The 57,671-nt window shown below is 42.1% G+C and carries 46 protein-coding genes, 4 pseudogenes and 1 riboswitch (1 of these 51 running past the window's edge); of the genes and pseudogenes, 27 read left to right on the forward strand and 23 right to left on the reverse strand.

Annotation, left to right across the window (positions count from 1 at the left end; genetic code table 11):
* Nucleotides 1-126 precede the first annotated feature (126 nt).
* Entirely contained in the window at nucleotides 127-1,773 is a 1,647-nt protein-coding gene (gene crtO, locus EWV60_RS08600) for a beta-carotene ketolase CrtO (protein ID WP_287231874.1), read from the reverse strand.
* A gap of 145 nt (nucleotides 1,774-1,918) precedes the next feature.
* Here crtO and EWV60_RS08605 point away from each other — a divergent pair, with 145 nt between their 5' ends.
* Nucleotides 1,919-2,242 carry an STAS domain-containing protein gene (locus tag EWV60_RS08605; RefSeq protein WP_002751946.1) on the forward strand — a complete coding sequence of 108 codons (324 nt, stop codon included), beginning with the start codon at nucleotides 1,919-1,921 and terminating at the stop codon, nucleotides 2,240-2,242.
* On the opposite strand, the gene EWV60_RS08610 is transcribed toward EWV60_RS08605, so the two are convergent.
* Nucleotides 2,243-3,379: a SpoIIE family protein phosphatase gene (locus EWV60_RS08610; RefSeq protein ID WP_287231876.1), complete on the reverse strand. Its 1,137-nt coding sequence runs from the start codon at nucleotides 3,377-3,379 to the stop codon at nucleotides 2,243-2,245.
* Between the two features lie 172 nt (nucleotides 3,380-3,551).
* Here EWV60_RS08610 and EWV60_RS08615 point away from each other — a divergent pair, with 172 nt between their 5' ends.
* The 4 genes from EWV60_RS08615 to EWV60_RS08630 all read left to right on the forward strand — a co-directional run bounded on the left by EWV60_RS08615 (nucleotide 3,552) and on the right by EWV60_RS08630 (nucleotide 7,162).
* Nucleotides 3,552-3,995: an ATP-binding protein gene (locus tag EWV60_RS08615; protein ID WP_002777751.1), complete on the forward strand. Its 444-nt coding sequence runs from the start codon at nucleotides 3,552-3,554 to the stop codon at nucleotides 3,993-3,995.
* Nucleotides 3,964-4,788: a sulfurtransferase gene (locus EWV60_RS08620; RefSeq protein ID WP_016517085.1), complete on the forward strand. Its 825-nt coding sequence runs from the start codon at nucleotides 3,964-3,966 to the stop codon at nucleotides 4,786-4,788. Before EWV60_RS08615 ends, EWV60_RS08620 begins: the two co-directional genes overlap by 32 nt.
* A gap of 466 nt (nucleotides 4,789-5,254) precedes the next feature.
* Nucleotides 5,255-6,541: an RNA-guided endonuclease InsQ/TnpB family protein gene (locus EWV60_RS08625; protein ID WP_016517084.1), complete on the forward strand. Its 1,287-nt coding sequence runs from the start codon at nucleotides 5,255-5,257 to the stop codon at nucleotides 6,539-6,541.
* A 69-nt stretch (nucleotides 6,542-6,610) separates the two neighbouring features.
* On the forward strand, nucleotides 6,611-7,162 hold the full coding sequence (locus EWV60_RS08630; RefSeq protein WP_002751943.1) for a LabA-like NYN domain-containing protein: 552 nt from the start codon (nucleotides 6,611-6,613) through the stop codon (nucleotides 7,160-7,162).
* 111 nt (nucleotides 7,163-7,273) lie between these two features.
* Here EWV60_RS08630 and EWV60_RS08635 read toward each other — a convergent pair whose 3' ends face one another.
* Nucleotides 7,274-8,449 (reverse strand): esterase-like activity of phytase family protein, encoded by a 1,176-nt coding sequence (locus tag EWV60_RS08635; protein WP_287231880.1) that lies wholly within the window; start codon nucleotides 8,447-8,449, stop codon nucleotides 7,274-7,276.
* A gap of 37 nt (nucleotides 8,450-8,486) precedes the next feature.
* Here EWV60_RS08635 and EWV60_RS08640 point away from each other — a divergent pair, with 37 nt between their 5' ends.
* The 4 genes and pseudogenes from EWV60_RS08640 to EWV60_RS08655 all read left to right on the forward strand — a co-directional run bounded on the left by EWV60_RS08640 (nucleotide 8,487) and on the right by EWV60_RS08655 (nucleotide 12,310).
* A complete protein-coding gene (locus tag EWV60_RS08640) occupies nucleotides 8,487-9,686 on the forward strand; it encodes a tetratricopeptide repeat protein (RefSeq protein ID WP_287231882.1) in 1,200 nt (399 codons plus the stop codon).
* A gap of 243 nt (nucleotides 9,687-9,929) precedes the next feature.
* A pseudogene (locus tag EWV60_RS08645) lies at nucleotides 9,930-10,238 on the forward strand (IS30 family transposase); the annotation flags it as partial.
* Nucleotides 10,239-10,522: 284 nt separating this feature from the next.
* Nucleotides 10,523-10,645, forward strand: a complete 123-nt coding sequence (locus EWV60_RS08650; protein WP_002737208.1) for a DUF8629 family protein — start codon at nucleotides 10,523-10,525, stop codon at nucleotides 10,643-10,645.
* A gap of 24 nt (nucleotides 10,646-10,669) precedes the next feature.
* The gene (locus tag EWV60_RS08655) at nucleotides 10,670-12,310 is read left to right on the forward strand and encodes an MBL fold metallo-hydrolase (RefSeq protein WP_287231883.1); all 1,641 of its coding nucleotides are present in this window, start codon (nucleotides 10,670-10,672) and stop codon (nucleotides 12,308-12,310) included.
* Nucleotides 12,311-13,090: 780 nt separating this feature from the next.
* On the opposite strand, the gene EWV60_RS08660 is transcribed toward EWV60_RS08655, so the two are convergent.
* Nucleotides 13,091-14,992, reverse strand: a complete 1,902-nt coding sequence (locus EWV60_RS08660; protein WP_002751938.1) for a thiamine pyrophosphate-binding protein — start codon at nucleotides 14,990-14,992, stop codon at nucleotides 13,091-13,093.
* 404 nt (nucleotides 14,993-15,396) lie between these two features.
* On the opposite strand from EWV60_RS08660, the gene EWV60_RS08665 reads away from it, so the two are divergent.
* The 3 genes from EWV60_RS08665 to EWV60_RS08675 all read left to right on the forward strand — a co-directional run bounded on the left by EWV60_RS08665 (nucleotide 15,397) and on the right by EWV60_RS08675 (nucleotide 17,330).
* Entirely contained in the window at nucleotides 15,397-15,660 is a 264-nt protein-coding gene (locus tag EWV60_RS08665) for a HypC/HybG/HupF family hydrogenase formation chaperone (RefSeq protein WP_002748045.1), read from the forward strand.
* Between the two features lie 116 nt (nucleotides 15,661-15,776).
* Entirely contained in the window at nucleotides 15,777-16,889 is a 1,113-nt protein-coding gene (gene hypD / locus EWV60_RS08670; protein WP_069475745.1) for a hydrogenase formation protein HypD, read from the forward strand.
* Between the two features lie 87 nt (nucleotides 16,890-16,976).
* Nucleotides 16,977-17,330, forward strand: a complete 354-nt coding sequence (locus tag EWV60_RS08675) for a hypothetical protein (RefSeq protein ID WP_002751924.1) — start codon at nucleotides 16,977-16,979, stop codon at nucleotides 17,328-17,330.
* Here EWV60_RS08675 and EWV60_RS08680 read toward each other — a convergent pair.
* Nucleotides 17,327-17,824 carry an HNH endonuclease gene (locus tag EWV60_RS08680; RefSeq protein WP_002751922.1) on the reverse strand — a complete coding sequence of 166 codons (498 nt, stop codon included), beginning with the start codon at nucleotides 17,822-17,824 and terminating at the stop codon, nucleotides 17,327-17,329. The two genes, EWV60_RS08675 and EWV60_RS08680, sit on opposite strands and share 4 nt — an antisense overlap.
* Before the next feature lie 521 nt (nucleotides 17,825-18,345).
* Here EWV60_RS08680 and EWV60_RS08685 point away from each other — a divergent pair.
* From EWV60_RS08685 to ppsA, 4 genes are all read left to right on the forward strand, one after another.
* The gene (locus EWV60_RS08685; protein WP_002751920.1) at nucleotides 18,346-19,794 is read left to right on the forward strand and encodes a M16 family metallopeptidase; all 1,449 of its coding nucleotides are present in this window, start codon (nucleotides 18,346-18,348) and stop codon (nucleotides 19,792-19,794) included.
* A gap of 136 nt (nucleotides 19,795-19,930) precedes the next feature.
* Nucleotides 19,931-21,187 carry an AAA family ATPase gene (locus tag EWV60_RS08690; protein ID WP_002737351.1) on the forward strand — a complete coding sequence of 419 codons (1,257 nt, stop codon included), beginning with the start codon at nucleotides 19,931-19,933 and terminating at the stop codon, nucleotides 21,185-21,187.
* Nucleotides 21,180-21,830: an RloB family protein gene (locus EWV60_RS08695; protein ID WP_024969619.1), complete on the forward strand. Its 651-nt coding sequence runs from the start codon at nucleotides 21,180-21,182 to the stop codon at nucleotides 21,828-21,830. Before EWV60_RS08690 ends, EWV60_RS08695 begins: the two co-directional genes overlap by 8 nt.
* A gap of 233 nt (nucleotides 21,831-22,063) precedes the next feature.
* Entirely contained in the window at nucleotides 22,064-24,505 is a 2,442-nt protein-coding gene (gene ppsA / locus EWV60_RS08700) for a phosphoenolpyruvate synthase (protein WP_061432620.1), read from the forward strand.
* 216 nt (nucleotides 24,506-24,721) lie between these two features.
* On the opposite strand, the gene EWV60_RS08705 is transcribed toward ppsA, so the two are convergent.
* From EWV60_RS08705 to folD, 3 genes are all read right to left on the reverse strand, one after another.
* On the reverse strand, nucleotides 24,722-25,054 hold the full coding sequence (locus EWV60_RS08705; RefSeq protein ID WP_002738007.1) for a hypothetical protein: 333 nt from the start codon (nucleotides 25,052-25,054) through the stop codon (nucleotides 24,722-24,724).
* Between the two features lie 221 nt (nucleotides 25,055-25,275).
* Nucleotides 25,276-26,286: a PIN domain-containing protein gene (locus EWV60_RS08710; protein WP_287231889.1), complete on the reverse strand. Its 1,011-nt coding sequence runs from the start codon at nucleotides 26,284-26,286 to the stop codon at nucleotides 25,276-25,278.
* A 267-nt stretch (nucleotides 26,287-26,553) separates the two neighbouring features.
* Nucleotides 26,554-27,411, reverse strand: a complete 858-nt coding sequence (gene folD, locus EWV60_RS08715) for a bifunctional methylenetetrahydrofolate dehydrogenase/methenyltetrahydrofolate cyclohydrolase FolD (protein WP_287231891.1) — start codon at nucleotides 27,409-27,411, stop codon at nucleotides 26,554-26,556.
* Nucleotides 27,412-27,500: 89 nt separating this feature from the next.
* On the opposite strand from folD, the gene EWV60_RS08720 reads away from it, so the two are divergent.
* From EWV60_RS08720 to ctpB, 5 genes and pseudogenes are all read left to right on the forward strand, one after another.
* Complete coding sequence (locus tag EWV60_RS08720; RefSeq protein WP_287231893.1) at nucleotides 27,501-28,202, forward strand: single stranded DNA-binding domain-containing protein; 702 nt, start codon at nucleotides 27,501-27,503, stop codon at nucleotides 28,200-28,202.
* 33 nt (nucleotides 28,203-28,235) lie between these two features.
* Nucleotides 28,236-28,553, forward strand: a complete 318-nt coding sequence (locus EWV60_RS08725) for a four helix bundle protein (RefSeq protein WP_287231895.1) — start codon at nucleotides 28,236-28,238, stop codon at nucleotides 28,551-28,553.
* 50 nt (nucleotides 28,554-28,603) lie between these two features.
* Nucleotides 28,604-28,681 (forward strand): annotated as a pseudogene (locus tag EWV60_RS23180) (four helix bundle protein); the annotation flags it as partial.
* A 24-nt stretch (nucleotides 28,682-28,705) separates the two neighbouring features.
* Nucleotides 28,706-29,125: an NUDIX hydrolase gene (locus EWV60_RS08730; RefSeq protein WP_149106712.1), complete on the forward strand. Its 420-nt coding sequence runs from the start codon at nucleotides 28,706-28,708 to the stop codon at nucleotides 29,123-29,125.
* A 142-nt stretch (nucleotides 29,126-29,267) separates the two neighbouring features.
* Nucleotides 29,268-30,593 carry a carboxyl-terminal processing protease CtpB gene (gene ctpB / locus EWV60_RS08735; protein WP_353734386.1) on the forward strand — a complete coding sequence of 442 codons (1,326 nt, stop codon included), beginning with the start codon at nucleotides 29,268-29,270 and terminating at the stop codon, nucleotides 30,591-30,593.
* Nucleotides 30,594-30,837: 244 nt separating this feature from the next.
* On the opposite strand, the gene recR is transcribed toward ctpB, so the two are convergent.
* Both recR and EWV60_RS08745 read right to left on the reverse strand, forming a co-directional pair.
* Nucleotides 30,838-31,428 carry a recombination mediator RecR gene (recR, locus tag EWV60_RS08740; protein ID WP_043999193.1) on the reverse strand — a complete coding sequence of 197 codons (591 nt, stop codon included), beginning with the start codon at nucleotides 31,426-31,428 and terminating at the stop codon, nucleotides 30,838-30,840.
* Nucleotides 31,429-31,570: 142 nt separating this feature from the next.
* On the reverse strand, nucleotides 31,571-32,104 hold the full coding sequence (locus EWV60_RS08745) for a DUF4330 domain-containing protein (RefSeq protein WP_287231899.1): 534 nt from the start codon (nucleotides 32,102-32,104) through the stop codon (nucleotides 31,571-31,573).
* Between the two features lie 140 nt (nucleotides 32,105-32,244).
* On the opposite strand from EWV60_RS08745, the gene speA reads away from it, so the two are divergent.
* The 3 genes from speA to EWV60_RS08760 all read left to right on the forward strand — a co-directional run bounded on the left by speA (nucleotide 32,245) and on the right by EWV60_RS08760 (nucleotide 37,981).
* Nucleotides 32,245-34,284, forward strand: coding sequence for a biosynthetic arginine decarboxylase (speA, locus tag EWV60_RS08750; protein WP_123230232.1), 2,040 nt, complete (start codon nucleotides 32,245-32,247; stop codon nucleotides 34,282-34,284).
* Nucleotides 34,285-34,361: 77 nt separating this feature from the next.
* A complete protein-coding gene (locus EWV60_RS08755) occupies nucleotides 34,362-36,377 on the forward strand; it encodes a ribonuclease catalytic domain-containing protein (protein ID WP_287231902.1) in 2,016 nt (671 codons plus the stop codon).
* Between the two features lie 683 nt (nucleotides 36,378-37,060).
* Nucleotides 37,061-37,981: an NAD(+) kinase gene (locus tag EWV60_RS08760; protein ID WP_002751885.1), complete on the forward strand. Its 921-nt coding sequence runs from the start codon at nucleotides 37,061-37,063 to the stop codon at nucleotides 37,979-37,981.
* A 396-nt stretch (nucleotides 37,982-38,377) separates the two neighbouring features.
* On the opposite strand, the gene EWV60_RS08765 is transcribed toward EWV60_RS08760, so the two are convergent.
* Nucleotides 38,378-39,445 (reverse strand): ribonucleotide-diphosphate reductase subunit beta, encoded by a 1,068-nt coding sequence (locus tag EWV60_RS08765; protein WP_024970214.1) that lies wholly within the window; start codon nucleotides 39,443-39,445, stop codon nucleotides 38,378-38,380.
* Between the two features lie 53 nt (nucleotides 39,446-39,498).
* Entirely contained in the window at nucleotides 39,499-39,945 is a 447-nt protein-coding gene (locus EWV60_RS08770; RefSeq protein WP_287231905.1) for a DUF29 domain-containing protein, read from the reverse strand.
* Nucleotides 39,946-40,675: 730 nt separating this feature from the next.
* On the opposite strand from EWV60_RS08770, the gene EWV60_RS08775 reads away from it, so the two are divergent.
* The gene (locus tag EWV60_RS08775; protein WP_159290762.1) at nucleotides 40,676-41,215 is read left to right on the forward strand and encodes a phycobiliprotein lyase; all 540 of its coding nucleotides are present in this window, start codon (nucleotides 40,676-40,678) and stop codon (nucleotides 41,213-41,215) included.
* Nucleotides 41,216-41,302: 87 nt separating this feature from the next.
* Here EWV60_RS08775 and thiC read toward each other — a convergent pair whose 3' ends face one another.
* The 8 genes and pseudogenes from thiC to EWV60_RS08815 form a co-directional block, all read right to left on the reverse strand.
* Nucleotides 41,303-42,685: a phosphomethylpyrimidine synthase gene (gene thiC, locus EWV60_RS08780; RefSeq protein WP_002751876.1), complete on the reverse strand. Its 1,383-nt coding sequence runs from the start codon at nucleotides 42,683-42,685 to the stop codon at nucleotides 41,303-41,305.
* Nucleotides 42,686-42,693: 8 nt separating this feature from the next.
* Nucleotides 42,694-42,790: riboswitch (TPP riboswitch) on the reverse strand.
* Between the two features lie 376 nt (nucleotides 42,791-43,166).
* Nucleotides 43,167-44,588, reverse strand: a complete 1,422-nt coding sequence (gene glnA / locus EWV60_RS08785; RefSeq protein WP_002751874.1) for a type I glutamate--ammonia ligase — start codon at nucleotides 44,586-44,588, stop codon at nucleotides 43,167-43,169.
* 53 nt (nucleotides 44,589-44,641) lie between these two features.
* Nucleotides 44,642-44,812, reverse strand: a complete 171-nt coding sequence (locus tag EWV60_RS08790; protein WP_016515827.1) for a hypothetical protein — start codon at nucleotides 44,810-44,812, stop codon at nucleotides 44,642-44,644.
* Nucleotides 44,813-44,940: 128 nt separating this feature from the next.
* Nucleotides 44,941-45,042, reverse strand: a pseudogene (locus EWV60_RS08795) (DUF29 family protein); the annotation flags it as partial.
* Between the two features lie 11 nt (nucleotides 45,043-45,053).
* A pseudogene (locus tag EWV60_RS08800) lies at nucleotides 45,054-45,506 on the reverse strand (DUF29 domain-containing protein).
* A gap of 12 nt (nucleotides 45,507-45,518) precedes the next feature.
* On the reverse strand, nucleotides 45,519-45,971 hold the full coding sequence (locus EWV60_RS08805) for a DUF29 domain-containing protein (RefSeq protein ID WP_024968827.1): 453 nt from the start codon (nucleotides 45,969-45,971) through the stop codon (nucleotides 45,519-45,521).
* Between the two features lie 3 nt (nucleotides 45,972-45,974).
* A complete protein-coding gene (locus EWV60_RS08810; protein WP_002777793.1) occupies nucleotides 45,975-46,451 on the reverse strand; it encodes a DUF29 domain-containing protein in 477 nt (158 codons plus the stop codon).
* 80 nt (nucleotides 46,452-46,531) lie between these two features.
* The gene (locus EWV60_RS08815) at nucleotides 46,532-48,844 is read right to left on the reverse strand and encodes a ribonucleoside-diphosphate reductase subunit alpha (RefSeq protein ID WP_287231910.1); all 2,313 of its coding nucleotides are present in this window, start codon (nucleotides 48,842-48,844) and stop codon (nucleotides 46,532-46,534) included.
* Between the two features lie 453 nt (nucleotides 48,845-49,297).
* Between EWV60_RS08815 and EWV60_RS08820 the strand changes: the two genes are divergently transcribed.
* Nucleotides 49,298-52,213, forward strand: a complete 2,916-nt coding sequence (locus EWV60_RS08820) for a plasmid replication protein, CyRepA1 family (RefSeq protein WP_287231912.1) — start codon at nucleotides 49,298-49,300, stop codon at nucleotides 52,211-52,213.
* Between the two features lie 125 nt (nucleotides 52,214-52,338).
* On the opposite strand, the gene EWV60_RS08825 is transcribed toward EWV60_RS08820, so the two are convergent.
* Both EWV60_RS08825 and EWV60_RS08830 read right to left on the reverse strand, forming a co-directional pair.
* Nucleotides 52,339-54,348 carry a primary-amine oxidase gene (locus EWV60_RS08825; protein ID WP_287231913.1) on the reverse strand — a complete coding sequence of 670 codons (2,010 nt, stop codon included), beginning with the start codon at nucleotides 54,346-54,348 and terminating at the stop codon, nucleotides 52,339-52,341.
* Nucleotides 54,349-54,694: 346 nt separating this feature from the next.
* Nucleotides 54,695-55,345 (reverse strand): nitroreductase family protein, encoded by a 651-nt coding sequence (locus EWV60_RS08830; RefSeq protein ID WP_002751866.1) that lies wholly within the window; start codon nucleotides 55,343-55,345, stop codon nucleotides 54,695-54,697.
* Nucleotides 55,346-55,551: 206 nt separating this feature from the next.
* Here EWV60_RS08830 and EWV60_RS08835 point away from each other — a divergent pair, with 206 nt between their 5' ends.
* A complete protein-coding gene (locus EWV60_RS08835) occupies nucleotides 55,552-56,976 on the forward strand; it encodes a PP2C family protein-serine/threonine phosphatase (protein WP_069474895.1) in 1,425 nt (474 codons plus the stop codon).
* Between the two features lie 29 nt (nucleotides 56,977-57,005).
* On the opposite strand, the gene EWV60_RS08840 is transcribed toward EWV60_RS08835, so the two are convergent.
* A protein-coding gene (locus tag EWV60_RS08840; protein ID WP_287231915.1) for an AmpG family muropeptide MFS transporter crosses the window boundary here: on the reverse strand, nucleotides 57,006-57,671 show its 3' portion. The gene runs 576 nt beyond the window's last position; the window shows 666 of its 1,242 coding nt (coding positions 577-1,242); its start codon lies off the right edge, out of view; the stop codon is at nucleotides 57,006-57,008.

Here is a 57,671-nt window from a genome sequence, read left to right on the forward strand (position 1 = left end):
CGTTAGATTTATTGGGAGTTTCCCTGATTTGTACCCAGTAACGGGGCGGCGGAAATTCTCTTAATCCCTTCTACAGCACAGGTTATGGCCTTTTGTCAACGGGGAAGTCCAGTTATTCAGCCAACCCTAGTTAAATAATCTTTGCAGAAAAGTGCTTTGATCCCGCAGAAAAACCTGAGCGCAATTACGCCCCGGCATTCCCGAAATTGAGCCGCCGGGGTGAGTTCCTGCCCCAGTTAAATAAAGGTTTTTAATGGGGGTTTTATAGTTAGCTATTTCCGGTAAAGGACGCAGGAAAATCATCTGATCTAAGGTCATATCAAGATGATAGTAATTACCTTTATAGGAACCCAAACGACTAGCTAATTCGGCCGGACTTTCCACCCGACGGGCAATGATCGAAGATTTGAGATTGGGAGCATAATCGGCCAGTTTATCAAGAACTCGATCGGCCACGCGATTTTTTAATTCTTCTGTCCATCCCGTGCCGTTTAATCCCGTTCCCTCGGCCCCGGCAATCTGATAGGGGGCAAAAAATTCGATCCAGAGGGTATGCTTGCCCTGGGGAGCCATAGACGGATCGAGAATAGTGGGGACATCTAGGTACATCGAGGGATTTTCGTCGGGAATCTGCCCCAAAATCGTTAAAGCGTGGGCTTGTTCAACGTGACGCACGGAATCGGCGATGAGAATCGTTCCCTGTAAATACTCCTCTTTGTGATCGTAAGCCTCGAACCTTGGCGCTTCGGCGAGAGCGCAGTCAATTTTAAGAATTGTTTCATTGTTATTGACAATTCGCCGTTCTACCCTTTCTCGCAATTCCGGATCGGCGGCATCCACATCGGCGGGAGCGACTAACTGTAAAAAAACTCGTCTAGCGTCAATATTAGAGATAACACCCGCTTTTGCCAGATATTCACCTCCAGAGTCCACCCTAACCCCGATCGCTTGTCCTTCCTCGATTAGAATCTGTTTAACTTTCTGCTCGGTTAAAATCACCCCACCGAGACTAATAACGCATTTCACCAGAGCCTCGGTTAGTGCGCCCGTACCACCACGAGGGCGAGCCACCCCGGGGGAGTGACGCATCGCCATCATCATCATCCCGGAGGTAATGCCTTTTTGGGAGGGAGGAGCGCCAATTTCTGCCGCTAGACGAGCCAGGGGTGCTTTGACAAATTCGCTTTCGAACCACTCATTAAGGACATCTTCGGGGGAAGTAATCATCGTGCGGATGAAGTCGAGCAGTTTCTTTTTCGAGCCGATCGCTTTCCAGACACTAGCTAAGGCACTAGAGTTATAATTGCGGGCGATTCTGAGCAAATCTTGAGGTGGAGCGTTAAACCAAGGCCCGATCGCATTCATCAACTGTCCCCAATAGTCGATAAACTGAAGGTAGCGATCGGCGTCTCGCGGACAAAACTGGGCAATTGCGGCGTGAGTTTTTTCCAGAGAGCGATAGGAAAGAAAATATTGGCCAGAAGGATGGGGACAAAAAACGGTAGGATCGAAGAATAAATACTCTAATCCGTGGCGTTTTAGCTCTAATTCCTCAATTACCGGCCCCAAAAAAATAAATTCGTGATCGATCGCACAGAGATTAAACTTAAAATCGGGGGCCAGATCCGGGATAACCGCTTCTGTGGTAGCCGCTCCTCCCGGTACGCTACGCTGTTCGAGAAGGAGGACGCGATAACCGGCTTTGAGGAGATAGGCGGCACAAACTAAACCATTATGCCCCGCACCGATGAGGATGACATCGTAACTTTCCATACAGTTTCAAAAATTCCTATTTTTAATTTTGCGCTTTTCTTGACCCTAATATGTTAAAAATAGTTAAAGATTGGCTGCTATCAGCAGATTTCAGCGAGCAGTTATCAGTGAGCAGGTAGAAAACATTTAATTTTTCCTTTTTTTTATGAGTTCTTCCATCAAAGTTATTCAACCATCCGGTATTTTAGATGGCAACCAAGCCAGCGAATTTCGCCAAGAAATTGCCGAAGCCGTGCAGGGAGGTTCCGAGGTTATTATCGTTGACTTTAAGGATGTCACCTTTATGGATAGTTCTGGTTTAGGGGCGCTAGTTTTATCCTTAAAAACCGTGCGTTCTGCGGGGGGTAAACTATTGATCTGCTCGATTAATGATCAGATCAAAATGTTATTTGAATTGACTGATATGGATCGAGTTTTTGAAATTTTCAATAACCGAGAAGAATTAGAACAAAAAATTTTAGGAAGTTAATCAGCGAAAATCCACCTGCATAATCGAAAGATCATCCTTAAAATTGCCATCAAATTGTAAAGCTTGAATTTCTCCAATAAAATTATCGAGATTTTTGGCGGAATTACAGTGATAATTTCGTAAAGATTGAATAAAGTTTTCTAGTCCCCACATCCTACCATCAGCACAATCGATCTCGTAAATTCCATCGCTAAAAAGATAAAGACTACTGGGTAAATTCAGGGATTGAACCTGATTAATATATTCTGCTTCTAGAAACATCCCGATGGGAAAACCGGGGGCTTTCAGTCTGGTTTCAATCATCTGGCCAAAAGGTTTTTGAGTCAGGAGAACTGCTGGGGGATGACCGGCGCTGGCATAGGTTAACTGTTGTTGTTTCCGATCATAAATTCCGTACCAAATAGTAAAATATTTATCATTCTTAGGACTGATTTGATAAACTTGATTTAACCCTTGTAAAACCTGATTAGGTTCATAGTAATTCACCTGACTTAAACCACGGGAACGGAGTAAATTAATTACGGAAAGGGAAGGTAAAGCCGCTCGTAAACCATGGCCCGCCACATCTAAAAGATATAACACCAAATGGTCATTATCTAACCAATAATAATCAAAGCCATCGCCCCCCAATTGACGAGAAGGAAGGAAGCGAAAATCGATAGCAAGTTTTGGAGAAATAAAAGGTTCTGGCGACAGCGATCGCACATAGTCCGCCGCCTCGGCTAACTCGATTTCTAGTAATTGTTTTTGTGCTTGCAGATCATGACTTAATTGATGCAAACGCATTCCCGCTCGCACACGCGCTTTTAACTCATTAATTTCGATCGGTTTACACAAAAAATCATCGGCCCCCGCATCCAATCCCTTCACCCGATCCTCCACCGATCCCAAAGAAGTTAAGAGGATAAAAAAAGTCGTTGACAGTTGGGGATTAAGCTTAATTTGCCGGCAAACTTCCAACCCATCGATCCCCGGCATCATCCAATCACAAATAATCATCGCCGGTTTTAGTTGCCCCGCTTGCTTTAATCCTTCTTCCCCATCACTGGCAACAAAAACCTCGTATTCCTTCTGCAAAGCTCGTCTCAGGAACGTTTGAATTACTCCATCATCATCAATTACTAGAATTCGTACCATCTTTTTTGTAACTCGACTATCTCAATCTTACTGCTTACCTCGGACTCCCTGACGGATGACTTTGCTTGTCCCTCAAGAGAAGATTAAATCCAGAATCGAGCTAACACATCATTCATAGTTGGGGAAAAATGGTATAACTTCTAGCGTAAGGCATTGCAGAGGTAAGCTGGGGGTGAAGATTTCTTTTCAGGTAGATAGCGATCTCAGGTCCTTAGATACCGTTTTAAAATATTTTCAGCAACTTGAACCGACGGGCATTCCCCAAAAAGACTGGCTCCAGTGTCAGCTTGCTCTTGCCGAAGGTTTTACCAATGCAGTCCGTCACGCTCACCGACACCTCCCCCCCGAAATCCCGATCGAGATCGAGATTGAGATTACCCCTCACCAGATGGAAATTCGCATCTGGGATCGGGGTTCCGTCTTCGATTTAGAGGACTTTATCGAGAAAAACGCCTATCATGACTATAGTTTCTCTGGTCATGGGCAAGGACTGCCGATCCTCCAAAAAATCGCCGATCAACTCAGTTATACTCGCAGCGAAGATCAGCGCAACTGTCTGTTAATTATTAAACAATTTTCCCGCCATGAATCCGATCGCACCCCTCGTTTCTCCTAGTTGGTTACTAACTAATCTCGATCGCCCCGATCTGATGGTTATTGACTGTCGTTTTCAATTAAACGATCCCGAGCTCGGTTATCAAGAGTATTTAGCCAATCATATTGAAAATTCCTTCTATTTACACCTCGATCGCGATTTATCGGCTCCCATTGCCCGTCATGGCGGCCGTCATCCTTTACCGAATCCGCAGACGATAGCCGCTAAATTAAGCTCTTTAGGGGTGATTTCTGGTCAAACCCATGTTATCGCCTACGATTCCTCCCGTTTTGCCTTTGCCAGTCGTCTCTGGTGGTTATTACGTTATCTGGGCCATGAACGAGTCAGCATTCTCGATGGTGGTTGGCAAAATTGGTTAAATGCCGGTTATCCCGTCTCTAATCAGATACCTGTGCCGAAAACCGGCGCTTTTCTCCCCCAAGTTCAACAGGATTGGGTAGTTACGATCGAAGAGGTAAAAAGGCAAAAAGAGCAAGGGGGAGTGGTGTTAATTGATGCCAGGGAAAGCGATCGCTATCGGGGTGAAAGGGAACCGATCGATCCGATCGCGGGCCACATCGAGGGGGCGCTTAATTATCCCTGGTTAGAAGTCACCGATAGTCAGGGTTTTTCCCAACCCCAGGACCTGCAAACACAACGTTGGCAAGAGCGGCAAGGCGATCGAGAAATTATCCTCTACTGTGGTTCAGGAGTGACAGCCTGTGTTAATATCTTTTCCCTGACCCTAGCCGGATACGAGAATGTTAAGCTATATTCTGGAGGTTGGAGTGATTGGTGTTCCTACCTGATCTAACCAGCCTTGTTGATGCTCATCTATCGAGAAAGATTATCAAAATGACCTAATTACTGTACAATCCCCCTATTATCACTTTTAATTATTCCGAAACTATTATCTAATTTGTCTCCTAAGTGGGTGGGTGGAATTAAATATAAGATGAACGTAGGTTGGGTTGAAGCATGAAACCCAACGCCCGATTATGTTACGCTACCGCTAACCCATCCTACAAATAATTGTGCCTCCCTATAGTTGCTATCTTTTTGCTCTCAAATCACCGCTATTCCTCAAAGAATAGTTATTTTCCCCCGTAAAATTACCTAAAATGTCGGATGAATGCCCCCGCTACATTTTTCGACAAGATACTCACCTTTGCGGGGGATGAAATCCGACCAGAATATTAGCAACGGAGCATCGGTTTAATTCTACCATCTGTGGGTAAACTGTGTTATAATTAACTTAGCCAAAGGTCAAGGATTGTTAGATGCTAGTCGTAGAAGCAAAGTTAAAAAACGGAACACCAGAGCAATATCACCAGCTTGATGAAGCGATCAAAACTTCTCAGTTTGTGCGTAACTCTTGTGTTCGTTATTGGAGGTCAAATCAAGGGACAACCCGCAATGATCTCCAAAAACTTTGCGCGGTACTAGCTAACAATAAAGAGACTCTTTGGGTTAATAAATTAAACTCTCAAGCTCGTCAATCGGCTGCTGATAGAGCCTGGCAATCAATTAATCGGTTTTACCAGAATTGTCATGCTAAGATACCGGGAAAAAAGGGGTTTCCTCGGTTTAAAAAGCATAGCCGTTCGGTTGAGTATAAACTAACAGGCTACAAACTATCTGATGATCGACGTAAAATCAGATTTACTGATGGCTTTAAAGCAGGAGAATTTGATTTATGGTGTAGTCAAAAGACATTAGTTTATTATTCAGAACAACAGATTAAACGGGTAAGAGTTGTTAGACGTGCTGACGGTTATTATTGCCAGTTTTTGATTGACGTAGAGCGGCAAGAATCCCATAAACCAACGGGACAAATAACAGGAATTGACTTAGGGTTAAAGGAATTTTATACCGATGCCCAAGGTAATACTGTAGAGAATCCACGTTATTTAAGCAAGTCAGAAAAACGACTTAAAAAAGCACAAAGGAGATTATCAAAACGATTTCGTCAAGGAAAGAAACAGTCTAAAAACTATCACAAGCAACGGATAAAAGTAGCTAGGCTTCACCTGAAAGTATCAAGACAACGTAAAGACAAAGCAATTAAAGACGCTTTGGCGTTAGTCCAGTCTAATGATCTGGTAGTCTATGAGGCTTTAAAGGTAAGAAACTTAGTCAAAAACCGTAAGCTATCTAAGTCGATTTCTGATGCTTCTTGGTATCAATTCACTGAATGGTTGAATTATTTTGCCAAGATTTATCGGATTGTTTGTATTGCTGTTCCTCCCCATTTTACTAGCCAAGATTGTTCAGTTTGTGGGACGAGAGTTCAAAAAACATTAAGCACTAGAACTCATCAATGTCCTAACTGTAAAACAGTCTTAGATAGGGATCATAATGCAGCCATCAACATTCTTAAAAAAGGGTTGCAATATTTGGGAAATCATCTCAACGGTACTGTTGGGCAAACAGAAACCGACCCAAACGCCTTGGGAGAGTCCGGCCTCTGGATTTTCAGTGGAGACATTGAGAATCTAAGTTGTCTCGTCGAGCAAGGAATTTCCGATAGTGATAGGTCAAGAATCCCCCGTCACAGCGTAGCTTGACGGTGGGAGTATGTCAATAAAAGGTAATTTTATAGTTAAACTCTATAAGAAATTAGGTATGTATTTTGTATGACAGAAGCCGGTCTTTGTCATTGTAATGGTGGCACCCGTCCGAAAGATCGCCTTTCGATTTTTGTGGATGGCAATAATATGTTTTATGCTCAACAAAAAAATGGTTGGTTTTTTGACCCGCGCAAGGTGTTAAATTACTTCACCAACGACCCGAATATTATGTTAATTAATGCCTTTTGGTACACGGGTTTAAAAGATTCCCAAGATCAAAGAGGTTTTCGCGATGCTTTAATTAGTTTGGGTTATACGGTGAGAACAAAAATTTTGAAAGAATATTATGATGATAGTTCCGGTCGTTTTTCCCAGAAAGCTAATTTAGACATCGAAATTGTCGTCGATATGTTTAATACCGTCGATCAATACGATCGAGTGATTTTATTTAGCGGTGATGGCGATTTTGAACGAGCGATCGAACTATTGCGCTCTAAAAATACTCATATTACCGTAGTTTCTACGGAAGGGATGATCGCTAGGGAATTACGCAACGCTACCGATCGCTATATTGACCTGAATGATATTCGCAAAGATATCGAAAAAAGTGATTATTAATCGGCCGTTTTGTCTTTAAACCGACTATTTATCCCCTTTTTCTTTATTGGTAGTCCTCACCCCAAACCTTCTCCCAGAAGGAGATAGGTGAGGCAATTAACCATCTCTTGTTTATTTTTCCTTGAGTCGAAAGAGTAAAAACTGATTGACCTGATTCGGATTAAAATTATCATCACTGACTAAAATCAAAGAGCGACTACCATCAGCTAATCTTGGACCGAGGGTCATTGCTTCCAAATTATCTAAATCAATCCCCAAAGTCCCTAAATCTAGTAATAATTTTTTCCGCAAGGGTTGCACCTGTAAAGCTTCTAATTCCCCCGGTATTCTGGCGATTTTCGAGGTATCAGTGGCACTCCCGTTAACTACCTGAAATAGTTTCGCTCCAAAACCTTCTAAACCAAAAGTTCGCTCTAAACTGAGAAAATAACCCTCTTTTTCTAAAGCTAGTAATTCCGTTAAACCGTAGTATCTCGCACTACTGGGAGGCTCATCTAACACATACAACTGTTCCGATACTAACACAGGCGCACCAATCGGATCAATCACATAATGAAGAAGTCGCACTCTGAGATTTTCTGCTCTTTTTCCCGTGGGACTATCTTGAATTAAAGCGCTTTCTGTGGCAGTAAACAAACGAAAAGGATCGTCTTTGAGGGTGCTGGTAATCCCTAAAGTTAAGGATTCAAACCCTAAATTATCCTGTATTCCTTTTTGATTGCTATCATCCGGTAAAAAGCGATTAGGAATTAATAAAGACTCCTTTAATTGTCCCTGTAAATCAAATTCAGCAATAAAAGGAGCAATTCCCTCTTTAACCGCACCTTCACTGGAAATAAACAAAGTTTGTCGGGGCGAAAAAGCGATACCTTCCGGGTCGATCGATCCCTTTTTAAAAGTTTCTCCCTTGCCATCTTTTAGGAACGTGACTGCCTCTAAATTCACTTTTTCGATTTTTTCATCATTTATCTGCAAACTAGCCCGATAAAAGCGGGCCGGAGCTTTCTGAGAACGATCATCACTGAGGAGATAAAAGCGGTTATTGCTGCGATCATAGCTAATTGCCGATAATCCCCCCACCCTTGTCCCCTGATAATCCGCTTGTGGTAATTGATATTCTCCCAAAAACTCGATCGAGAGGGGTAGAAACATTCGTTGTTCTGCCAAAACTTGTGGGGAGACACCACAGGCAGCCAGACTAAAGGTTACAATCAAACTAGCAATTAAACCCAAAATTGGCAAACGGCAATTTTCGGCAGTCAGTCTCTTATAGAATCGATCGATCACAAAATATCATCCTCTACTACGCTCTTATCAATCTATTATGCTACGTTTTTCTCTCAGTTTATGGCTCTGTTTGATCGGTACTTCCCTTCCTCTCCTAGCACAAACAGAAACCCCTGCACCCAATCCCCTCGAAACTCCCCTAAAAAGTCCTTTATTACCCGCAATCGATCGCCCTTTAACTCCCTTGGAGCATCGTCAACTGTTATTATACATCGATCAACGGGATGCTGAAGCTCAAGCTAAATACGATGCGGGATTAAATGAGGAAGCTTTTCCTATCTGGTATGAAGTGATTAAATTAAATCGTTATTTAGGAGCCAAAGAAGAAGTAAAATCTTTGGGAAAAGTGGGGTTAGCAGCTTGGAATCGAGATCGAACCGAGGATGTTAAATTAATTACTGCTCGTTTAAAAACTGTGCAACAAACCGCAGAAATTAACCAGACAATGGACGGGGAATTATTAGCATTACTAGGTACATCCTATCAACAGGTACGAGCTTTTAATGAGGCGATAATTGTCTATGATAAAATCCTAGCTAATGCCAGAAAATCTGGGGATAATCTGGCAGTAGAAGCAACTTTAAATCAACTTGGTCAAATTCATTTATCCCGTTTTGATTATCAAAAAGCCGCCCCAGTTTACGAGGAATTATTAACTCTTTCTAAGGCGCAGAATAATTCTTTAAATCAAGGAATTTATCTGCAAAGACTAGCAGAAATTTATCGAGAATCTCTGCAACCAGCTAACGCAGTAAAAATTAAAGAAGAAATAGCTGAAACCGAGATCAGAAATCAGCAAATACAGTTAATCCCCGATCTAAAAATTCAAATTGGTTTGGATTATCAAGCTTTAAAAGATGCAAATAAAGCCAGCCAAAACTTTCAAGAAGCCTATTCTCTCGCTTTTGCTTTACAACAGTACGGCACCGCAGGAGAAGCTTTAAATAAGTTAGCGGAACTTTATAAAAGTTATCAACAGGTGGATTATGCTTTACAAATCTATCAAGAATTAATTAAAGTCCATGAATTGGGTTACAATTACTACGGTTTAATGAACACCTACGATCAAATCGGTCAAATTTATCTAGAGAGAAAAAATTATCCCCAAGCTTTAATCGCTTTCCAAAAAGGTGCGGAATTAGCCCAAGCTATCCGTTATCGTGAACAATATTTTCAAACCCAAATCACCCAAGTTAATCAAGCAATAAATAATCCTGATACTAAATCCAGTTATTAAAAACTGATTATTTATTCTCCGTTTTGCATGAGTGCATGAGTAGAAAACGGGTTTCTCGGAGAAACCCGTTTTCTGTGCGTTACTCAACGGATTTAGTATGAATAGTTTTGAAACCATGATCGCATCTCACATTTGCAGAAATACCGACAATCAGTCAGCAATTATTAGTGAATCTTAAAACGCCAATTCAAAAATGAAAAGCATCAACCTCAAGATTTGACAAAGAAAGGCTCCTCAGTTACTGAAAGAAAAATCTTTACTTATGACAAGGCCAAAGAATTTTGTGGACATCAAGAGTTGAGTCAGAAACTAGGAGCAGATTTTTATTTTGCTACTCCTTATCATTCTTGGGAGAGGGGATTAAACGAGCCTACTAATGGACTATTGAGATAATTTTTTCCCAAGGGAACGAATTTGAAAATCGTTGAACCAGAGGAGGTAGAAAGAGCCGTAAACTTAATTAACAATCGTCCTCGAAAATGTCTTGACTATCGTACCCCGAATGAGGTATTCTATAAAGGTAGATTAGACAGGGATGCAATTCAGACTTAAATCGATCAATTTTTTGCCAAATATAATCTTTGTCAAGTTAGGAAATTTGAAAAGATTTGATGCCTTTTCACAACTCATTTAGGTTTGCTATATTATGACAAAAGATGCTAGTCTTTCCGACAATTACCAGTAGTTTTTGCTGAAATCATCACAAATTACTGGCAAGTTTAATTATTAAAAGAGGGTGAGCGCCCATGGTCAAATCCGAAACCTAGCTGCTAAGAACCGAAAAAGTTGAGTTAGTATGAGGGGAGATTACCCTCTGAGGAGTTGCACTAAATTATATGGACATCAAATTAATCCTGTTGGCATTAACGGCTGTATTCACCGTCTCCTGTCTCTTTTTCGGCACCCGCAACGGTTTTTATGATAGCGATAACTACGATGGCAACGGTTCGGCTCACTAACCAGTCATCATAATCAGGGTTGCCATGGTTCAACGCTCTACTGCTGTCTGGGGGTCAAAATCCCTTTTATCCTGTTTACCTTTTGGTGTCGGTCACGCATCGGAAGGGGTTTGTCTCCTACTGAAAATCGGTCCCTATCGCATACTTTTAGATTGCGGTTTGGCCGATATGCAACCCCTGACCGAAAACAAAAAACCACCCGTAGATCTGGTGTTCTGTAGTCATGCCCACAGCGATCACATCCGTGGGTTAATGGCTCTCCATCAGACCTATCCCCAATTGCCAGTTTATGCCAGTGAGGTGACAGTACAACTGCTGCCCCTACAATGGCCCGATTCTGCCGAGGAAATCGGCAGTTTCTGTCAGGGTTGGCCATGGCGATCACCGATCACTCTCTTTGATGATCTCACCGTCGAGATTTTTCCGGCCGGCCACCTATCCGGGGCCGCCGTGGTCTTATTCACCTACAAAACCCCCAAACGTACCTATAAAGTCCTCTATACCGGCGATTTTTCCCTATCTAATTTTCAACTGGTGGAAGGATTATCGATCGATCTGCTGCGGGGAATATCCCCCGATGTGCTGATTATTGAAGGCAGTTACGGCACAGAACGCCATCCCCACCGACGACAGCAGGAAAAACAGTTGATGAATCGCATCTATCATGCGATCGCTGAGGGGCAAAATGTCTTACTACCCGTCCCCGCTTTGGGATTGGGTCAAGAAATTTTAAAATTACTGCGATCGCATCATCAATTCACGGGTCGCGATATTGATATCTGGGTTGGGGGCAAGATCGCTAAAGCTTGCGATGCCTACCTAGAAATTCTACCACAATTTCCCGCATCTGTCCAGAATTTTGCCAAACATCAGCCCTTATTTTGGGATGAGCGCATCTGTCCCCGGTTGCGAAGGTTGCCAGAAAAACCGACACCTCTAGGGGGAACCACTCCGATAATTTTACTAATCGATCGCCTAGAGGAGGTGAGTAAATATCTGCAAGGGGATAAACCTTGGTTAATGTTAGTTCCCCAACACCTGCACGATATCAACCCGGAGAATCCCCGATTAAAAGCGGCACAGCGTTCGCGATTAATTAGCCAAGAAACCTATCTACTGGCTGAACATAGCGATAGTCGCAACACCACCCAACTAATCCATAACCTGCGACCGCAGCATATCATGTTCGTCCATGGCTCCCCCCTATATCTAGCGGATTTGACCAGTTTAGAAGAATTACAAAGCCGTTATCAACTCCATTCTCCGGCCGTGGGAACCCTGGTGGAATTGCCTATTGGCGATCGCTTTATGCAACCGACACCCCCGGCCCCCAGTCACTATGAGGGAGAATTAAATGAATCGGATTCGATCGTCACTATCACCTTACCAGAGTCGATCACCCGGGATCCCCGGTGGAGTAATTTCGCCGATACGGGACTGGTAGAAGCACGCTGGCAAGGGGAAGAATTATTATTGCGGGGAGTCTCCCAACGGGAATTATTAAGCGAGAGTCCCAATCGCATCACCAAAGCTTTAGAGGAGATGGATTGCTGTCGTGTCTGTGTCCACTACAAAAGTCAGCGCTGTTGGAATCCCGCTTCTCCCCTCTACGGTTTTAAAGTGGTTGCCGAAGGCTATTGTCCCGTTTTTGAAGCCAATATATAATTAGGGTCTGCTGAAAAAGTTGGTAGCTGGGGTTAGGAGTCGGTTTTTAGGAGTCACTATTCTGGGACTTCCTCCCTACAGAAATACTAAAAAACTAACAAAACCCTTAGATTTTAACTAAGAGGATGTTTGAAAAGGGTCACAGGTAGCCTAGTTGTCTAGGCAAGCCGCCTCAACATGAGTCGAATCATGCCGAGATAAATAAACGCCTCGAACTGTTCAACGTAGCTCAGGGGAAGAGTTTCGGGTCAATCCTCGTAGTCTTTGCTTAATCGTCGCCAATAGACCCCTTGCATAATTTTTTTATGGTAAAACAGACGGTTTGGCTTTTTTATTGATTTTTAGATAGAAGTTAAAAAAAGAATATAGTCATTTCAGATAAGTCTGATACAATCTAGACCAACAAAATCCTTATGAACTCTGGGATTGATATTCTCAATCTTAATTGAAATGACTATAGAACATATCTTCACATTTCTTAAAAGTTGCCAAACATTAATCCAGTGAAGGAGAATTGTAATTAATCAGGAGAATTTATTCTCAATTATAAAAATTAAGATAGTTTGTGCCGCTCAAATAAAGAGGTTTTGATAACCAAATTAAAGCATATCTAAAGAGTTTTGAGTTAAAAGTAAAACTTCAAGTTTTTATTTAAAACAAACTTAATAACTAACTAATTTTTCCAAAAAAATTAGTTAAACCACCACTATAACATATAATTAATTTACAATAATTCTACTGATAACTGATAACTGATTAAAGCCCACCCTAAAATACTATCTAAGCGATTAAAGATTTAACTTTACTAATGATACCAACTGGGTCAATACCTTGGTGGGGGAATTGTTCCCATAAACCGCCACAACCTTCATGGTGAGTACCGATGTAGGCGTATTTAGGAGTTAAACCGCGTTCGAGTAACCAAGAACCATAACGGCTACCTAAACCCGTACGACGGTTAAATGCTTCTACCACTAAAACAAAGGGAGAATTACCAACTTTAGCGATAATTTCTTCATCCACCCCATTGAGAGTCGGTTTATTAATTAAACCCACGTCGATCCCTTCTTGTTTTAGACGTTCCACTGCATCTAAAGCGCGGTATAAACCATCGCCAAAGCTGATGATATAACCGGCAGTGCCTTCCCGAATTACTTCATCTTTTCCGGGAACAAAGGTGTAACCATCGCCAAAGAAATTATGGCCGTTAGTATCAAGAATATTGGGAGTTTTAGAACGAGTCGAGAAGATAAAACGTAAACCGGGTTGATGGAAAGTTGCCTCGACACAAGCGGTCATTTGTGCCGCATCGGCCGGGAAATAAAGACGGGTTTCGTAACCGTCATCGAGTCCATTATCGGCAAAGAAATTATTCAAACCAAAGTGACAGGTATTATCGGCCATGTCATCGATACCAGAATGGGAAAAATGACACAAAAGATTAGAATAATTCAAGCGGGCCATGGTGATTTCAGAAATACACATTTCTAGAAAAGCGGCAAAGGTGGCGAAAATTCCCTGTTTACCTTTTTCCATACCAAAACCAGCGGCTGCCGAAAGATTGCCCCGTTCCATAATACCAGAAGGAATAAACACTTCGGGATGTTTATCGTGGATAATTTTCAAACCACAGGAACCTTCTAAATCGCTATCTACTACTAATACCTTAGCCTTGCGTTCTTCCTCGCTCATTTTGCCTAAAAGACTGACTACTGCTTCGCCGAAAACATTGCGGTTAGAACCCCATTTATCCCCAGAACCGAGGAATTTATAGTCATTAGAAGGCTTCTTAATACTGTTGAGATATTCCACGGCGGCACTGTGTCCTTTTGCCTCTAAATATTTTAAAGCCAAGGGGACAGAAATCACATCATGACCGTGGTTAGAACCTTCTAAACCTTCAATACCGGGACACATGGGACGTTTATTAATAATCGCAATCGGGCCCGGAGTATTAATTGCTTCACAGATATTGCGATACAAACTATCGATATCTTCCCCATCTCCCACTAACACTTTTAGACCATGGCCGGTGAGAGTTTTAGCCACATCATAACCGGGTAAATATTTGGAAGGATTACCGGCAATCGTCACATCATTATCATCAATAATCAGCTTAACATTAATGTGTTGAGCCACGGCTAAACGGGCAGCTTCCGCGTCATTGCCTTCCTGTTGAGAACCATCGGAACCTAAACAAAAAACGGTTTTTCCGGGGTTAGCTAAAGCGACACCGTTAACGTAGGGCCACATATGTCCTAAACGGCCAGAACTAAATTTGACACCGGGGGTTAATCCTAATTCCGGGTGTCCGGGGAGTTTAGAATTGGCCTCGCGGTAGTGCATTAATTGTTCTGCGGGTAAAGAACCTTCTAACGCAGACATGAGATATTGAGTACCGACGCGGTGTCCTGCTTCATCGAAGAAGATTGGTACAAATTGACTAGGTTGACTGCGGAAAAGAGCATCGAGAATCACCACTTCCGGGACGGTATCGTAGGGACCGCCGGTGTGTCCACCCACACCCCGGGCCGCACCCGTGGCAGTAAAAAAGATGATAGCATCGCGACAAAGTTGGATATTGGCTTTTAGGGCGCTTCTTTGGTCGTCGGTGAGGGTGGGGTTACTGGGGTCGAGACTGATGGGTTTATAGGCACTCAAATCGATGGGAAAGGTTGTCATCGTAGATTTTCCTTAATGTAGAGAAATAACTATAGTCAGGGAAATCATAGCCTAGAATGTCACCCGATCGATTGATTGAATAATTTCTTATCATTGGTGTAGTCCCTAATACAAAAGTTTTACCCCTGCTGGGATAGCGTCCACGGTCCGGGACGGGGGAAATCTTAAAAAAGATAGGAGAAAAAAAGCTGTTCTTGAGGGCAATAGTCCAGAATGGCAGCTAGGACCAAGTAAAAAGGATAACCTTTGACTCGGTTTTCCTTTTCGGGAGGCGGTCGTAGGTCGTCAATATCAAATTAGGTTATACTTCATCTTTATGAGAAGGGCTGTCAGTTGATATTAATGCAATCTCTAGCCCAAAAATCGGCGCATAATTAACAAAAACTAGATTTAAGGTAAAAACTATGTGTTTAGGCATACCGGGACAAATTACGGCAATTATTGATGAAAACCGTCATCTCGCTCTCGTCGATGTGGGGGGTGTAAAAAGAGAAGTAAATATCGCTTGTATTGTTGATGAAGACCATCCCGCTAATACTTGTGTAGGGGATTGGGTATTAGTTCATGTGGGTTTTGCCATGAATCGAATCGATGAAGATGAGGCGCAAGAAACCCTAAATTTATTAACACAATTAGCGGAATTAGAGTTAGAATTTAATCATAATTAATGTTCTTAAAGTAGTCACCCATAAATTAATGCTGTTGTCTATCTATAAGAAATGTAAATTACGGCAATTATTACTGACTACCGACAGCTAAAAATTATAATTAAAGGAGATAAACTATGAAATACGTTGATGAATTTCGTGATCCAGTTAAAGCGTCGGGATTAATTCAACAAATAGAACAATTATCGACAAGAATCTCTGAAAAGCGGCAAAAAGTTACTAAAATTATGGAGGTTTGTGGAGGTCATACCCACTCAATTTTTAGATACGGTATCGAGGCAATACTTCCAGAAACTATCGAATTAATTCATGGTCCTGGATGTCCCGTTTGTGTGATGCCGCGAGGTCGTTTAGATGATGCCATTTTTCTCGCACAAAAACCGAACGTAATTCTGACAACTTTTGGCGATACTATGCGTGTTCCCGGTTCCCATTTGAGTCTGCTACAAGCGCGAGCAAAAGGTGATGATATTCGCATGGTTTATTCTCCTCGCGATGCCTTAAAAATTGCTAGAGAAAATCTCGATAAAGAAGTAATATTTTTAGCATTAGGGTTTGAAACAACCGTTCCTAGCACCGCTTTAACTGTTTTAGAAGCACAAAGAGATGGCATCACTAATTTTAGTTTATTTTCTAATCATGTGGTGATTATTCCCGCTCTGAAAGTTTTGTTAGATAACCCAGATTTACAGTTAGACGGTTTTGTTGGTCCTGGTCATGTTAGCATGGTAATTGGCACAGAACCCTATCAAGTTATTGCCCAAGAATATCATAAACCTGTGGTAGTTTCTGGGTTTGAACCCTTGGATATTCTCCAATCAATTTGGATGGTATTAAAACAATTAGATGAGCAGAGATGTGAGATAGAAAATCAGTACGATCGAGTGGTACAAAATCAAGGAAATAGAGTCGCTTTATCGGCAATCAAGCAAGTTTTTGAACTGCGGGATCAGTTTGAATGGCGAGGTTTAGGAGAAATTGCTCAAGGAGGATTAAAACTGCGAGATGAGTACAGTAATTTTGATGCGGAGAAAAAATTTACCCTACCCAATCAGCGTGTTAAAGATCACAAAGCTTGTCAGTGTGGCGAAATTCTTAAAGGTGTTTTAAAACCCTGGGAATGTAAAGTATTTGGTACTGCTTGTACTCCCGAACACCCCATCGGTACTTGTATGGTTTCTAGTGAAGGTGCTTGTGCCGCTTATTATAAGTATGGCAGACATCGGTAAATTTTTTTACTGATTAGTGTCCTTTCCCGCGAGGAAACGCTAGACTTTTCAGAGAAAAAATTAACAATCTCTCGGTAACAAAAAAGGATGAAAATCAAAAATAATCTGGGTTTATTTAGCTTAACTACCTCTCTACTGCTAGTTATCGCCTCAGAAATCGTTCTTGCTTCCCAAGAACAAACCCTAGAACTGCCACCAAGTCAACCCCCCAGCGCCGATTTTTTCAAACCCGTCACCAATCTAATTAAAGATTTAAACCATCAGGGAGTAACCATCACCGATCCTAATGATCCCATGGCGGTGCGCTACCGAGTCAATTCCCCCTGTCGCGGTTGTGCGGTTTATCTAGGCACGGGAGTTGCCAATCCTCGCACCCAGACTAATAATAATGGCATGGGAATCAATTTTGGTCTTGGTTTCACCATGCCTTTTTCACCCTAAATACCGATGACATATTTACGCCATTCGTGATTGTGATTCCCCCTGGTGTGCTTTAATAGCTCAAAGTGGAGACTGCTGTAGGGACGACGTGGCTGGGCGAGTAGGGACATATTGGCCTCTTTTGGTGTACGATTGCCCTTATGCACATTACAACGCACACAAGCCGCCACTAAATTCTCCCAAGTGTCACCCCCTCCGCGAGAACGGGGAATCACATGATCAATGGTTAATTGTTCACCTCGGTAGAGACAGTATTGACAGGTGTGATGATCTCGTTCGAGAATATTACGACGGGTTAAAGGAATTTCCTTGTAGGGAACACGGACGTATTGCCTAAGACGGATAACGGAAGGTAGGGGTAAGTCACGACAAACCACTTTTCCGTTATGTTCTAGGGATTCAGCTTTTCCTTTCAATAATAAAACGATCGCACGCCGCCAACTGGTAATATTTAGCGGTTCGTAGGAGGCATTCAACACGAGAACCTTGCTCATAGGTGTCTGGAGATCGCTTGAATTTACCCCGAATGGTAACACATATCACTGGGATTGGGACCTATTATACTCAATCCGTTGAGCATAGGCTACATATCAGGACAGCCGAACGGCAAGAGGCACTCATGCAAAAGGGTCTTGAGGTTGATGCGTTTCATTTTTGAATTGGCGAAGCTAGTTCGAGAGTTTGAATGCTCAGGACGCTGCCAAAGCAGCAATGCCGACCTCTAGTTTAGAATGGGTTTGTAGGGGGAACGAAAAATACTCAAGAATCTGATTGAAATTGATGGTGCTAAACAAGTAATGATAAATCCAAAGAGGAATTATAGTGATAGATAAAATACTATATCTCCCCGATCCGTAGGCAATTTTGGACAATTAGGCATGGCGGAGAGACACTTGATTTTTAGCGACTATTCTATCATCATTACTTCTTGAGGACTACCGTAAAAAGCAAAAAGCGGCCAGATTTCCCTTTTGTTCCCTCTTATCTATTCCTCTCAATAATTTCGACTCAAATCATGAAAAAACGCTTACAATGGCTAGGTTTAATCCTGATCACCCTGATAGGTGTCCTAGCTTTTCGTTCCCCAGCAATTGCCCAAACCCCGCGACATTTTACCGATTTAACTTTTCCTCCCCTTCCTGAAGTTACAGTTCCCCAATACGAGCGCTATCAACTAGATAATGGGATGGTGGTTTATTTAGTGGAGGATCGCAGCTTACCTTTAGTAAGTGGTACGGCGATGATTCGGACGGGAGGAAGATTAGAATCCGGGGAAAAAGTCGGATTAGCCGATATTACTGGAACCGTGCTGCGTAGTGGTGGCACGGAAAAACATCCTTCTAATGTCTTAAATCAGTTATTAGAACAAAGAGCAGCCCTAGTAGAAACCTCGATCGATCTTAATGCTGGAACTGCTAGTTTTAGCGCTCTTAGTGAAGATTTAGAAACCGTTTTTAATCTCTTTGCTGAGGTTTTGCGTTCCCCAACTTTTGAAAATCAGAGAGTGGAATTAGCCAAAGTTCAGGAAAAAGGAGCAATTGCCCGACGTAATGATGATCCCAGTGATATTGCTAGTCGGGAGTTTAAAAAGCTAGTCTATGGTGATAATAGCCCCTACGCTCGTACTGTAGAATATAGCACTTTAGCTAATATTGATCGTCAGGATTTAATCGATTTTTATCGCACCTATGTCCGTCCCGACCAAATAATTTTAGGAATTGTCGGTGATTTTGATTCTCCCTCGATGAAAGCATTAATCAATAAGACTTTTGGCAATTGGAAAAATCCCGCCACTACCCCTAAAATTGTCACCCCTTCTGCAACCCAAAAAAATCTTCAAGGTGTCTTTGTTGTCAATCAACCCCAATTAACCCAGAGTAGCGTTTTATTAGGTCATCTTGGGGGTCGGTTGGATAGTCCCGACTATCCCGCTTTAACGGTATTAAATGAGATTTTAAGCGGTTTTGGTGGTCGTTTATTTAATGAAGTGCGCTCCCGTCAAGGATTAGCTTATTCTGTCTATGGTGTCTGGAATAGTCGTTATGATTATCCCGGTTTATTTATTGCCGGAGGTCAAACTCGCACCGATGCTACCGTACCTTTTATTAAGGCAATTTTAGGCGAAATCGAGCGCCTTCGCAATCAACCCGTTACTGCCAAAGAATTAGAAGACGCTAAAAATGCTATTCTCAATTCTTTTGTTTTTAAGTTTGAGAAACCTGCTCAAAATTTATCGCGATTGATGACTTATGAATATTATGGTTATCCCCAAGATTTTATCTTCCGTTATCAACAAGCGGTAAAAGGGGTGACAACTGCCGATATTCAACGAGTGGCCCAACAATATCTACAACCGAATCAAATTGTGACTCTAGTAGTGGGTAATGAACAGGAAATTCAACCTCCTCTATCCAGTTTGGGAACTACGGTTAAAACTGTTGATGTCACCATCACACAAATATAAATAACTGTAGAGATGTCGGGTGTGTTACATGACGCTAACACACCTGAGAAAAATTTCCTTTTAAATGTTGACAAATTGCCTATCATAAAAGCATAGTCTTCATCAATTCCCCAGAGACTTTTAGGGTTAGTATGTAATGCTCATCGAATTTAGTGTCGGTAATTATCGGTCTTTTAAGGATGTAGTTACTCTCAGTATGGTGGCTGCAGATGAAGCAGCAGATAATGATGAGCTTGATAAAAATAATGTTTTTAAGGTTAATCAGAATTTTAGTTTACTAAAAAGTGCTGCTATTTATGGAGCAAATGCTAGTGGTAAGAGTAATTTGATTCTGGCCTTATATTTTATGCAAAGTTTTGTCATTAATTCCTCGAAATTACAAATTACAGATAAGATAGATTTAGAAAAATTTCGATTAAGTTCTGAAACCGAAGATAAACCTTCTTTTTTTAAGATAGTTTTTTATCTAGATAATAAGACCTATGAATATAGCTTTGAAGTCACTCAAGAGCGAGTAATTTCTGAGGGGTTATCTTGCACGCCCAAAACTCGTAAAACTAATATATTTAGTCGTGAAAAAGATAAAATTAAATATAGTAAAAGTCTGATGAAGGGCAAAGATGTCAAAGATTTAACTAAAAAAAATACCTTATTTCTATCGATTGCTGCTCAGTTTAATGATCCGTTAGCAGGTAAGATTTTACTCTGGTTTAGTAGGTTAAAGATTATATCGGGTTCGCAACTTGAAAATTTAAGACAGCTATCTATTGACTATCTTTCTAGAGAGCAAAATCTTAAAAATGAAATCGTTTTCTTAATTAAAAAATTAGATTTGAGTATCAAGGATATGAGTATAGAAGTGGGACGGAAACCCCTAGATAATTTTCATAAGGATATTCCAGATACAGTTTACAACTCCATTGAAACCTATCATGAAAAGTATGATTTAGAGGGAAAGGTAATCGGGTTAGAAAGCTTTCAACTGAATAAACATGAGTCGCGTGGCACTCAAAAATTATTTGCTTTATTAGCACCTATTTTATCGGTTTTAAAAGCAAGTGAGGTATTAATAATTGATGAACTGGATTCCCTACTGCATCCCTTAATGGCAATAGCAATTATTGGATTATTTAACTCTCAACAAACAAACCCTAAAAATGCTCAACTTATTTTTGCTACTCATGATGTTAATTTACTTAGTAATCAACTGTTTAGAAGAGATCAAATCTGGTTTACCGAAAAAAATCGCCAAGAAGCAACGGATTTATATTCTCTGGTCGAATTTGATATTGATAATAATGCTTCCTTTGAACAAGATTATATTCAAGGTCGCTATGGTGCCATACCTTTTATTGGTGATTTAAGCAAAGTTATCGGTGATTATTATGGCTAAAAAAGATGGTAATTATAGTTATTTAAAACGTCAAGCTAACAAGAGACAGCCAAGGGAAACATTTTTGATTGTTTGTGAAGGAGAAAAGACTGAATACTATTACTTTACTTGTTTGAGGGAAGATTTAAAATCTAATAACATTAAAATAAAAGTTAAGGGAGAAGGTCAAAATACCTTGAGTTTAGTCAAGAAAGCAATTAATATTAAAAACAATGAAAAATCAGCATCTTACGATCAAGTTTGGTGTGTTTTTGATAAAGATAATTATACCAAAGAGCAATTTAATCAAGCTGAGGGACTTGCCCAAAAAGAAAATATCAAGATTGCCTATTCTAATGAAGCCTTTGAAATTTGGTATATTTTGCACTTTCAATATCTTGATACTGCTACACCTAGAGATAGATACGGGAGTATTTTAACTAATCAAATGAGAAAACTTGGATTAGTTTGCGAGAAAGAAAAATATGAAAAAAACCGAGAGAATATCTATGAAAAATTAAAGCCTTATCAGCCTACAGCGATTATCAACGCCGAAAAACTTATTAAACGGCGAGATGAATTAAAACAACATCCTTTTGATCCCCATCCTTCCACTACCGTACATGAATTAGTGAGGGAACTCAATAAAAATAGTCGATCTTAAACTTAACTATTTTGAGATAACTAAGGCTATCATTCAGGAAAGTTACTGTTGAGACTCCTGATTAGTTTGTTAATTTTTATGTCAAGTACCTAGACAATTAAACCCTTTAGAGATAGGGTGAGCGTGGCTGAGTTGGCTATTGTAGAGTTTTGTAAATAAATATCAAACTCAAGGGTTTTTGAAGATGGTATGTCGCTAAACTGAAAGTATAAAGTACAGAGGTAAAAATACTTATGATGCTACTACAAGATGTTGCGAGAACCTCTAGAGAACAAGCATTAATTCTGTGGTTTGAAGAAGTAGACAGCAAAGATGTGGGATTAGTCGGTGGCAAAAACTCCTCCTTAGGCGAAATGATCCAACAATTAACCCCGAAAGGGATTAATGTCCCCACAGGATTCGCCACCACCGCTTACGCTTACCGTCACTTTGTCGAAAAAGCCGGACTAGACGCACAATTAAGACAAATTTTCCAAGATTTAGACGAAAACGATGTGCAGAACCTGCAAGAAAAAGGTAAACAAGCACGCACATTAATCCTAAATACACCGTTCCCCGATGATTTAAGTCATGCGATCGCTATTGCCTATCGCCGACTCTGTGAACGTTATGGCGATGATCTCTATCATTCCATCGATGTGGCAGTTCGATCGAGCGCCACTGCCGAAGACTTACCAGAAGCGAGTTTTGCCGGACAACAGGAAACCTATCTCAACGTGCAAGGGGTGAGGGGAGTTTTAGAAGCTTGCCATAAATGTTTTGCCTCTTTATTCACCGATCGCGCTATTTCCTACCGTCATCATAACGGTTTCGATCACTTTGCCGTCGCCCTTTCCGTCGGTGTCCAAAAAATGGTGCGTTCAGATCTAGCCACCTCCGGGGTGATGTTTTCCATCGATACGGAAACAGGGTTCAAAAATGCCACTTTAATCACCGCAGCCTACGGTTTAGGGGAAAATGTCGTGCAAGGAGCCGTTAACCCCGACGAATATCTGGTTTTTAAACCCACTCTTAAAAACGGTTACAAACCCATCCTCGACAAACGCCTCGGCAGTAAAGCCATCAAGATGATCTACGATGATGGAGGATCGCGTCTAACCAAGAATATCCGAGTTAACAAGCTAGAACAGGATCAATTCTGCATTAGTGACCAAGAAATCCTCACTTTAGCCCGTTGGACGACCCAAATCGAGGAACATTACTCGCAAGTGCGCGGAACCTACACCCCCATGGACATCGAATGGGCAAAAGATGGGATCACGGGAGAACTCTTTATCGTTCAGGCGCGCCCAGAAACCGTACAATCCCAAAAAGCAGCTAATATCCTTAAATCCTACGAAATTAAGCAAAGAAGTCAAGTTTTAGCGGTGGGACGGAGTGTAGGTGCGGCAATCGGTCAAGGAAAAGCCAGAGTCATCCTCAGTGTAGATAAAATCAACAACTTTAAACCGGGAGAAGTTCTCGTCACCAATCGCACGGATCCCGACTGGGAACCGATTATGAAACAAGCAAGCGCGATCGTGACTAATCAAGGTGGTCGTACTTGCCATGCCGCTATTATCGCACGAGAAATGGGTATTCCGGCGATCGTGGGTTGCAATAATGCCACGGAAACGATTAAAACCGGTCAGGAAGTCACCGTTTGCTGTGCGGAAGGGGATGAAGGGAAAGTTTACCTCGGATTGCTACCCTTTGAAATTCTTGAAACTCCCCTGGACAATTTGCCCCAAACTCGGACAAAAATCCTCATGAATATCGGTAATCCTGAAAAAGCCTTCGCTTTTGCCGATATTCCTGCCCAAGGGGTCGGTTTAGCGCGTCTAGAGTTTATTATCGCTAACCACATTCAGGCCCACCCCAGCGCCTTGCTGAAATTCCACGAATTGGAAGAAGGAGACGTAAAAGACCAAATCGCCGAATTAACCAAACACTACGAGGATAAACCCCAATTTTTCGTCGATAAATTGGCCCGGGGAATTGCCATGATTGCAGCCGCATTCTACCCCAAAGATGTAATTGTGCGGATGTCCGATTTTAAATCCAATGAATACGCTAATTTATTGGGTGGCAAACCCTTTGAACCCAAGGAAGAAAACCCGATGATCGGTTGGCGCGGCGCTTCCCGTTATACTGATCCTAATTATCGCGAGGCTTTCGCTTTGGAATGTCGGGCGCTGAAAATGGTCCGGGAAGAAATGGGATTAACTAATGTGATTCCGATGATTCCTTTCTGTCGTACCCCCGAAGAAGGGATGAGAGTCCTTGAAGAAATGGCGAAAAATGGTCTCGAACGCGGGGTTGATGGTTTGCAAGTTTATGTGATGTGTGAGTTACCAAGTAATGTAATTCTTGCCGACCAATTTGCTCAGGTGTTTGACGGATTTTCGATCGGTTCTAATGATTTGACCCAATTAACCTTAGGATTAGATCGGGATTCTGCCCTAGTTGCCCATCTTTTTGATGAACGGAATGAGGGAGTTAAACGCATGGTGAAAATGGCTATTGAAACCGCTAAAGCCCATAATCGCAAAATCGGTATCTGTGGTCAAGCCCCCAGTGATTATCCCGAATTTGCTCAATTTTTAGTGGAATTAGGCATCGATTCTATCAGTCTTAATCCTGATTCTGTCCTCAAAACTTTATTGATGGTGGCAGCAGTGGAGCAAGGACAATAGTTTAGTGATAAAGGTGGGCAAGTCCCACCTTTTTTTGTCTTGATATAAGTAGGGTTTGCTGAAAAAGTTTGTTGGTGGGGTTAGTAGCCGCCGACAGGTCAAAAGCCTTATTTTAAAAGGGTTTTAGCATTATTCAGCAAGCCCTAAATAATATAAAAATTTAGGGTGTATTACTCTATGCTAACACACCCAAAACTCAAGATTTTCTTGCAGTCTTTAAACCCCCGCTAATTGTTGTAATTGCAAGAGAGGAGCAAAGGTATTGATATTAACATTAGTCATCACTGTTTCTTCTCCTGCGGCACATTCATAAACCACATAAGTCCAGATACCCGGATTATCTTCCTCGGCACTTTCTCCCTCATAAAAAGTGATTGTACCGTCATCTTCGCACTCGTAATAAGCGGAATAAACATCCTCCCATTCGCAATCGGAATCATTCATGGTTTCCTGAATTACCGTTAGTACCCCTGCGATGTGATGGGGTTGGGTTTCCACCTGCACTAAACGTTCTTCTTCCCAGATAAAATTATGCAGTTCTAGAGTCATATTTCTCCTTAGATATTAACAAATAATTAATTAAAATTTCCAACAGTGATTAGCATCCTTTAACGCGGCTTTTACCGTTAATAATTGACTAAAATTATCAAAGAAATAGAGCAAAATAAGATAGTAATTTCTTCTAAAATTAAGGCAGGTTTTTGATTATCACCAGAGGATAAGTATCGATCCACCAGTTGATAACATTCATAGATTTTCAAGAATAATTATTAGTTTTTTAAGAGATGGCGGTACTTTTCTTGGAGATTTTCCGTTGCTTTGGTTAATTTTCCCTTTTCGTCTAGGATGGGTAGTTTCATGATTTCCGATGAAGCTTTAATTAAAAGTAGCAGCTCCCGAAACTTGGTTGCATCTTCCTCTAGATGGAGATTAAAATTAGCTCGTGACTCCAGTTCATTTAAACCCTTAATAGCTCTACTATTCAGACTATTAACGAGGTATTGTAACTCCTTAATTCTGCGCTGAACTTGTCCTAAAAAACCCTTACTTTTATCTAACTGAGCTATTTTATTATCCACTTTCTTGGCGTATTCGATAGCTTTAGTTAGGGCCTTTTTCCCTTCTCCTCCTAAGACAAAACCACCAATCATTAAAGCAGGTCCGACGGTAATACCTCCTAAAACCACTGTTCCCAGGGCCATACCACCACCACCAGCAGCTAAAGAACCACCTCCTAACCATGCTAAGGTAGCATTCCAAGCGGCTACCCCACTAAGTCCACTAATTGCTGTTCCTGTACTAGCAGTACCGAAAAGGCCAATTAATCCTAGGGTTCCCTGACTGGCTGCCGAAGCGACTCCCACTACTTTTAAACCCCCCACAGCCAAACTTTGCGCGTCTAACACTTCTGCTTTATATTCCTTGAATTGTTCGGCAGAAAATCCCTCAAACCCTTCTAAGAAGCGTTGATGGGATGGGGAGTAATTTTGACCAATTCTTTGACTAATTCTTTGATCAATTCGTCGAACAAACTTAATAAATCTGCCGATGGTGTTGATTTTGACATTAATTTGCAGTTGACCGTATTCTTCTGCGAATTTTTGGGTAGCTTGAAACTTTTTTTCTAGGGATTTGTTGGCTTTTTTATATCTTTGTTCGGCACTTTTGCCAATTTTTTTCGCCTTTTGTAGCTTGGAGACACCATCAGCACCAGCACTAACACCTACACCAGCAGTAACTAAGGCAGCCGCACCAAGAATAATCGGGATAATAAAGATCATGACCAAAAATCTCCTAGTCTATCCAGTTTTGCAAAATTCTACCAACATAGTTAAAAAAAAATCAAGGATTGTATCGGTAGAATTACGGCCCTCTTATTCTTTGTGTGATAAGTTTAACTTATATAGAAGTGATCAATCTTTGTGTCCTTTGTGTCTTTGTGGTTCGTTCCATGCACTCACCAGCAGGACTGTATTTTAGAATAGATTTTACCTACCGAATCCAAGAGAGCCGAATCACTGAATAGCTGATAGCTGGTAGCTGAGGATTTATAACTTGCGTTCGTAACTTAACAACGTATTTTTTAATAACATTGCCACTGTCATCGGACCGACACCACCCGGTACAGGAGTAAGATAACTAGCTACTTCTAAAACTCCAGCATAGTCCACATCCCCCACCAAACGGTCAGCGACGCGATTAATACCCACATCCACCACTACCGCACCAGGTTTTACCATATCCGGGGTGATTAAATTCGCTTTACCGACCGCAGGTACTAAAATATCGGCACTTCTGGTTATTTCTGCCAGATTTTCCGTGCGCGAGTGAGCAATAGTTACCGTAGCGTTTTCCTCCAATAACATTAAAGCTAAAGGTTTCCCCACTAGAATACTGCGACCCAGTACCACCGCGTGCTTACCGGCTATGGGAATATTATATTCTTTCAGCAGTGCCATGACCCCCGCAGGAGTACAACTGCGGATACAGTCCTCACCCCGCACTAAACCGCCTAAATTGAGAGGATGTAAACCATCAGCATCTTTTTTCGGGTCAATTTGGTAGAGAAGGGAAACCGCGTCTAAATGCTTAGGTAAAGGTAATTGAATTAAAATCCCGTCCACCCGCTCATCTTGATTGAGACGGACAATTTCCGCTAAAACTTCTAGTTCATTTGTATCGGTTGGAAAATGACGACCAAAAGAGGCCATACCGATTTTAGTACAAGCTTTCTCCTTATTGCGTACATAAACGGCACTAGCAGGATTATCCCCCACCATCAACACCGCTAACCCCGGAGGTCTTCCCATTGGAGATTTTAGCGTCTGGATGCGCTCTCCTAGACCAAGCTGGATTTTTTGAGCTAAGGCTTTCCCGTCGAGAATTTGGCAAGTAGTTACGGACATTCTATGATAATACCGAGAACAAAAATCTTTCGGATCCATTCTATGGTCAAAAAGATTGGCTAATCGCACTCGTTAAGGTTAAAGCAAGAATGTCTATCCAGACTCGTCTAGGGCGCATCGGCAGTTTATTATTATTGCTAGGGTTATTCGGTTGTAGTACCCTTGCTGACCTCGGTATTGCCGTTCCCTACATCGGTGATCCTCCCCTAACAGCGATCGAGCAATTACAGGAAAAACCAAAAGGCGCTTTAGTTTATCTTAGGGGAACTGTCAGCAATTATGCCCCTTTTTTAGCGGGAGGAGCCTATCTTTTGCAGGATGGGTCTGGTAAGATTTGGATTCGCACCAATAGCAATAAATTACCCCGTCAAGGCGAAGAAATCGTCATTAAGGGCAAAATTGACTTTGAGGCTATTCCCCAGGGTTCTCAAACCGTTAACGAAGTGTATGTGGTGGAATTAGAACAGATGGATGCAGTAGCGGTTAATTCTCTTCCTACTCCTTCCCCGTCCCCAGAAATTAAACCTTCCCCCACCTCAGAAGTTAAACCCCCAGAAAACAATTCTCCCCCAGTTTCAACTAAACCCCTGGAAAATCCCCGACAGGTGACAATTCCCAGCGCAGCTGAAACAAAACCCCCAGAAACTCCCGTCGTTACCCCCGTTAAACCCAATCCCCCCGCGCAACCCGTCGCGGAAGCGATTCCCCCCAAACCCCCCGCAGTGCTTAAACCCATCCCAGATCCCCTCGATGCCTTCTTTTTACCCCATAAACAGGGAGAAAAACAGTAATCAGTAATCAGTAATCAGTAGCGGGGCAAACAGATGGAGAGTAAAGTTTATGATAAAGCTTATAAATTTGCCATTAGGATTGTTAAAGGCTATAAATATTTGTGTGAGACTAAACAAGAATATGTTTTGTCAAAACAGCTATTAAGGAGTGGCACTTCAATCGGGGCTAACATTGCCGAGGCTAATGGAGCCATTTATCAAGCTGATTTTCGAGCTAAAATGTCAATAGCTTATAAGGAATGTCTAGAAACAAAGTATTGGCTGTCTCTATTGAAAGACACGAATTATACCATTTCTCTAAATGAAAACTACACATCGAATTTAAATCCCCCTTTAAGTTCCCCTTTTTAAGGGGGATTTAGGGGGATTAAACTTCTGTAGTCAGACTTTGGAGAATTGGTATTGATGACGCAGAGGAAATTGGTAAAATGCTTTGGGCTATTCTAAAAACCTGCCAAGAAAATACCAAAAACCGATAACTGATAACTGATAACTGATAACTGATGATATTTGTTGCTTTGGCGATTTTAGAACAGGACGGTCGCTTTTTAATGCAGTTGCGCGACGACATCCCGACGATTCTCTATCCGGGGATGTGGGGTTTATTTGGTGGTCACTTGGAAGCGGGTGAAAGTCCAGAAATAGGGTTAAAACGAGAGTTACAAGAAGAAATTAACTACGAAGCCCCTAGTTTACGCTATTTTCGCTCTTATAACGATGATAATCTCTCCCGTTATCTTTATCATGTACCCCTGACCCTGGGATTAGAAAAATTAGTGCAAACGGAAGGGCAAGATTTAGCATTATTACCTCCGGCTGCCATCCGTCAAGGGGAATACTATTCCCAGAAGATTAATCAGACTCGTCCTTTAGGAAAAATTCATCGCCAGATATTGCTCGATTTTATAGAACTAGAATTATAGTGGATACTAGAGCCAGACAAGGAACTCCCTTATCTATACGAAAGTCGTAGTTAACACTGCTCCTCACCTCCCTCGAAGGCAAAATGCTCCCGCTTTTTGAATGGCTTTATTGAAACGTCAATCTTATTTTGGCTTTGTCTTTATGAACCAGTCGCGTCCCTCGTTCGTTTCCGTGCAGAAACTCCTATCTGGAGGTGCGATCGCTACCCTAGCAGTTAGTTCCCTGATGGTCTTCACCCCCGCAGCCAAAGGGGAAAAACCCTTAGAAGATAACCCGAAAGCAGTCATCGACCAGGTTTGGCAAATTGTTAATAATGAATTTGTAGATCGTGGTTTTCATCAAATTGACTGGCAAAAAAAACGTCAAGAATTGTTAAGCAGAAATTATACTAATCCCCAACAAGCTTACACAGCAATCCGCGAAGCTTTAAGGGAATTGGATGATACTTATACCCGTTTTTTAACTCCTAGGGAATTTTCTGTCCTCACCAGTCAAACTTCCGGAGAATTATCGGGAATTGGGGTACGTTTAGCTCTCGATAAACGCAGTAACGATCTGGTTGTTGTCGATACGGTGAAAAAATCCCCCGCCAAGGAAGCGGGAGTGAAAAGCGGCGATCGCCTGATCAGAATTAATGGCAAACCCACCGCTTTAATGACCCTAGAACAGGCAATGGAGGCACTACAGGGAGAAGTGGGTACTAGCGTTAGTTTACAGCTTGCCCGTCCCGATAAAGGGGTATTTGAAGTGACTTTGACCCGGGTAGATATCGAAATCCCCTCCGTTAGCTATACCCTGAAACAGGAAGGTGGGGTGAAAGTTGGTTATATTAAACTGGATGAATTTAGTTCCCACGCAGCCGAACAAATGAAAGAGGCGATCGAGGAATTAAGTCAACAACAGGTATCCGGCTATGTTCTCGATCTGCGGGGCAACCCCGGCGGGTTACTATTTGCTAGTGTCGATATCGCTCGTATGTGGATGAAACAGGGCAAAATCGTTAGCACCATCGATCGACGGGGCGGAGATCGCCAATTTATCGCCAATAACACCGCTATTACCGATTTACCCCTAGTAGTCTTGGTTAATAAAGGTTCAGCGAGTGCCAGCGAAATCCTCGCCGGAGCGCTAAAAGAAAATGGCCGGGCGACTTTAGTAGGTACATCGACTTATGGCAAGAGTACCGTCCAATCGGTACACACCCTTTCCGATGGTTCTGGATTAGCGGTGACAATTGCCCGTTATTATCCCCCCAACGGCGAAAATATCTACAAAAAAGGCATTAAACCCGATGTGCAGATCGAGTTAACCCAAGAACAACAGCTGCGCTTCCGGGATGATCCTTCTTTGCTGGGAACGAAGGATGATCCCCAGTATCAACAGGCGATCTCACTCCTACAATCCCATAGTGTTAAACGTCCAGGCACTGGCAATCTCAATAACCCTTTGAGTAGTCGGGCCGAATAATCGTCCTAGAAAATCTGGGGAAACGGCTACTGTTTCGGCGAAATGGCGATTCTAGAACAGCCTTTAAAGTCTTTAACAGCGCTCTCTCTCGCTCCCGTGCAGTTGCTGGTGATTCCCCCCCCAAAGATTTCTGCAGCTACAAATTCTGCAACTAAGCATAATACGCATTATAAAACTGTATCGCTGGCTACAAATGCTCGATTATTCGCCAAAAAGTAACCTGATCAAAACCTCACACCCTGCTCTATAATTCCCGACGACCTTCTAAAGCTCTCGCTAAAGTTACTTCATCAGCGTATTCCAGATCGCCGCCCATGGGCAACCCGAAAGCGATACGGGTAACTTTAGTGAAGGGTTTCAGTAAACCCCCGATATACAAAGTCGTGGTTTCCCCCTCGACACTGGGACTGATAGCTAAGATAACTTCCTGAATTTTTTTCTGGCTGACTCTGGTGACTAAAGACTGTATATTTAATTGATCCGGTCCAATCCCATCCATAGGTGAGATAACACCCCCTAAAACGTGATATTTGCCCGAATATTCCCTAGTTTTCTCCAAAGCAATCACATCTCTGGAGTCAGCTACCACACAGATAGTCCCCGTTTCTCGGTTAGGATTGCGGCAAATTTCACAAATCGGTTCGGCCGAAAGATGAAAACAAACCTGACATAATCCTACTTGTTTTTTAGCCGCCACGATCGCCTGGGCCAATTCGATCGCATCTTGTTCCGGTCGTTTGAGAATATACAAGGCCAAACGTTGGGCGCTTTTGGGTCCGACTCCAGGTAATTTTTGTAACTGCTCGATCAAACGAGCTAAAGGCGGTGTATAAATAGCAGTTAATCCTCTTATCAGTTATCAGTTATCAGTTATCAGTGGGTAAGTTATCAGTTATCAGATTTGAGTTTTCAAGTGAGCAGTGTTACATGGAAGTTTCCTACTGTCTTTTCACTGTTTACTGCTCACTGTTTACTAACTAAGACCTTTTTGGTAAACGGACATCGATAACACTGGTGTTGAAATTATAATTATCTCCTTCCAACTCGATTAAAGTGCCAATTTTCACCTTTTGACCGCCAACAACCGCACCAGTGTCGGTAAATTCCGCTTGACCACTGAGAGTCATAATCATATCTTGAGAATAGTTTTCCGTGCGGGGATCCGGTAGGACTTTCACACTACCATCCGGCTGCGGAACTAAGACATTTCTCGATAAAGGTTTAACATTTTTTATATCCACTTGACCGGCCGGTTGATTACGAATAACAATATTAGTTTTCTTCTCGGTATTGAATTGATTAATCAAAGCATTGGGATTGAGAACACTTAAACCCCGGACAATAACATCCACTTCTATGGGTTCTTTGGTAACTTGAGCGATCGTACTTTTACCACTTGTCCCCGGTACAACAAAAATACCGATAATTGTCAATAAAATTACTAAGGCCGCTCCGATATCAAGCAAGCTAAATTTACCGAATAAACGTCCTTTTGAGTCTAATAACTGCATAGCCTTGAATTTATATAGATGACTATTCCTAGAGATCGAGCCTAGAGAGTAAATTCTATCACGATCGGAATCTTGGTCGCAGACAGGAAGTCTGACTTAAGATAGAAGATCGGAGTCTCACACGGAGCGATCGATAGACAATGGCGGGTAAAACTCAACTTAAGAAACAAGAAAAGCAATTATCTCCACTCGATCTGACCCCTTCTGACGGTAACAACCTCGAAAAAGTTGCCCCCGTTAAACATTGGTCGATCGAAGATAGCGAAAATCTCTATCGCATCCAAGGCTGGGGAGAACCCTATTTCTCGATCAATGCCGCAGGAAATATTACCGTCTCGCCCCAGGGAGAAAGGGGCGGTTCTTTGGACTTATACGAGTTAGTTTCGGCGATTAAGCGGCGTAATATCGGTTTACCCCTGCTAATTCGGTTTAGTGATATTTTGGAAGACCGGATCGAGCGCCTGAACGCCTGTTTTAACCGAGCGATCGCCCGTTATAATTATGCCAACGTCTATCGCGGTGTCTATCCGATCAAGTGCAATCAACACCGTCACATCGTCGAGTCTTTAGTGCGTTTTGGCAAACCCTATCAATTTGGGCTGGAGGCTGGTTCAAAACCTGAGCTAATGATTGCTTTAGCGACCCTAGAACCTGCCTTAAACGGCAAAAATGACAAAACACAACCCTTGCTAATTTGTAACGGCTATAAGGACAAAGAATACCTGGAAACTGCCCTATTGACCACTCGTCTCGGTCATCGGCCTTTGATTGTCATCGAACAATTGGAGGAATTATATTTAACCCTGCGCGTCAGTCGTCAGTTAGGAATTGCCCCTCATTTGGGAGTGCGTGCGAAACTGGGGACAAAAGGGGTGGGCCGTTGGGGATGTTCCACGGGAGACCGGGCCAAATTCGGTTTAACCGTCCCGGAAATCTTAACGGTGGTGACGGAATTAGAACAAGCGGGGATGTTAGATTGTCTGCAACTGCTGCACTATCATATCGGGTCGCAAATCTCCGCTATTAGCGTTATTAAGGATGCCATTCGCGAAGCTAGTCAGATTTATGTGGAATTAGCAAAATTAGGGGCAAATATGACCTATCTCGATGTGGGGGGTGGTTTAGGGGTCGATTACGATGGCTCAAAAACTAACTTCTACGCCTCAAAAAACTACAATATGCAGAATTATGCCAATGATATCGTGGCTGAGGTCAAGGAAGCTTGTGAAGATGCCCAGATTTCACCCCCAATTCTCATCAGTGAAAGTGGCCGGGCGATCGCTTCTCATCAATCGGTGTTAGTCTTTGATATCTTGGGAAGTAGTGAGGTTCCCCAAAATCCCCCCGATCCCTGCAATGGGAAAGAACATCTTATCCTCCGTAATCTCTGGGAAACCTACACGGGTATCGATGAGCGCAATTATCAGGAAGCTTATCACGATGCGGGACAGTTCAAAGAGGAGGCGATTAGTCTGTTTAATTTCGGTTATCTCAGTCTCAAGGAACGAGCTAGAGCCGAACAATTGTACTGGGCTTGTTGTCACAAAATTCTGCAAGTGGCCCGACAAGAGGATTATGTTCCCGATGACTTGGAAGACTTAGAGCAAATTATGGCCTCAATTTATTATGCCAATCTCTCGGTTTTTCAGTCAGTTCCCGATAGTTGGGCGATCGATCAACTATTTCCAATTATGCCGATCCATCGTCTCGATCGAGAACCTACTCAAAGAGGAATTCTCGCCGATTTAACCTGTGATAGTGATGGTAAAATTGCCCAGTTTATCGATTTGCGCGGGGACATAAAATCAGTTTTAGAATTGCATCCGTTGGAGTACAAAAACGGTAAACATTCTCCAGAACCCTATTATCTAGGAATGTTTTTGGTGGGTGCTTATCAAGAGATTATGGGCAATTTACATAATCTTTTTGGCGATACTAACGTGGTACATATTCAGATGAGTCCCAAGGGGTACGATATCGAGTATCTAGTCAAAGGAGATACGATCACGGAAGTATTAAGTTATGTGCAGTATTCTGCGGAAGACTTGTTAGAAAGAATTCGTCTTCGTTGTGAACAAGCTTTGCAGGAAAATCGCATGACTGTGGAAGAATCCCAATTACTCCTACAGGATTATGAACGCAGTTTGCGGCGTTATACCTATCTAGTGGGTGGGGATTGATGATTGCTCTTGCCGATCGAGTAATCGATCGAGGATGATAGAAAATAGACAAAATAGATAGGCAGTAAGGGGAAGCAGTGGAAAAGGGAACGCTGGTAGAATTTCGGGTGCAAGGAGAAAGGCGCTTAGGGGTGATCGATCGCCCAGAAGGTAAAAAAGATTGGATCGTCATCGATCAGGGGGGAAACCCGCATAAACTGCGTCCCCAACGCTTCGATTACATTATCAAAGCAGGTCCATCCAACTATAAAGAGATCGGCAATTTTCTGCGGGAAGTCCAACCCTATCTAGATCCTAGTGGTTTAGAAGTGGCCTGGGAATTATTAGCCGGGGAAAATCAGTTAGTCACTCCCGAAACCATGGCCGAGATCCTCTTTTCCGATCGCAGTCCGCAGTTTTGCTATGCAGCCCATTGTCTCTTGAGTGATGATAAAGTTTATTTTAAAAATAAAGGGGATGGTTACGAGGCCCGCTCGGAAAATCAGGTAGAGGAAATCAAACACCAGCTAGAGGTAGAACAACAGCGTCAACGGGAAAAAGGCCAATTTCTCCAACGTCTCCAACAGACCCTGGCCGGTGAAACGGTAGAATGGTCAGAAAGCGATCGAATTCGTCTGGAATCTCTAGAAAAATTTATCCTCCAACCCGAACAAAAATATCCAGCAGCCATGGAAATACTCTCGCTGCTGGGCCGTTCCCAAACCCCCGAGGCTGCTTTTGAATTGTTAGTCGATTTGAAATGGTGGAGTAGTCACGAAAACCTTTTCCTGCGACGCAGTTCCTACCCTGTTCAATTCTCGAAAAAGGTACTTGATGTGGCGCGTCTTAATTTACTCAATCCCCCTGCGGATGCGGATGTCAACAATCGTCTCGATTTAACCCACCAAAAAATTTATACCATCGACGATGAAAGTACCGAGGAAATCGATGACGGATTATCGGTGGAAATGCTCGCGGATGGTGGTCATCGTCTCTGGATCCATATTGCCGATCCTAGCCGTTTAGTGCTTCCCGATGATGAATTAGACCTAGAAGCGCGTCGTCGCAGTACCAGTCTCTATCTTCCCACGGGAATGGTTCCCATGTTTCCCCTAGAATTGGCCGCAGGTCCAATGAGTTTGGTACAGGGTAAACTTTGTCCTGCCTTGAGTTTTGGGGTAATCCTCGATGAAACGGGAGCGATCGCCGATTATCGGATCCATCCTAGTACAATTAAACCCACCTATCGCCTCACCTACGAAGATGTGGATGAAATGTTACATCTGGATCTGCAGCATGAACCGGAAGTGAAGATTCTCAACCGTTGGGCCAAACAACGCCACGCATGGCGCAAATCTCAGGGATCGATTAACATCCAAATGCCAGAATCATCCATTAAGGTGAAGGCTAACGACGAAATTATCATAGAATTGCAGGAAGTTTCCCCATCTCGGCAATTGGTGGCGGAAATGATGATTCTAGCTGGAGAAATCGCCGGTCGCTACTGTCAGGAACACGAGATCCCCGTGCCTTTCCGGGGACAACCACAACCGGAATTACCCCCCGATGAGGAGTTAATTTTACTACCTGCAGGCCCAGTGCGTTCCTGTGCCTTGCGTCGCTGTATGCCGCGCAGTGAGATGACGACGATTCCTAACCGTCATGCTAGTCTGGGATTGAATACCTATTCCCAAGTAACTTCGCCAATTCGCCGTTATACTGACCTTTTGACCCATTTTCAACTAAAAGCCCATCTCCGGGGCGATCAACTGCCTTTTACCCGGGATAGAATGCAGGAAATTCTCTATAGTGTCGCTAGTTCGGCCCTGGAAGCCACCTCGGTGGAACGGCAAACTAATCGTTATTGGAGTTTGGAATTTTTGCGACGACAGGGAGATCAAGTCTGGCAAGCTTTGGTATTGCGCTGGCTGCGGGAAGAGGAAAATTTAGGCTTGATTTTATTGGAGGAATTGGGGTTAGAATTACCCCATCGTTTTGAGCGATCGGTATCTTTAGGCGATCGCTTTCAAGTACAAGTTAGTCGCTCTGATCCCCACCGCGATGAGATCCGTTTTCGCGAGTTATCGGGTTTTGTCTCCTCCCAAGCAAGTTAATCTCTCGCGGAGACAGAATTCAGGAGTCGGGAGATAGGGGTTTAGGGAAATTTCAGCCAAATGCTCCACTCCCCTCTACCCTCTCCTTGAGTTAGCAGGTTCGTCATCTGATCCGTCTATTTCGGGTGCGGAACCTCTTGGCAGACTTTAAATACCGAACAATTTATTATACTAAATCCGTTGAGTATAGGCCACATATCAGGAGAGGCACTCATGCAAGAGGCAAAAGGGAGAATAATCGCTCTTCTGGAACTTTCGGAAATCCCCGACCGAATCCAGATTCTGAAACCCTTGCTTGACAAGTGATCGCTAACTTTTTTTCTAATAAAAACTCAAATTTGGCTCTCTTGGATTTGGTGGGTAAAATGTATTCTAAGATACATTCCTCCTAGCGAGGGGGTGGAACGAACCACAAAGACACAGAGGACACAAAGATTGACCGATCCTATGTAAGTTAAACTTATCACACAGAACCTAGAAGAGCCGAAGAGCGATAAGCCGTCAGCTTTTTGCTGTGATCAGTAAACAGTAAACTGAAAACTCAAATCCGATCCCTGATAGCTGTCTCCTGACTCCTGACCCTACTAACAAACTTTTTCAGAAAACCCTACTCACTTTTCACCCGATCTGCCCGGTCTTGCTATTGTTAAAAGTATAGAACCTCCGAAAAAGGTCTCAACTCTGTGCAGTTAAAACAAGTCATCATCGCTCATAAGGCCAACCATCCCCAAAGTAAAGCATGGGCGGAAAAATGCGCTAAACAGTTAGAAGCCCGTCAGTGTAAAGTTTTAATGGGACCCAGTGGCTTTAAAGATAATCCCTATCCAGTATTTTTAGCCTCAGCATCGGAAAAAATCGACCTTGCCATCGTTTTGGGGGGAGATGGAACCATTTTAGCTGCCGCTCGCTATTTAGCTCACGAAGACATTCCGATTTTAGCGGTGAATGTCGGCGGCCATCTGGGATTTTTAACGGAACCCTTTGATATTTTCCAGGATACGGAGACGGTCTGGGAGCGTTTACAATCCGATCACTATGCGGTACAACAACGGATGATGTTAACGGCCAGAATCTATGAAGGGGATAAAAGAAATCCGCAGCCAGTGAGCGAGGCATTTTATGCCCTGAATGAGATGTGTGTGAAACCCGCTAGTATCGATAGGATGCCCACCTCAATCCTCGAAATCGAAGTGGACGGGGAAATAGTAGATCAGTACCAAGGCGACGGACTATTAGTGGCTACTCCCACGGGATCCACCTGTTACACCGCTTCCGCTAATGGTCCGATTATACACCCCGGCATGGAAGCGATCGCTGTCACCCCGATTTGTCCCTTGAGTCTCTCCAGTCGGCCGATTGTCATTCCCCCAGCATCTCTGGTCAGTATTTGGCCTCTAGGAGACTACGAGTTAAATACTAAACTCTGGATGGATGGTGCTTTAGCCACTTCCATTTGGCCCGGGCAATGGGTGGGAGTTACTAAAGCCGAAAAATTCGCCCAATTTATTATCCTGCGGGAAAGTTATTCTTTTTATCAGACTCTACAGGAAAAACTGCAATGGGCCGGGGCGAGAATTCATTATGATGGCAATCGTCATAATTAGGGTTTGCGGCAAAAAGTTTTTCGTGGGGACAGGGTGTAGGGTGTAGGGTTTTACCGATTTTGAGGGGGTCAATTACCTAATTTTCAGGGAAAAAGTCCCTGAATTTTCCCCCCAATCACTCCAAAGGTCGACACTTTTTGAGGGAAAAAAAGTCTAAAAACCTTATCCAACAAGGTTTTTAGATTTATTGAGCAAACCCTAAGTATATCTTCTAAAATTGGTCATTACTTCCGATTTTATCAGTAAATCTAGGCTTTTGGGGGTAGAACCCCCCAAACCCAGAAGCGCATTTGCTGATTGTCGGTATTTCTGCAAGAGAGGGTCAAAAGTTGTCAAAATATTTGACAAAGTTGCCACTTTATGGTAAGAAATTGGGTTATTATTATCCCTTAAATTTTAAATTTCATCCCATCCAGTTAAGCCAGAAGACATAACATAACTGGTAACAGTTGCTTCAAAAAAGTTAGCTTTGGTGTGGCCTTCTTTTTTGGTATCGGAAAAGCGTTCCAGATGATTATAGGGACTTTTGTTATACTTTTCTTCCCTGTATAAAGGCTCAAGTCCGATCGCTTTTAGCCGAATATTAGCGAGGTATTTAGTGTACTGTTCGGTACTGTATTCGGTAATACCTAAAATGTCGTTGCCAACGATGTGATTTGTCCAGCGACATTCGTGTTTAACGGCACTATCGAACATCTCATAAATCTGTTCAACGGAATGGGGAAAAATTGCCATGGCTTCGGGAATAAGTTTTTGATACAAACGGACGTGACTTAATTCGTCCCGGTTGATCATTTTGAAAACGTCAGCACTACCGGACATTAGCTGTCGAGAAGCGAGATTATAGAAAAAGATAAAGCCGTTATAAAAATACAAACTCTCCAGTAAATAGTCGGCAAGAAGAGCGATAAAATAGCTTTCAGTAGTTTGTTTATCGATGTATTGCTGGTAGAGACTAGCAATAAATTCACAGCGATCCTTGAGAACTTTATCGGTGCGCCAAAAGTCATAAACTTCGCCTCTGCGATCCGAGGGAATAATCGTTTCAATTAAGTATTGATAACTTTGATTGTGCATGGCCTCTTGAGAAATTTGTTCCGCCATACAAAGACTAATTTCTGGCGCAGTGACGCTACCTTTTAGGTGGGGAATATTACAGGTTTGCACGGAATCAAGAAAAGTTAGATAGGACAAAATACCATCATAAGCATATCTTTCTTCGTCGGTAAGATGCCCGTATTCAGTCACGTCTTGAGTGATATCTAAGCGTTGCGGGATCCAGAAATTTTCCCGCATTTGTTGATATAAACCCACCGACCAGGTGTAGCGGACATCGTTTAACTGCATCAGGTTGGTGGTGTTACCAAACCAGATCGAACGGTTTTCGATCGCATCATCTCCCGCCGGATTGAAGATCGGGGAAATGGGCATCGAATGGCAAGAATTAACTAAATGTAAGGACATGACTACTTGGACATTAAGGCACTTTTAGTTTATAATAGGTTTTCGGTAAAAAGTCAAATGGTTTGATTAGGGATAAATTCAAAATCTAGGGCTTCTGCCAAAGTAAATGGGCAATCGTTCGAGAATTTCTCTAGGTTTATCCCTGTTTCAATAGCGGCTTTTTTTCTGGCCTTGTTATAGCATTTTTTAAAATTTTCTTCTGTTAAAAAACTCTTAAGACTAGGGCTATTTTCTAAATCTTCTTCGATTCTCTCGCGATGCTCAAAAAGGTTTAATGCCCAGCTTCTGGTTTGTTTTTCTGGCTCTTGTAAGTATTTTAGTAAATGCCATAAAATCACGCTCAGATTGCTTTTTAATACTTTTTGTTGACTGATAGATATAGATTTTATTTCTTCAATTAAATTCTCTAAATCTAATTCAGAAAATTGATGATTTTCTAGCAAAAATATGGTTTTATCTATCCAGGGATAGTAGTCTTTTTTGTATAAGTTCTTTTCCATAATTCGCCAATTCAAAAATGAAACGCATCAACCTCAAGAGTTGACAAAGAAATGCTCATCAGGTACTGTCTGATCATTAACAAAAACAAATCAGACCCAAAAACGAAGCCCCCAACATCTTAACATAGAACAAAGAAACTTGCTCTACCAACTTAGTCAAGAGGGAAATTTATCGTATAACTGCTAAAATAGCAATGACTAAAATATCGGTTAATAAATGTTTTTGGGTTGGGGACACTCTCGGTTCAGGAATATCGGCTCTCCCAGGTTTGGTGGGTAAAATGTATTCTAAGATACATTCCTCCTAGCGAGGGGGTGGAACGAACCACTCCAGACACAAAGGACACAAAGATCGATCAATCCTATGTAAGTTAAACTTATCACACAGAACCTAGAAGAGCCATTAATTTTGCTGAGATACTTAAAAAGTAAAAAAGGGGTTGGGGGAAGAACCTCGGCCTGACTGTAGCCAATTTGACAGAATTAATCGATAGATAAGAGTAGATGGAAGTAACTAGGATAAGTTCGCAGTTTTTAGCAATCTTATCCCGTTTTTTCCCTGTAAATGCTGTATCTGTGCGGCTTTTCCCAATTATCTCCCTCAACACTCCTACCACTTAATTTCCATGCAGGGTTATAATTGTATTAAGATGTGTAACAATTCTCTGGCAAACCCTTGACAAAGGATAACAAATCTGCTCTACCAAAAAACAGGAAAGGTTTTATTTCTATGACATTAATTCAAACCGCCCAATTATCGCTAGAAACTTTGGCTTTAGCCTTTTTTAAGCAGACAGAAGGACGCTGGCAATCCCAGAGACGTTATTACACCCTCACCCAAGAAACGGAACCCCAAGAAGTTATCAGCGCCATCGAGATTAAATATTTACCCCAAGGCAGCGAACCATTAATTCAACTGGCCCGTTTACATAATCTGGAAGATACAGTTCTATTAGGTGGTACGGAAGTGACTTGGCAAAGTAATTATCTCCGTCCCCAGAGTAAAAAACCCTCCAACGGTTCCACTATATTCGGTATTTTAGATAATATTCTCTATCGCGATCGGGGATTTGCGACGGATAAACCCGTTAGTGCCATTTATACCTTTCCTAACCCCTCTACTCTCTGTCTGAGAACAGAATACGCCGGTTCTGTCTTTGAAGAAGAAATTAAACTCATCGGTCAACAATATCGCACCCGACAAACTATTATCTCTCGCGCCGGTCAAGAATTGATGATCGGTCAATATCTAGAAAAACGGGTCAATTAGTCAAAAAAATGGCGGCTATTCCCATAATTTTGACTTCTATCCTAGGAATAGGGCTGAAATCAAATCAGCCCTTCCCATAACTCCCCTTTAAACCGGGGTTAAATTGTCTTGATTCTGACTAGCGAGAAACTTCTCTAATTCCGTAATTGCATCGGCATCGACTTTAGTTTGCATCGGACAGAATTTCGGTCCACACATCGAACAAAACTCCGCAGTCTTATAGATATCTGCGGGTAAAGTCTCATCGTGGTATTCCTTAGCGCGATCGGGATCCAAGGATAACTGAAATTGACGATTCCAATCGAAATTATAACGAGCGATGGAGAGTTCGTCGTCACGATCCCGCGCCCCGGGACGATGACGGGCGATATCTGCCGCATGAGCCGCTATTTTGTAGGCAATTAAGCCATTTCGCACATCTTCAGCGTTGGGTAAACCGAGATGTTCTTTCGGGGTGACATAACATAACATCGCCGTCCCGTACCAACCCGCCAGAGCCGCCCCGATCGCCGAAGTGATATGATCGTATCCGGGGGCAATATCGGTGACAAGGGGACCGAGAACATAGAAAGGTGCTTCGCTACACTCCTCCATTTGTTTTTTCACATTAAATTCAATTTGGTCCATGGGAACATGGCCCGGTCCTTCCACCATCACCTGTACATCGTGTTCCCAAGCGCGACGCGTTAGTTGGCCGAGGGTTTTCAATTCCGCTAATTGGGCTGCATCGGAAGCATCGTGGGTACAACCGGGACGTAGGGAGTCACCGAGACTAAAAGAAACGTCATAACGCTTGAAAATCTCGATAATTTCGTCGAAATGGGTATAGAGAGGATTTTGCTTGTGGTGGTGTAACATCCACTTAGCAATAATACCACCCCCCCGGGAGACAATCCCGGTCAGACGGGTTTTGACTAAGGGCAGGTGTTCGATGAGGATTCCCGCGTGAATCGTCATGTAATCCACCCCTTGCCCGGCGTGTTTTTCGATAATATGGAGGAAATCTTCGGGGGTGAGTTTTTCAATATTGCCGTGAACACTTTCCACCGCTTGATAGATGGGTACAGTACCGATGGGGACAGGAGAAGCATTGATAATCGCGGTGCGAATTTCGTCCAAATTACCGCCACCGGTGGAAAGATCCATCACCGTATCCGCGCCGTATTTGACCGCTAGGTGTAATTTTTCCAGTTCTTCGTTAATATTCGAGGAGTTAGGGGAAGCCCCGATATTAGCATTAACTTTACACTTAGAAGCAATACCGATCGCCATGGGTTCGAGGTTGAGGTGATTGATATTAGCGGGAATAATCAGTCTTCCTCGGGCGATTTCGCTGCGAATCAATTCGGGAGAGAGATTTTCCCGTTTTGCCACATACGTCATCTCTTCGGTAATTATCCCCTGACGGGCGTAGTGCATTTGCGATACATTTGCTTGTCCGCGCCGGGGGGCAACCCATTCTTGTCTCATAATTTTATTTCCTCTGTAAACAGCTTCCCTACGCTGGAATTACCCAGTCTCAGGTTCTAAGGGTCTTTCTCAGCCTGATTGCCTCAGACACCCCTAGCTATGACGGCAATTGTATCACTGTTGACCACTGAGGAGATCAAGCTTAAGATTGTTGTTTGATTAGGCGGTTATCAGTTATCAGTTATCAGTTATCAGTTATCAGATGTGAGTTTTGGCTCTTCTGGTTTCTGTGTGGAAACGAGGTCTATACTGATAGTTTATTTAACAAAATAGTCCTAAAAGTCTTTCCCAGTAAACATTTCACGATTTCATAAGCAAAAATTATCACACAAAGTCGAGAAGATCCGAGTTTTCAGTTCACTGATTACTGTTTACTGTTTACTGTTCACGGCAAAAAACTTCCCACTTCCCCACTCCCTTGCTGATTCCGAAAAAAAGGGGCAGGCAAAAGCCTACCCTAGGATTAATTATCAATCAAACCTTAGACATCGTAGTAGAGAGAGAACTCGTAGGGGTGGGGACGTAAGCGCATCGGGTTAACTTCGTTATCGAGTTTGTAGGTGATCCAGTTTTTGATAAAGTCTTCGGTAAAAACACCAGAATCGGTCAAAAAAGCGTGATCTTTTTCGAGACTTTCTAGTGCTGCTTCTAGAGAACCGGGGGTAGAGGGTATTTTTGACAATTCTTCGGGACTGAGTTCATAGATATCCACATCGAGAGGTTCTCCCGGTTCAATTTGATTTTTAATCCCATCGATACCAGCACAGAGCATAGCTGCAAAAGCGAGGTAGGGATTAGAAGTCGCATCAGGACAACGGAATTCTAAACGTTTAGCTTTCGGGTTGCTTCCCGATAAAGGAATCCGAATCGAAGCGGAGCGATTACCTTGGGAGTAGGCCAGGTTTACCGGGGCCTCAAAACCGGGGACGAGACGCTTGTAGGAGTTGGTGGTGGGGTTAGTTAAAGCTAAGAGTGCGGGAGCGTGTCTAAGCAAACCACCGATATAGTACAGTGCCATTTGGCTGAGTCCGGCGTATTTATCCCCAGCGAACAGGGGTTGACCATCTTTCCAGATAGACTGGTGAACGTGCATCCCGGAACCATTATCGCCAAAGATGGGTTTAGGCATAAAGGTGACGGTTTTACCGTATTTCTTAGCCACGTTCTTAATGCAGTATTTGTAGGTCATCAAGTAGTCGGCGGCCCGTACTAGGGTAGAGAATTTAATCCCTAACTCGTTTTGACCACCAGTAGCGACTTCATGGTGATGTTTTTCGATGGGAACTCCGCAGTCGGCCATGGTTAAGAGCATTTCCGTGCGGATATCTTGAGAGGTATCGGTGGGACTAACGGGGAAATAACCCTGTTTGTAGGCGGGTTTATAGGCAAGATTTCCGTCTTTTTCGTCTTTACCGCTATTCCAACGACCTTCGACACTATCCATGTAGTAATAGCCGGAGTTGGCGGTTTGGTCGAAACGAGCGCTATCAAAGAGGAAAAATTCTGCTTCTGGTCCAAAAAATACAGTATCACCTAAACCGGTACTGCTCAGATAATCGATCGCTTTCTGAGCAATAGAGCGAGGATCACGGCTATACCATTCACCGGTTCTTGGTTCTTTGATGCTACAGATCATGCTTAGGGTGGGTTCCTTGTAGAAGGGATCGATCCAAGCGGTGGTAGGATCGGGAACCATGGCCATATCGGATTCGTTAATTGCTTTCCAACCGCGAATACTGGAACCATCGAAGGCAACACCATCGCTGAAAGAGCTTTCATCGATTTGGTCGTAGTAGAACGAGCAGTGTTGCCAGATACCGGGCATATCAATAAATTTTAGGTCAATAATCTTAATATTGTTGTCCTGAATCATTTTCAAGACTTCTTGTGGCGTTTCGGGCATGGAAAACTCCTTTGACGTATGGATCGGTTCTTAAGCTTCTCAAAAAACCCATCCTAAACAGTCACTTTGTCCAGTTTTGTATTTTTCGATACAAAATCTTTGATCCTAGCTTGAAAAAATCTGTAATTTTCTTGTTGAGTTCGGTAATCGCCCGGAATGGCGATTTGCCTATCAGCTTCTACTGCCTCTTGCCACACCTCAAGGAGGTTCGTTTGTGCAAACATTGGCCGTCTGGAGATTTTCTGCTCACTGAAAAGCTTCCAGGGTAATGATTTGGTAGTAGTGGCGTAGCCCTCTTGCTTACCTGGTAGGAAGTGTGTAAAGTATTTATTAATAAAAATAATTGGAACCCGATCAGTCTTTGAACCTCCTCAGAAAACTGGTGATTTTCTAGTAAAGATATGGTTTTCTTTATCCAGAGATAGTAATCATGTTCGTATAAGTTCGTTTCCATAATTATTCCCATTATTTTGATATTTCAGGAAACCAATCCTCATTTAACGCCTGTTCTATAGTACAAATTGGAGCTAAACTGACCAAATTTTCAGCCATTCCCGATAATTCGATAAAAGAAATACGAGCTTCTTGAAAAGAGTTGTTAAAAATTTCAATCAGATAAGGCTGTAAACTAGGACTATCGGCAATAATTTTTTTTATGGCACGACGAAAATTCCTAATTTCATTTTTCCATCCTCTTTGATTATATTCTAATTACGACTGCCAGTAAACCAGTTTTAGCAAATGTTCTAATAAGCGAGTTAAATAACTTTCTAAACTTCGTTTCTCACTTTTACCAATGCTGCTAATTTCTTCAATTAAATTCTCTAAATCCAAATCAGAAAACTGATTATTTTCCAGTAAATTAATGGTTTTATCTAACCAGAGATAGTAATCCTGTTCGTATAAGTTCTTTTCCATAATTATCCCCCATTATTTTGATATTTCAGGAAACCAATCCTCATTTAACGCCTGTTCTATAGTGCAAATTGGAGCTAAACTGACCAAATTTTCAGCCATTCCCGATAGATCCAAAAATAATTTACGAGCATTTTGATAACAGGGCAAGAAAATTTCCGATAGATAGGACTTTAAACTGGGACTGTCTTCAATAATTTGTTGAATTCCTAGGCGAAAATTCCTAATTTCATTTTTCCATCCTCTTTGATTATATTCTAATTCTGATTGCCAGTAAGCTAGTTTCAGCAAATGTTCTAATAAGCGAGTTAAATAACTCTTTAAGCTTTGTCGTTGACTTTTGCCCATGTCGCTAATCTCCTCGATGAGATTATCTAAATCCAAATCAGAAAACTGGCGATTTTCTAGTAAAGATATGGTTTTCTCTATCCAGAGATAGTAATCCTGTTCGTATAAATCACTCTTCATTGCTTAATCCTCTCCGAGAAACTCAGGAAACCAATTTTCATCTAAAATTTGGTTGATTGATCCAATAGGTGTAGCACTTAAAAGTCTTTTATCGATGCCAGAACCTTCGACAAATAGATGGCAAGCATCCTCGTAACATTGATCGAGAATCTCGGTGAGATAAGATACTAAGTTTGTATTATAGTTTCCATCCTTTTTGTTGCTAATAATTCTTTTTATTTGAATGCGAAAATTTAAAATCTCCCGTCGCCACTTGTTTTTATTGTAATCGCGCTTAGATTGCCAATAAGTTAATTTAAGTAAATGTTCCAAGAGTTTAGTTAGTAAACTCTCTAACTTCTGACGTTCTCTTCTGGACATATCTTTTATTTCTTCAATTAAATTTTCTAAATCCAACTCAGAAAACTGACGATTTTCTAGTAAAGATATGGTTTTCTCTAACCAGAGATAGTAATCCTGTTCGTATAAAGTCTTATCCATAGCTGTGATTAGGTGATCAATAAAACTCACTTTAAATTATATAAAAAAATTAAGGTGGGCATTGCCCACCCAAGTTAACTTTAATTAGCGCAACTAGAACAACTATCATCAGACTCTCGAAAATTGTCCTTTTGTACGGTGCGGACATAATAAATCGCTTTACACCCCAATTCCCACGCCATGATTAGAGTATCAAAGATATCTTTAGCAGTGAGACAACGGTTAGGTTCTGCGGGAAAGTAAACCCCTTCATTGAGGTTGAATAATAACTCCATAGAAATCCCCGTATCGATCCATTCTTGCATAGTAGCGATCGCTTTTACCACCTGCTGCTGTTCGAGATTTTTATTCTCTGGATAAAACCAGAAAGCTTCTTCAATAAAAGGTGGTGCGATGGGAACGGTTCCCTTTGCCCATTTATCGTAGAAAAAGCGACTATAAACCGGCAAAACACTAGCGGTACATCCCTGTACCAAACTGGAGGAAGTATTAGGAGCAATGGCGGTAATATGGGAATTACGGATGCCAAATCGTTGAATATCTTCGGCTAATTGTTGCCATCTTTGCGGTTGCACTGCGTTATTTAAAAACCATTCCACTGGTTTGGCACCGATTAATTTACCTTGACTCCATTCGCTACCCAAGAAAGCTTGATAAGCGCCGCGTTCTTTGGCTAATTCCATCGAGGAATAGGTACACCAATAGCCAATTTCTTCAAATAAATTACTAATTTCTGACAGGTTATTGTAGGATAATTTCCGTTTAGCTAACCAGTCAGCCAATCCCATCGCCCCTACCCCAATAGTGCGATATTTATCGTTGTGGTTTTTAGCATTATCAAAGGGAGGGTTAGTGATATCGATAGTATTGTCGAGAATTCTGACAGCGATTTGACAATTAGACTCGATTTCTTCCTTGTCGATGTTGGCTAAATTAAGGCTAACTAAATTACAGCAATGGGCAGTTTTATCCGGGGTGACATTCGAGAAACTCTCCGTGCATAAATTTACACCGGGGATATAGCCATCGTGTTTATTAGGATTAGCGCGATTGATGGTATCTTTGAAGGCAATGTAGGGCATTCCTGTTTCTACTTGGGAACGCATGATACTTTTAAATAAGTCCCGGGCATTGATTTTTTTATAGAGGAGAACCTCTTTATCTAAATTAGCCTCTACTAAACGATAAGCCTCTTCGAATTCTTCCCCCCATAGTTCCGCTAATTCTATACCTAATTTTGTGCGAACTTCGTAGGGATCTACTAATGTCCACTCGGCTTTAGTTATCACCCGACGCATAAATTCATCGGTGATAACTAATTGGGGAAAAACATCATAAGCTTTGCGTCTTTGATCACCGTTTTCTGTTTGCATTTCCAGAAATTCTGGCACATCTAAATGCCAGATGTCAACACCGATAGTTACTGCCCCGGCGCGTCTTCCCCCCTGATTTACTGCAATAGCTGTATCGTTGAGTAATTTAATCCAAGGAATAATCCCCCCAGAAGCATTAGCTTTCCCCATTACCCAGCTACCAGTGGAGCGAATTCTACTCACATTCACCCCGACACCGCCACCATTTTTGGAGATGCGGGCAGCATTAGTAATCTCGCTGAAAATGCTTTCTAAACTGTCATCAATGGAAAGTATAAAACAACTGGTTAGGGAACCTTTGGGTGTGCGTAAATTGGCTAAAATTGGGGTAGCAAGAGAGATTTTTCTTTGAGCAATTGCTTGATAAAATTTCTTAGCCCAGGGGAGTCTATTAGCCGGCTCTTCCACAGTGGCAAGCAGTAAGGAACAGGTTAATAATGCCTCTTGGGGTAACTCATTTTTGAGTAAATAACGGCTAGTGATTAACAATGCCCCAGCGTAATCATAATCGATATCCCAATCGGGATTAATCCAAGAACCGGCTTCTTTTAATTCTGCCTCGGAATAGATGAGAATTCTTTCGTCGTACAGGCGATTTTTAACTTGAGTTTTGACGGTTTTCTCGTAATTTCCGTACTGATAACCCCGGGCGACTAAGGTATCTTTCCAAAGACTCCAAATATGCAATCTTCCCGCCACATAGCGCCAATCCGGTTCCTCGGGACTACACATTTCTAGGGCGCAATTGATTAAATTATCCTGTATTTCCCTAGTGGTAATCCCATCCCGCAGGCGTGTGGTTAAACCCGCTTCTAAGGCAATAGAATTGACTTTTTTACCTTCACAAGCCCACTCTACCACGTCGCGAATTTTGCCGATATTTAAGCTGGTGGTGGAACCATCGCGCCGAATCACTCTAATTCCATGGCTGCCCATATTAGCTAAAGGGGTAGAACGAAAGGGTATTACTTCGTTATTTTTGTGAATGGAGACGGCAGTAGTCAAGGGCTTCGATTGCATAATTGGGAAATTGCGGCGTTAAAAAACTTGACAAATTAATCTATTTGTACTAGAGCATTCTATCAGATTTTCTGGGAAAACACAACATCTAGCGTGTTAAATAATTTTATCACTCTATATGTGGTATAACCAGGATTATTTTGTTCCCTAAAAACCGTGTTTTGGATGACATTTTCTGGAAAAAATTCTCGATTCTCTCTCAAAGTGGTTCTTTTGTATGCTTGACAAAAAGCTTTTTCTTTGATAGCAAAACAGACTGACTGCTGAGGAGGTTATGGTGAGATTTTATTTGTTCTTAACTTTTCGATAATTTAAGACAAGAGTGGATTAAAAGTCAAATTTCCTCTGAGAACCTCTGAGAGAGTAAAATTTCTCTTTTCGCTATTTAGTGGCTTACCGCTAGAATAATAGGACAAAACGCTATATATAGCGTCTAGCCAGTAGAGGACAAGGATGAAATATTTAGAAGAATGGCGTGGTAGCGGGGTGGATGCGGAGTTAATCGCTCTCAATGTCACCAGTTTAGCGGGGCTATCTCCCAGTGAATACCTACTCTACTCCCAAGAATTACCGCGACGCAATGATGGCAGAGTTAGGGATAGTATTCTCAAGCGTTATGAACATACCAGTCAAGGCGGTTGGTGGTGTTCAGGAATTGACTTACTAACGGGCAATTATGACTCTTGGGGCTGTTTTAAGCCCGATTTTCCCCGTTTAAGCTTCGATAATGCTAAACCGATTAAGTACGAACATCCTCCCCAAACCCCCACGGGAGTCTTTGCTTTGCGGGTTCCCCTGAAAATTTGGCAAAAAGTAGCCCACCATATCAGTATTAATATTTTAACTGAAGAAGTGGATAATAAGCAAGAGGATCTCGGTTTTTGGTCCTGGGTAATCAAACATCCAGAGATACCTATTTGTCTTACGGAAGGAGCGAAAAAAGCGGGGGCATTACTAACAGCAGGTTATGTGACAATTGCTTTACCCGGGATTCACAATGGTTATCGTACTCCCAAGGACGAACTAGGTAGGAGAATCGGTAAATCTCATCTAATTCCGCAGCTAGAAAAATTAGCTAATTCCGGACGAAAGATTTATCTAGTTTTCGACCAAGAAACTAAACCGAAAACCCAGCAAGCGGTTAATTTAGCTTTACAGAGAATGGGTTATCTATTCACCCAGGCTAACTGTGAGGTAAAGGTGGTTACTTGGGATGCTGCTGACGGTAAAGGAGTGGATGATTTACTAATCAATCGAGGAGAAGATTACTTTAAACAAGTCTATCAAAAAGCTACCTCTTGGGAGATTTGGAAGGCAGCAAGTTTAAATAGTTTAACTCTCCCACCTCATCTAGAGTTAAATAGCCGTTACTTGCCAGATATTTCTGTTCCTACATCAGCGCAGTTAATAGCGATTAAATCGGCTAAAGGTACGGGAAAAACTGAGTTTTTAGCCAAGATAGTTAAACAAGCTATTGCCAATCAACAAAAAGTTTTAGTTATTGGTCATCGGGTGAAACTGGTAGAGGAGTTGTGTCAACGCTTTGGTTTAAACTATATCAGCAAAATTAGAGATAATCCTGCGGCACAAATTTACGGTTATGGTTTATGTATTGACTCTCTCCATCCCCAATCACAAGCTAAATTTAAAGCAGAAGATTGCCAAGGAGCTATCATTATTATCGATGAGATCGAACAGGTTCTATGGCATGGGTTAAATGGGGATACTTGTAAAACTAATCGTGTGGCAATTTTAAAATCCCTAAAGTCCTTGCTGCAAACTGTGGTCAGCAGTGGGGGTAAAGTCCTAGTCGCTGATGCTGATTTAAGTGATATTTCCCTAGATTATTTAACTTCTTTAGCTGCAATTAAACTAGAAACTTTCTTGATTAGTAACGAGTGGAAACCTAGTTATCAAGAAGCTTGGCGAGTTTATAACTACTCCGATAATACTCCCCAACGGCTAGTTAATGATTTGGTCAAACATATTAAAGACGGAGGAAAACCCTTTGTTTGTCTATCAGCACAAAAATTAACCAGCAAATGGGGAACAATTACCCTAGAATCTTATCTAAAAAAGCAATTTCCTCATAAGAAAGTTCTGCGGATAGACTCAGAGTCATTGCAAGATTCTAGTCACGCTGCCTATCAAGCGATTGGCAATTTAAATCAGTTGTTACTTAACTATGATATAGTTCTAGCTAGTCCCGCGATCGAAACGGGAATTAGTATTGATATTCAGCAACACTTTTCCTCGGTTTGGTGTTTAGCACAGGGAATTCAGAATCCCACTTCTATCGCTCAATTTTTAGGAAGAATTAGAGAGAATATTCCTCGTTATATTTGGTCAGCAGTGTACGGATTTAATCAGGTGGGCAATGGATCCACTTCTATCCCCAAACTTCTCACCTCTGGACACCGATTAACCGAGGTTAATATTCGCTTACTACACCAATCAGATTTAGAATCTCTGGAGGATTTAGATACAACTTTTCAAGCGGAATCTCTCCTCTGTTGGGCAAAAATGGCCGTAAGAGTCAATGCTTATATGCTTAATTATCGTCAGTCAATTCTAGGGATTTTACAAGCAGAAGGTCATAGAATTAAAGAACGAAATCAGGAAGAAGAACTAGACATAACTAATCAGTTAACGGAAGCAATTGAAGAAATTATGGAACATAATTATCGTTCTGAATGTGATGCGATTGCCAGCGCAGCCGAGATAACGGAATCAGAGTGTCGTCTGCTAAAAAAACAGTTAGTTAAGTCAGTAAAAGAAAGGAGAATTATCAGGAAATATGACCTATACAAACGCTATGGAATCCCCGTCACACCACAATTAGTAATTAAAGATGATCAAGGATGGTATCAAGAACTACGCTTACATTACTTTTTGACAATTGGGCGACAATTTTTGTGTGATCGAGATGCTTTAATTGCGCGTAAACTGATAGAATCAGGTCACGGAAGTTTATTTATTCCCGATTTTAATAGTAGTCAATTAGGAGTGATTATCGGGACGTTAGAATTGTTGGGAATTCCCGTATTATTAGCTAATCCTGAAAGAGAATTAAATAATCATGATGCCGATTTACAAAAAATGGCGGGAATTGCCATTAAAAACCGTAACGAGATTAAAACTATCACCAAGATTAACCTCGCTAATACTTCCCGTCCTCTGACGATTATTCGTAATTTTTTAAACTTGTTAGGTTATGAATTAACCGACAAGGGCAGCCAGAGAATTGCTAAAAAATCTCTAAAAGTTTATCAGATTGTTGCACCTTATGACGGTAGAGAACAAGTGTTTCAACAATGGTTATTTAGAGACGAAAAATGTGCGGGAAGTTCCGAGTTTTGGTATGAATAAGGTTCTTAGGGACTTGTTATACAATTAACCAAGGCAGGATTCCGTTTTTGTAACGGGGATTTATACCCCGCTCCAAAAACTTTTCGACTTAAAAGACAAGGTTTTAGACCCAGTTTTTTCGATAATTAATTTAAAGAATCCTCTAGGTTATTTTTCGGTACATTCAAAACAGGATTTTGGTCAAAGAAACCCCAAGACATAATCTTAAAACCAGCCGGATGTACGGTCATAATCGGCCATTCTTCGGGACGAGGAATATGGGTAACACCGTAGGTGTACCAGACGACTAAATCCTCATTGTCGAGAGATTCATTATCAGCAGTATATTGCGGTAAACCTCGGCCTTTTTTGCCTTGATTGGGATAATCTCCCGCTGCATAAAGCTCGTTCGCTTTGTAACGAGTTGCCCAAAAATGATGGGTAGCAAATTCACCCCGTTGACGAGAATCCGCTTGGAAATTGGGATAATAAATTGAATTTGCCGATGGCATTAACATATAACTTGTCGGCATTCCTAGGGAGTTTTTCTGATTCTTATTCATTACCATCCAAGCGCGACTTTCAGCTAAATTCACATCACGAATTGCCTCCGATTCTTTCTGAAGCTGTCTTTGGGACATAGTGAAGGCATTACCAAAGGGATTCTTTTCTGGTGATAGAGTAGAAACCTTCATTTCAGTAACAGAATTTTTAACCCCATCCACATCGAAATCAAGACGAAAATTTAAGAAGTGCTGATGATTAATCGCTTCCACATTTGCCGCTACTAATGTTCCAAATTGATCGCCATGATTATGAGCATTAGTGAGATCAGGAGTCGCTTTAGCTAACATAATTCCCGTTAAATCGCTGCGCTGTTCTAAAGTACCATCTTCGTGAAAAATCCAGTTAATTCCATAGTCATAATTACCGATAGCAGCCACGGTATTAACCACTAATTGACGGGCGCGACGACCTTCAAAAGTTTCTGTGTTAAAATCATAATGTCGCCAGAGAATTCCCGCATCTTTTTCGTAAATACCGATGAGATTTTCCCCGAGATAAGGTTCCCCATTATCATCAGCAAACAAGGCATTTAACAAGACAGTATTTTCGGGAACATCATTACCTTTATCCAAGGGAGTAGATAGCCAACCAAAACGATATTCTCCCACATCAAAAGCACTACGAACCGCCCATTCTCGCGAGGTATCGGAGTAGGGAACTAGCATTTCTGAGAGTCCTGCACGATACAAAATTATTCTATCTTTACCCTTATCATTGTAGGTAACTAGATAAAGAACTAATCCCTCTCTTGGGTGCATGAGATAACGAAATTTCCAATTTTGCCAGCTAACTTCGTTACCCCTAATTTGAAAAGTTGTCCCCTGCAGTTGTTGAATTCTTAAAGGTTTTAGAGCTTTTTGAAGGGGTGAAAGGGTTTTTTCATCATAATCAAAATTAGCTTTTGAGAAAGGTACAATCCCAGTATCTCGCACTTCAAATACTTGGCGATTATTTAAATCTACCGTCACCGACAAACCTTCAATTGGTGCGCCATAATAATTACTGCGATCCTTGCCTTTATAGTAAGTAATTCCGCGAATTAATCGCTTTCCCGATGCTTGTTCTTTCTCGCTCATCATCCCAGTTGCCCAACCGTCAATGATGACGTTTTCAAAGTCAGCAATCCCGCGTTTTTTCATAGCTTCTTGCCAACGAAGATCGGCTTTGGCTAATTGATCGAGAATTTCGTATTCTTCATCTAACAATGGCGGTTGCCCCGTCGATACTTCTTGCCATGAGAGAATTTTACTCGCTTTGGTATCGACAATAGCCTCATAGGTTTTATTCAGTCTGGGTTCCAGAATTACTAAAAAAGCCTGACGAGAAATAGCATCTCCTTTTTTAAAGTTTAAAACAGTTTGCTTATCGGGTTCTTGTAAAGAAATATTAGGAAATCTGGCGAACTCTGTCAGGGATTTGTCTTTTTTCACCACAGTTACCGCCATTTTAATCTCATTTTCTGTGAGGGGGTCGAGAGGATGGCTAATCGCTGGGGATTGGGCGAAAGTTTTCCCCAAAATTAAGATCACTCCGCAGCTGATTACAAATAAAATCGTCAGTGGCCGCCACCATGAGTATTTTTTCAGCATAGAAATCTCTCGATAAGGCTAAAAGATGGTCAATCCTAGACATGATAATCTGGGATGTCATAATTAACCTTATATCTTTTCAAAAAATTAACATTGATGTGGGCTGTATTAGCGCAGCTTGATGCACATCAAATTGTTAATTTTGCCACAATACAATATTAGAAAAATCGGCGTTGCTGAATCAAGCTATGAATGCCAACCGTGCCATCCTATCTAAAAGTTAGTTTGCCAGAAGCTTCCTATCTCAAATCAGCAACGCCAACCCCTGCCAACCGAAACCGATAGCAACTCCTCAACCAGCGGCCAAAACAGCGATCAAAACGAGATTAAATCCAGTTAATAGAGTTTAGATTTGATAGGGATTACCCAAGCGATCCACAAAAACATTGTAATCTAAAGGTAAACGCCCCGGATTAAGCCGAGGTTCCGCCGCGTAACCGATGGGAACGACAACAGCGATCGCCAGATCGGGATGATCGGCAGCACCGATCACCGCTTTTACCTTGTCCTCGATCCAACCGTTGAGAAAACAACTAGATAAACCGAGACTTTCGGCAGCTAAAACCAGATGAGTAGCGGCGATCATGGCATCTTTAATCGCGTATTCCCGGGTTTTTTCGCCCAAATCCTTTTGAAATCCCGGGATTGCCTGTTTAAAATATTTTACCGTGCCTTCGCTCCAGGCACCTGTACTGAGAGCCTGTTCATAGATAGGAGTTAGCTCTCCTTCTCCTGCGGCAGCATCGGCAGCGAAAACAAAAGTAACTGGTGCTTGGATAATTTGCTTTTGTCCCCAAGCGGCCTCGGCTAAAGCGGCCTTTTGTGCCTCATCTTGTACTAAAATAATTCGCCAATCTTGGATGTTGAAACTACTAGGTGCGGCAACGGTTAATTCTACTAGGGTTTTCAGCAGTTCTGGGGCGATCGGATCGGTGGTAAAATTTTTAATAGAACGACGTTGATTAATCGCCGTGGGAACATCGAGAGGCAAGGTCATAAAGTCAATGGATCAAGTTAAATACTTCTAATTATTATAAGGTCAAGCTATCAGCCTCAGTCTTAGGTGTGAAAAAACAGAAATAGTAAAACATCAGGGTTAAATTGTGGCAGTCAGGAAAAGATCGACTATACTGTTAAACTTAAACAGGTCATAACCCAATGACCATCTAGCTATAATCATGTCACCGCCACAAAAATCATTTTATGCTTTCTGAGCCGGAACCGAGGGACACTCTCACCACTGCCACCGTCAATATGGGCGATCAAAGTGCCGATATTAAGCCAATTTTAGCCTTAAAAGAGTTGGTCGCCAGTTTATATCGTGAACAAAACAAAGTTCAAAATCTCTTAAGTTCCCTCGGTTTTGCCCTGCGGAGTTTCAATAATTTAAACCAATTCCTCGATCTTACCCCCTTGATGGCCGCACGAGTGGCAGACGCGGAGGGAGGGGCGTTGATTTTGAGTAAAAATAACGGTCAAGTGGCGCTTGATCAACTGTATTGCCAAGATAATCAAATTAATGGGGAACTACGCCGACAATTAGAGGCAATTATCCGACAATTAAACCAAGAAACGCCACTTGAGAATAAAAATAGTCGATCGCTTCTCGATAGTCTCGACCATCAAATCCGGCAAACTCTCGGACAGGGTACGCAGATTTATAGTACACCAGTTTTGGTAAAAAATAGTGAGCGGGGACGTTTATACGTTTTCAGTCGCGATCCCGATTATGGTTGGACACCCACCCGTCGTAAACTGTTGCAGCTAGTGGCCGATCAAACGGCGGTAGCTATAGCTAATAATGAATTAACGATCGAATTACGGGCCAAGGAACGTCAGGATCGAGAGTTAGAAATCGCTTCCGAAATCCAAAATCGTCTTTTACCCCGGCAATGTCCGAAAATTCAGGGGGTAGAATTGGCAGCCCACTGCAAAACGGCTAATCGCGTTGGTGGCGACTATTATGATTTTATCCCCTGCAACTACGATCAATTTAAACCAGCAACGGAGGCGGAAAGGGAAGCTAGTACCGCTCCTTGGAGTATAGTCATCGGTGATGTCATGGGAAAAGGTGTCCCAGCAGGATTATTGATGACCATGACCCGGGGAATGTTGCGAGCGGAAGTGTTAAATCGTCACTCCCCGGCCCAGATTTTGCGTCATCTCAATCGGGTTATGTATGCCGATCTCGATAATTCTCATCGTTTCGTGACATTATTTTATTCCGAGTATGATCCCCTGACGCAGCGTCTTGGCTACAGTAATGCTGCCCATTATCCCACCCTCTGGTGGCGGGCTAAAACGGCAGAGTTAGAGTCTCTTGACACGGAAGGGACATTAGTTGGTTTAGAGGCCGATTCTATCTATGATGATGCCCAAGTGCAATTAGAAGCGGGAGATACGCTGATCTATTATACCGATGGCTTTACCGATGCAGTCAACTCGAAAGGGGAAAGATTTGATCAGAAAAATTGGCTATCGGCAGTTAAAGAAGCCTGTCAACAGTACAACGATCCTGAACAGATTCTAAAATATTTATTTGGAAAAGTGGACGCTTTTACTGGGTTAGGAAATGACAGTAGTGACGATATGACTTTAGTAGTTATGCGAGTGAAATCGGAGGAATAAATCATCGGTTTCTAGCTAAGTAAATTAGCCTAATTCGGCTCTTGCCATGGAGCAAATAAAGGCAATAAAGCTAACCCGGGTAAAGCGGCAATTACTGTGATTAAAAAGAACCACTGCCAACCGATCGCCGCTGCTAGAACTCCGGCGGGAGCGACTAAAATATCGCGACTAAAAGCCATTAAACTCGATAAGAGGGCGTACTGAGTAGCAGTAAAACGAGCATTACAAAGACTCATTAAAAAAGCCACAAAAGCGGCAGTACCTAGACCGCTGCAGAAGTTTTCAATATTAATAGCTAAGACCATAAAAGGATAATTTTGCCCTAAATTTGCTAAAATAAAATAGGCTAAATTACTAATAGCTTGCAAGCCGCCAAAAATCCAGAGCGATCGATTAATTCCCCAACGACTTAACAGGGAACCACCTAATAAAACTCCCACCATAGTTGCTATCATGCCCATACCGCCTTGGATCGCCCCGATAGCGGTTTGACTGAAACCAGTTTTTAAAAGAAAAGGAGTCACCATATTATTAACTAAAGCATCCCCTAAACGATAGAGAACAATAAAGGCGAGAATGCCGATTCCTTGACCTAATTGATAGCGTTGAAAAAACTCTTGGAAAGGCAACCAAACCGCCTCTAAAAGAGTTTGGGGAGTATCATCTCTAGGGGGAGTAGCTGGGGCGAAAAAAGA

The organism is Microcystis sp. Msp_OC_L_20101000_S702 (assembly GCF_007095705.1).
GTDB classification, from domain to species: Bacteria; Cyanobacteriota; Cyanobacteriia; order Cyanobacteriales; family Microcystaceae; genus Microcystis; species Microcystis ichthyoblabe_A.

Excerpts from the sequence above, each read along its gene's own strand:
- crtO (WP_287231874.1), bottom strand. The coding sequence starts at position 1,773 with ATGGAAAGTTACGATGTCATCCTCATCGGTGCGGGGCATAATGGTTTA.
- EWV60_RS08605 (WP_002751946.1), top strand. The coding sequence starts at position 1,919 with ATGAGTTCTTCCATCAAAGTTATTCAACCATCCGGTATTTTAGATGGC.
- EWV60_RS08610 (WP_287231876.1), bottom strand. The coding sequence starts at position 3,379 with ATGGTACGAATTCTAGTAATTGATGATGATGGAGTAATTCAAACGTTC.
- EWV60_RS08620 (WP_016517085.1), top strand. The coding sequence starts at position 3,964 with ATGAATCCGATCGCACCCCTCGTTTCTCCTAGTTGGTTACTAACTAAT.
- EWV60_RS08625 (WP_016517084.1), top strand. The coding sequence starts at position 5,255 with ATGCTAGTCGTAGAAGCAAAGTTAAAAAACGGAACACCAGAGCAATAT.
- EWV60_RS08630 (WP_002751943.1), top strand. The coding sequence starts at position 6,611 with ATGACAGAAGCCGGTCTTTGTCATTGTAATGGTGGCACCCGTCCGAAA.
- EWV60_RS08640 (WP_287231882.1), top strand. The coding sequence starts at position 8,487 with ATGCTACGTTTTTCTCTCAGTTTATGGCTCTGTTTGATCGGTACTTCC.
- EWV60_RS08650 (WP_002737208.1), top strand. The coding sequence starts at position 10,523 with ATGGACATCAAATTAATCCTGTTGGCATTAACGGCTGTATTCACCGTC.
- EWV60_RS08655 (WP_287231883.1), top strand. The coding sequence starts at position 10,670 with ATGGTTCAACGCTCTACTGCTGTCTGGGGGTCAAAATCCCTTTTATCC.
- EWV60_RS08660 (WP_002751938.1), bottom strand. The coding sequence starts at position 14,992 with ATGACAACCTTTCCCATCGATTTGAGTGCCTATAAACCCATCAGTCTC.
- EWV60_RS08665 (WP_002748045.1), top strand. The coding sequence starts at position 15,397 with ATGTGTTTAGGCATACCGGGACAAATTACGGCAATTATTGATGAAAAC.
- hypD (WP_069475745.1), top strand. The coding sequence starts at position 15,777 with ATGAAATACGTTGATGAATTTCGTGATCCAGTTAAAGCGTCGGGATTA.
- EWV60_RS08675 (WP_002751924.1), top strand. The coding sequence starts at position 16,977 with ATGAAAATCAAAAATAATCTGGGTTTATTTAGCTTAACTACCTCTCTA.
- EWV60_RS08680 (WP_002751922.1), bottom strand. The coding sequence starts at position 17,824 with ATGAGCAAGGTTCTCGTGTTGAATGCCTCCTACGAACCGCTAAATATT.
- EWV60_RS08685 (WP_002751920.1), top strand. The coding sequence starts at position 18,346 with ATGAAAAAACGCTTACAATGGCTAGGTTTAATCCTGATCACCCTGATA.
- EWV60_RS08690 (WP_002737351.1), top strand. The coding sequence starts at position 19,931 with ATGCTCATCGAATTTAGTGTCGGTAATTATCGGTCTTTTAAGGATGTA.
- EWV60_RS08695 (WP_024969619.1), top strand. The coding sequence starts at position 21,180 with ATGGCTAAAAAAGATGGTAATTATAGTTATTTAAAACGTCAAGCTAAC.
- ppsA (WP_061432620.1), top strand. The coding sequence starts at position 22,064 with ATGATGCTACTACAAGATGTTGCGAGAACCTCTAGAGAACAAGCATTA.
- EWV60_RS08705 (WP_002738007.1), bottom strand. The coding sequence starts at position 25,054 with ATGACTCTAGAACTGCATAATTTTATCTGGGAAGAAGAACGTTTAGTG.
- EWV60_RS08710 (WP_287231889.1), bottom strand. The coding sequence starts at position 26,286 with ATGATCTTTATTATCCCGATTATTCTTGGTGCGGCTGCCTTAGTTACT.
- folD (WP_287231891.1), bottom strand. The coding sequence starts at position 27,411 with ATGTCCGTAACTACTTGCCAAATTCTCGACGGGAAAGCCTTAGCTCAA.
- EWV60_RS08720 (WP_287231893.1), top strand. The coding sequence starts at position 27,501 with ATGTCTATCCAGACTCGTCTAGGGCGCATCGGCAGTTTATTATTATTG.
- EWV60_RS08725 (WP_287231895.1), top strand. The coding sequence starts at position 28,236 with ATGGAGAGTAAAGTTTATGATAAAGCTTATAAATTTGCCATTAGGATT.
- EWV60_RS08730 (WP_149106712.1), top strand. The coding sequence starts at position 28,706 with ATGATATTTGTTGCTTTGGCGATTTTAGAACAGGACGGTCGCTTTTTA.
- ctpB (WP_353734386.1), top strand. The coding sequence starts at position 29,268 with ATGAACCAGTCGCGTCCCTCGTTCGTTTCCGTGCAGAAACTCCTATCT.
- EWV60_RS08745 (WP_287231899.1), bottom strand. The coding sequence starts at position 32,104 with ATGCAGTTATTAGACTCAAAAGGACGTTTATTCGGTAAATTTAGCTTG.
- speA (WP_123230232.1), top strand. The coding sequence starts at position 32,245 with ATGGCGGGTAAAACTCAACTTAAGAAACAAGAAAAGCAATTATCTCCA.
- EWV60_RS08765 (WP_024970214.1), bottom strand. The coding sequence starts at position 39,445 with ATGTCCTTACATTTAGTTAATTCTTGCCATTCGATGCCCATTTCCCCG.
- EWV60_RS08770 (WP_287231905.1), bottom strand. The coding sequence starts at position 39,945 with ATGGAAAAGAACTTATACAAAAAAGACTACTATCCCTGGATAGATAAA.
- EWV60_RS08775 (WP_159290762.1), top strand. The coding sequence starts at position 40,676 with ATGACATTAATTCAAACCGCCCAATTATCGCTAGAAACTTTGGCTTTA.
- thiC (WP_002751876.1), bottom strand. The coding sequence starts at position 42,685 with ATGAGACAAGAATGGGTTGCCCCCCGGCGCGGACAAGCAAATGTATCG.
- glnA (WP_002751874.1), bottom strand. The coding sequence starts at position 44,588 with ATGCCCGAAACGCCACAAGAAGTCTTGAAAATGATTCAGGACAACAAT.
- EWV60_RS08790 (WP_016515827.1), bottom strand. The coding sequence starts at position 44,812 with ATGTTTGCACAAACGAACCTCCTTGAGGTGTGGCAAGAGGCAGTAGAA.
- EWV60_RS08805 (WP_024968827.1), bottom strand. The coding sequence starts at position 45,971 with ATGAAGAGTGATTTATACGAACAGGATTACTATCTCTGGATAGAGAAA.
- EWV60_RS08810 (WP_002777793.1), bottom strand. The coding sequence starts at position 46,451 with ATGGATAAGACTTTATACGAACAGGATTACTATCTCTGGTTAGAGAAA.
- EWV60_RS08815 (WP_287231910.1), bottom strand. The coding sequence starts at position 48,844 with ATGCAATCGAAGCCCTTGACTACTGCCGTCTCCATTCACAAAAATAAC.
- EWV60_RS08820 (WP_287231912.1), top strand. The coding sequence starts at position 49,298 with ATGAAATATTTAGAAGAATGGCGTGGTAGCGGGGTGGATGCGGAGTTA.
- EWV60_RS08825 (WP_287231913.1), bottom strand. The coding sequence starts at position 54,348 with ATGCTGAAAAAATACTCATGGTGGCGGCCACTGACGATTTTATTTGTA.
- EWV60_RS08830 (WP_002751866.1), bottom strand. The coding sequence starts at position 55,345 with ATGACCTTGCCTCTCGATGTTCCCACGGCGATTAATCAACGTCGTTCT.
- EWV60_RS08835 (WP_069474895.1), top strand. The coding sequence starts at position 55,552 with ATGCTTTCTGAGCCGGAACCGAGGGACACTCTCACCACTGCCACCGTC.